Source organism: Shewanella sp. 1CM18E, from assembly GCF_023161665.1.
Classification (GTDB): Bacteria; Pseudomonadota; Gammaproteobacteria; order Enterobacterales; family Shewanellaceae; genus Shewanella.
Genome location: NZ_JALNTW010000021.1, coordinates 1 through 57,671, shown reverse-complemented (window position 1 = coordinate 57,671; position 57,671 = coordinate 1). Strand labels below are relative to the sequence as shown.

The following is a 57,671-nucleotide window of genomic DNA, read 5'->3' as shown; positions in this document are numbered from 1 at the left end:
ATGGCGTGCGTGAGCTTGATAAAAATGCGCCACGTATCGGTTTCGTTGCTAGCACTGCAGAAGAGTTAGCAAACCTAATTAAGCAGGCCGTTGCTAAACTTACGAGCAGTGATGATAACGCATGGCAGCTACCTGGTGGCACTAGCTACCGCGCTGCAGCCATAGAAGGTAAAGTTGCCGCATTGTTTGCAGGCCAAGGTTCACAATACCTCAATATGGGCCGCGAGCTGGCTTGTTATTACCCTGAGATGCGTCAGCAGTTTGTCACCGCAGATAAAGTGTTTGCCGCCAATGATAAGACACCGCTTTCTCAAACTCTGTATCCAAAGCCTGTATTTAATAAAGATGACTTAAAAGCGCAAGAAGCGACTTTGACCAATACCGCCAATGCCCAGAGTGCTATCGGCGCAATTTCAATGGGTCAATATGCCTTATTCAGCGCTGCAGGCTTTAATGCCGATATGGTAGCCGGTCATAGCTTTGGTGAGTTAAGCGCACTGTGCGCGGCAGGTGTTATCAGCTCTGATGATTACTATAAGCTGGCCTTTGCCCGTGGCGATGCCATGGCGACTAAAGCTGAAGCCAAAGATGGCGTTGAAGCTGATGCAGGTGCCATGTATGCAATCATCACCAAGAGTGCTGCTGATCTTGAAACCGTTGAAGCCACCATCGCTAAATTTGATGGGGTGAAAGTCGCTAACTATAACGCGCCAACGCAATCTGTGATTGCAGGGCCAACAGCAACTACCGCTGATGCGGCTAAAGCACTAAGTGAGCTTGGTTACAAAGCGATTAACCTGCCAGTATCAGGTGCATTCCACACTGAACTTGTTGGTCACGCCCAAGCGCCATTTGCTAAAGCAATTGATGCAGCCAAGTTTACTAAAGCTAGCCGAGCACTTTACTCAAATGCAACTGGCGGACTTTATGAAAGCACTGCAGCAAAGATTAAAGCCTCGTTTAAGAAACATATGCTTCAATCAGTGCGATTTACTAGCCAGCTTAAAGCCATGTACAACGACGGTGCCCGTGTATTTGTTGAGTTTGGCCCAAAGAACATCTTACAAAAGTTAGTGCAAGGCACCCTAGCCAATACCGAACAAGAAGTATGCACCATCTCTATCAACCCAAACCCTAAAGGTGATAGTGACGTGCAACTTAAGCAAGCTGCAATGCAGCTAGCCGTTACCGGTGTTGTGCTAAGTGAAATTGACCCATACCAAGCCGATATAGCTGCCCCTGCTAAGAAGTCACCTATGAGTATTTCGCTAAACGCTGCTAACCATATCAGCAAAGCGACTCGCGCTAAGATGGCTAAGTCTTTAGAAACAGGCAGCGTCACTTCACTCATCGAACATGTAGTTGAAGAGAAAATTGTTGAAGTTGAAAAATTAATTGAAGTCGAAAAAATCGTAGAGAAAGTGGTTGAAGTTGAAAAGATTGTTGAGGTTGCCGCCCCGGCAAGTTCAATACAAGCCAATGCAGTTCAAACCAGTTCAGTTGTAGCTCCCGTAATAGAGAACCAAGTCGTGCCTAAAAACAGTAAGCCAGCAGCTCATAGCGTTAGCGGTGATGCATTAAATAATTTCTTTGCTGCGCAGCAACAAACCGCGCAGTTGCATCAGCAATTCTTGGAGATCCCGCAGCAATACGGCGAGACTTTCACGACGTTAATGACAGAGCAAGCTAAGTTGGTCAGTTCTGGGATTGCTATTCCAGAGAGCCTACAGCGCTCAATGGAGCAGTTCCACCAGCTACAAGCGCAAACACTGCAAAGCCACACGCAGTTCCTTGAGATGCAAGCGGGCAGCAATATTGCTGCATTGAACCTGCTAAATGGCAGCCAAGCAACTTACGCTCCTGTCATTCACAATGAAGCAATTCAAAGCCAAGTGGTTCAAAACCAGGTTGTTGCTCAACCTGTGATTGCAGCGCCGGTTAACACTACGCCGGTGCAGCCTACTCAAGCTCCACAAGCACAGCCTGCACCGGTAACAGCTCCAGCTCCTATTCAGGCTGCAGCGGTACAATCAGCTCCAGTTCAAACTGCACCTATTCAAACTGAGTCGGCACAAGTTGCTCGTCAAGCTGCGCCTGCTCAAGCTGCTATAGTTCCAACTCATACAAGTGTTGCTGCGACAACGTCTTCAGCCCTGAGCGAACAAACAGCCTTGAGCTCAGATTCAGCCTTGAGCGCTGCAAAGGTTCAAGCCACCATGCTTGAAGTGGTTGCCGAAAAGACCGGTTACCCAACTGAAATGCTAGAGCTTGAAATGGATATGGAAGCCGATTTAGGCATCGACTCTATCAAACGCGTAGAAATTCTTGGCACAGTACAAGATGAGCTACCGGGTCTACCAGAACTTAGCCCTGAAGATTTAGCTGAGTGTCGTACCCTTGGCGAAATCGTTAGCTATATGAACTCTAAGCTTTCTACAAGTGCTGCTGATGGCTCTGCTAATACAATTGCCGCTGCTGCGCCCCCTGTAGCGAATGGTCTCTCTGCAGAGAAAGTGCAAAGCACTATGATGTCTGTGGTTGCCGAAAAGACTGGCTACCCAACTGAAATGCTAGAGCTTGAAATGGATATGGAAGCCGATTTAGGTATCGATTCTATCAAGCGCGTTGAAATTCTTGGCACAGTACAAGATGAGCTACCGGGTCTACCTGAACTTAGCCCAGAAGATTTAGCTGAGTGTCGTACGCTTGGTGAAATCGTCGACTATATGGGAAGCAAGCTTCCAGCTGAAGGCTCTATGAACTCTCAGCTGTCTACAAGTGCAGATACAGCGCCTCAAGCAACTGCTATTCCTGCAGCGAATGGTCTTTCTGCTGACAAGGTACAGGCCACTATGATGTCTGTAGTCGCAGAAAAAACAGGCTACCCAACTGAAATGCTAGAGCTTGAAATGGACATGGAAGCCGACTTAGGCATCGATTCTATCAAGCGCGTTGAAATTCTTGGCACAGTACAAGATGAGCTACCGGGTCTACCTGAACTTAGCCCTGAAGATCTAGCCGAGTGTCGTACTCTAGGCGAAATCGTGGCGTACATGAATTCTAAACTCGCTGACGGCTCTAAACTCTCATCAGCTCCAGTTACAGCAACTGCGACTGTTGCCCCAGCTGCAAACGGTCTAAGCGCGGAGAAAGTACAAGCGACTATGATGTCTGTGGTTGCTGAAAAGACTGGCTACCCAACTGAAATGCTAGAGCTAAGCATGGATATGGAAGCTGACCTTGGTATCGACTCAATCAAGCGTGTTGAAATTCTTGGTACAGTACAAGATGAGCTACCGGGTCTACCAGAGCTTAATCCAGAAGATCTAGCTGAGTGTCGTACCCTTGGTGAAATCGTCGACTATATGGGAAGCAAGCTTCCAGCTGAAGGCTCTACGAACTCTCAGCTTTCTACAAGTGCCGCTGCTGCGACTCCTGTAGCGAACGGTCTCTCCGCAGAGAAAGTACAAGCCACTATGATGTCAGTAGTTGCCGAGAAGACTGGCTACCCAACTGAAATGCTTGAACTAAGCATGGATATGGAAGCAGACTTAGGCATCGACTCTATCAAGCGTGTTGAAATTCTTGGCACAGTACAAGATGAGCTACCGGGTCTACCAGAGCTTAATCCAGAAGATCTAGCCGAGTGTCGTACCCTTGGTGAAATCGTGGACTATATGGGAAGCAAGCTTCCAGCTGAAGGCTCTATGAACTCTCAGCTTTCTACAAGTGCCGCTGATGGCTCTACGCTTTCATCTGCAACAGCTGCAAACGGTCTGAGCGCAGAAAAAGTACAAGCGACTATGATGTCAGTGGTTAGCGACAAGACCGGTTACCCAACTGAAATGCTTGAGCTAAGCATGGATATGGAAGCCGACCTTGGTATCGACTCTATCAAGCGCGTAGAAATTCTTGGCACAGTACAAGATGAGCTACCGGGCTTACCTGAGCTTAACCCAGAAGATCTAGCTGAGTGTCGCACTCTTGGCGAAATCGTTAGCTATATGAACTCTAAACTTTCTACAAGTGCTGCTGACGGCTCTGCTAATACAAGTGCAGCAAATACTTCAAAGCCAGCAGCAATCTCGGCAGAAGCAAGAGTGGAGCTTCCTCCTCATAGCGAGGTAGCGCTAAAAAAGCTTAATGCGGCGGACAAGCTAGAAAATTGTTTCGCCGCAGACACAAGTGTTGTGATCAACGATGATGGTCACAACGCAGGTGTTTTAGCTGAGAAACTAATTAAACAAGGTCTAAAAGTTGCTGTTGTGCGTCTTGCTGCAGGTCAGCCTCAATCGCCACTTTCAAGTGACGTTGCCAGCTTTGAACTTACCTCAAGTGATGAGTCTGAGCTAGAGACAAGTATTGCTGCAGTTATCGCGCAGATCGAAACTCAGGTTGGCACAATTGCTGGATTTATCCACCTGCAACCAGAAGCGAATACTGCCGAGCAAACAGCAGTCAACCTAGATCCGCAAAGCTTTACTCACGTAAGCAATGCCTTCTTATGGGCAAAGCTGTTACAACCAAAGCTAGTTGCAGCATCAGACGCTCGCCGCTGTTTTGTGACAGTAAGCCGCATCGACGGTGGCTTTGGTTACTTAAATACTGATGCACTAAAAGATGCCGAACTTAACCAAGCTGCATTAGCTGGCTTAACTAAAACCTTAAGCCATGAATGGCCACAGGTTTTCTGTCGTGCGCTAGATATTGCAACAAATGTTGATGCAACTCATCTTGCAGATGCCATTACCAGCGAACTATTTGATAGCCAAGTTCAGCTACCAGAAGTCGGCTTAAGCTTGATTGAAGGTCAAGTTAGCCGTGTAACACTGGTTGCTGGTGAAGCCGCGAATAAAACCGCGCAAGCCGAGCTAAATAGCTCAGATAAAATACTGGTGACCGGTGGTGCTAAAGGGGTGACATTTGAATGTGCGCTAGCATTAGCGGCTCGCAGCCAGTCACACTTTATCTTAGCAGGTCGAAGTGAGTTACAAGCATTACCAAGCTGGGCTGAAGGTAAGCAAACTAGCGAGCTAAAATCTGCGGCGATCGCACATATTATCGCAAGCGGTCAAAAGCCAACGCCAAAGCAAGTTGAAGCGGCTGTTTGGCCAGTACAAAGCAGCATTGAGATTAATGCTGCCCTAGCCGCCTTTAGCGAAGTTGGTGCTTCAGCTGAATACGTCAGCATGGATGTGACCGACATCGCAGCAATCACAGCAGCACTTAATGGTCGATCAAATGAGATCACAGGTCTTATTCACGGCGCTGGCGTGTTAGCCGATAAGCATATTCAAGACAAGACGCTTGCTGAACTAGCACGGGTTTATGGCACTAAAGTTAACGGCCTAAAAGCGCTACTCGCGGCACTTGAGCCAAGTAACATCAAACTGCTAGCCATGTTCTCATCGGCTGCAGGTTTTTACGGTAATACAGGTCAAAGCGATTATGCGATGTCAAACGACATTCTTAACAAGGCAGCGTTGCAGTTCACTGCACGCAACCCACAAGCTAAAGTGATGAGCTTTAACTGGGGTCCTTGGGATGGCGGCATGGTTAATCCAGCACTTAAAAAGATGTTTACTGACCGTGGCGTATACGTCATTCCACTTAAAGCGGGCGCAGAGCTATTTGCCACTCAGCTATTAGCTGAAACCGGCGTGCAATTGCTAATTGGTACTTCGATGCAAGGTGGCAGCGATACAAAAGCAACTGAGGCTGCTTCTGTAAAAAAGCTTAATGCGGGTGAGGTGCTAACAACATCGCATCCGCGTGCTGGTGCACAAAAAACACCACTACAAGCTGTCACTGCAACGCGCCTGTTAACCCCAAGTGCGATGGTCTTCATTGAAGATCACCGCATTGGTGGTAACAGTGTGCTGCCAACGGTATGTGCTATCGACTGGATGCGTGAAGCGGCAAGCCACATGCTTGGCGCTCAAGTTAAGGTACTTGATTACAAGCTATTAAAAGGCATTGTGTTTGAGACTGATGCGCCACAAGAGCTAACGCTTGAGCTAACGCCAGTAGCAGATGAAAATAGTGAGCCTTCAGCGGTTGAACAACAGCCAAAGCTGCAAGCATTAATCAGCTGTGATGGTCGTCCGCAATACAAGGCGTTACTTGTCAGTGATAATAAGCCAAGTGAGCATAGCAAGCAGTTTGACTTAGGCGCTAAGGTGATTACCACAGCGAAAGAGCTTTATAGCAACGGCACCTTGTTCCATGGTCCGCGCTTACAAGGCATCGAGTCGGTAACGCGTTTCGACGACCAAGGTCTAATCGCCAAGATCACCTTGCCTAAAGTTGAACTTAGCGATTGTGGTGAGTTTTTACCACAAACCCATATCGGCGGCAGTCAGCCATTTGCTGAAGATCTATTGCTGCAAGCCATGCTGGTTTGGGCTCGCCTTAAAACTGGCGCGGCAAGTTTGCCTTCAGCCATCGGCGAGTTTGTGTCGTACCAGCCTATGGCGTTTGGTGAAACCGGCGTTATTGAGCTTGATGTGATAAAACACAACAGCCGCTCACTTGAAGCAAACGTTGCGCTATACCGTGACAACGGCGAGTTAAGTGCCATGTTTAAGTCCGCTAAAATCACCATTAGCAAAAGCTTAAACTCGGCGTTTTTACCTGCTGCGCTAACAAAAAAAACGTTAGCAACTAACAGTGAGGCGAAATAGTGGAACAAACGCCTAAAGCAAGTGTGATGCCGCTGCGCATCGCACTGATTTTGCTGCCTGCGCCACAAGTGAGTGCTGATAGTTTATCAGCACTCTTGCCTGAGCTTGCCACGTCAGGCTTGCTCTCTTTTGAGCCATCTAGCAACCAACAGCTGATTAATATCATTGTTGATGACGCTAATGGTGCGAGTGAGCAGGCAAACAATCGTTTCGAGCAGCAATTACAAACCACGGTTAATGCCATTAATGACGGCAAGCTGGTATTGTTCTCCAATAACCAGCAGGCTCTATTAATGCTACCCGCTCTTAAAGCGGCGCAATTACGCTTGCACCCACATGCGGTTCTCTGCGCTATGCAAAACAGCGCAATGCAGACCAGTGCCGTACAAACTAGTGCAACAGCAAAAAACAGCAATAGTCATGAAAACGTATTAAGCGCCGCATTTGCCCAAGCAAAGCGCGAGCTTAATAGCGACTGTCATATTGAGTCTTACCAAGATCTCAGTAGCGCTGAGCAATTTTCTGCGGTGTATCAGCTAATTGAAAAGTTGGCTACTCGCACCCATCACCGTGACGCAATCAACCAAGGCGTGGCATTAGGCCCTAAACAAGCAAAGAGTCATTTTTGGTTTAGCAACTTTCATCAAGCGCGAGTTGCTGCTATTAGCTTTACTGACAACGCCGCAGCAAAGTCAGCAAACGATTCAGCGATGAATGCAGTCACCACCAGCTATGTGTTAACACAAGGTACTGGCTTTATTGCGCCAAAATCTTTGCTTAATGCCAATAGACTGATGTTTATCTTAGCTGGGCAAACACAGGCTGAGTTAAAAGCGGCATTAAATAAGCTAAGCCATGCGCTAACTCAAATCAGTAGCCTTGAGGCAAGCGAGCCAAATAGCCATGCTCGCCAACTTGCGCTACTAGATTTGATGCAAAATAATTTGCAGCAAGCCAGTGATAATTTTCAGCAGAACCAGCGAGTTCCTCAAGGGCAAAGCCAGCAAGCCTACCAAGCTGTGTTGCAGGCAAGTTCGATTGAGAACTTACAACAAGAGCTAGATGCGTTTAATGATGCCCTAGCTAATCTGTTTGCGGACGCGAGTAATGCAGGGCTTATACAATATAAAACCCCTGCTGGCAGCTACTTTAGCAGCACACCGCTTGCAGCAAGCGCTAGCAAACAGGCAGGCTTGGCTTTTGTCTACCCAGGTGTTGGCACGGTTTACGCCGATATGCTCAGCGAACTACACCAGTACTTCCCTGCCCTGTATGCACGTCTTGAGCGTGAAGGCGATTTAAAGTCGATGCTACAAGCAGAAGATATCTATCATCTTGACCCTAAACATGCTGCCAAGATGAGTTTAGGTGACTTAGCCATTGCCGGCGTGGGTAGCAGTTATCTATTAACTCAGTTGTTAGTTAACGAATTTAATATCCAGCCTGACTTTGCACTGGGCTATTCAATGGGCGAAGCGTCAATGTGGGCAAGTTTAGGTGTGTGGGAAAATCCTCATGCGCTCATTAATAAAACCCAAACTGACCCATTATTTACCTCAGCAATATCCGGCAAGTTAACCGCCGTTAGGCAAGCTTGGCAGCTAACAGAGCAAGATGCCGATATTGTATGGAACAGCTTTGTTGTGAGAAGCGAAGCCGCGCCGATTCAAGCGCTGTTAAATGATTACCCACGTGCTTACCTTGCGATTATTCAAGGTGATACTTGTGTGATTGCCGGTTGTGAGCAGCAATGTAAAGCCCTATTAGCAGCCTTAGGTAAACGTGGTATCGCCGCTAATCGTGTCACAGCTATGCATACCCAGCCTGCCATGCAAGAGCATTGCAATGTGCAAGACTTTTACCAGCAGCCACTAAAATCTGCACTGCCAAGTGATATCACCTTTATTAGCGCCGCAGATTTAACCACTAAGCAAACGGTGAGTGAACAAACACTTAGCAGCCAAGTCGTTGCTCAGTCTATTGCCGACACCTTTTGCCAAACCTTGGACTTTACCGCGCTGGTACATCACGCACAAAACCAAGGTGCCAAGCTATTTGTCGAGGTTGGCGCAGACAGACAAAACTGCACCTTAATCGATAAAATCGCCAAGCAAGATAGCAAGAGTGCGCATCAGCCTTGCTGCACCGTGCCCGTTAATGCCAAAGGCAGCTCAGATGTCACCAGCTTACTCAAAGCTCTAGGGCAACTTATTAGCCATAACGTGCCTATGTCACTGCAACCATTTATCGATGGACTCAAGCGCGAACAGGCTCGCTGCCAATTAGCGCTAGCCCATGACACTGTCGCATCGTCAAACGAACATCATTTACTGAGAGAGGAAGTCTAATGTCGTTACCAGACAACACTTCTACGCATACTTCAAGTAAGCAGGCTTCACATCCCAGCAAGCAAAGTAAAATTGCCATTGTTGGCTTAGCAACACTCTACCCCGATGCTAAAAGCCCACAAGAATTCTGGCAGAATTTACTGGATAAACGCGATTCTCGCAGCACCTTAACCGATGAAAAACTCGGTGCGAGTTGCAATGACTATCAAGGTGTACAAGGCCAATCTGACCGCTTTTATTGTAATAAAGGCGGCTATATTGAAAACTTTCAATTTAACCCTGCGGGCTACAAGCTGTCAGAGCAAAGCTTAAATGGCTTAGACGACAGCTTCCTTTGGGCGCTAGATACCAGTCGCAACGCGCTGATTGATGCCGGAATAGATATCAACGGCGCTGATTTAAGCCGCACAGGTGTAGTAATGGGCGCTTTATCGTTCCCAACTACCCGCTCTAACGATCTATTTTTGCCGATTTATCACCGCGCGGTTGAAAAAGCGCTGCAGGATAAACTGGGCGCAAAAGCATTTAAATTAAACCCAACTAATGCCCATACCGCGCGAGCGGTAAATGAAAACAGCCTAAACGCAGCCAATGGCGCCATTGCCCATAACAGCTCAAAAGTGGTTGCCGATGCACTTGGCCTTGGCGGCGCACAGCTAAGCCTAGATGCCGCCTGTGCAAGTTCAGTGTATTCACTAAAGCTTGCTTGTGATTACTTAAGCACTGGTAAAGCCGACATCATGTTGGCTGGCGCGGTGTCTGGCGCGGATCCTTTCTTTATCAATATGGGATTCTCGATTTTTCACGCCTACCCAGATCACGGCATTTCAGTGCCGTTTGATGCAAGCAGTAAAGGCTTATTTGCCGGCGAAGGCGCTGGCGTATTAGTGCTTAAACGCCTTGAAGATGCTGAGCGCGACAATGACAAAATCTATGCAGTGGTCAGTGGCGTAGGGCTATCAAACGACGGAAAAGGCCAGTTTGTACTAAGCCCGAACCCTAAAGGTCAGGTAAAAGCCTTTGAACGTGCTTATGCCGCCAGTGATATTGAGCCAAAAGACATTGAAGTGATTGAGTGCCACGCAACAGGCACGCCGCTGGGTGATAAGATTGAGCTCACTTCAATGGAAACCTTCTTTGAAGACAAGCTGCAAGGTACTGATGCACCGCTAATTGGTTCTGCCAAGTCGAACTTAGGCCACCTATTAACTGCAGCCGGCATGCCGGGGATCATGAAAATGATCTTCGCCATGAAAGAAGGTTACCTGCCGCCAAGTATCAACATTAGTGATGCCATCGCTTCACCGAAAAAACTGTTTGGTAAACCAACCCTGCCTAGCATGGTTCAAGGCTGGCCAGATAAACCATCGAATAATCATTTTGGTGTGCGAAGTCGTCACGCTGGCGTATCGGTTTTTGGCTTTGGTGGTTGTAATGCTCACCTATTGCTTGAATCATACAATGGCAAAGGCACTGTAAAGACAAAACCCACTCAAGCCACGCGTCAAGCTGAGCCGCTAAAAGTGGTTGGCCTTGCCTCACACTTTGGTCCGCTTAGCAGTATCAATGCACTTAACAATGCTGTGACTAAAAACGGTAACGGTTTTATCGAACTGCCGAAAAAGCGCTGGAAAGGCCTTGAAAGGCACAATGAACTGTTAGCTGAATTTGGCTTAGCATCTGCGCCAAAGGGTGCTTATGTCGATAACTTCGAGCTGGACTTTTTACGCTTTAAACTGCCACCTAACGAAGATGACCGCTTGATCTCACAGCAGCTAATGCTGATGCGTGTTACAGACGAAGCGATTCGTGATGCCAAGCTAGAACCTGGGCAAAAAGTTGCGGTATTAGTCGCTATGGAAACTGAGCTTGAACTGCATCAGTTCCGCGGTCGCGTTAACTTGCATACTCAGCTAGCACAAAGCCTTGCAGCTATGGGAGTGAGTTTATCAACTGATGAATACCAAGCGCTTGAAGCTATCGCCATGGACAGCGTACTTGATGCCGCTAAGCTGAATCAGTACACCAGCTTTATTGGCAATATTATGGCGTCACGCGTGGCGTCACTTTGGGACTTTAATGGTCCAGCCTTCACTATTTCTGCTGCAGAGCAATCTGTCAGTCGCTGTATCGATGTGGCGCAAAACCTCATCATGGAAGATAACCTAGATGCAGTAGTTATTGCAGCGGTTGATCTGTCTGGTAGCTTCGAGCAAGTCATTCTCAAAAACGCCATCGCACCGGTCGCAATTGAGCCAAACCGCGACGTTAATAAGTGGAATGTGGGTGAAGGTGCTGGCGCGGTAGTGCTGGTTAAAGATGAAGCAACATCGGGCTGCTCATACGGCCAAATTGATGCGCTTGGATTTGCTAAAACTGCCGAAGCCGCTTTAGCAACCGACAAATTACTGAGCCAAACTGCCACCGACTTTAATACGGTTAAAGTGATTGAAACCATGGCAGCGCCTGCTAGCCAGATTCAATTAGCGCCAATGGCTGGCACTCAAGTTAATCATACTGCTGCTGAGCAGCGCATTGGTCACTGCTTTGCCGCAGCAGGTATGGCAAGCCTGTTACACGGCTTACTTAACTTAAATGCTGTAGCCCAAACCAATAAAGCCAATTGCGCGCTAATCAACAATATCAGTGAAAACCAATTATCACAGCTATTGATTAGCCAAACAGCTAGCGAACAACAAGCATTAACAGCGCGTTTAAACAGTGAGCTTAAATCGGATGCTAAGCACCAGTTGGTTAAGCAAGTCACCTTAGGTGGCCGCGATATCTACCAACATATTGTTGATACGCCGCTTGCAAGCCTTGACGCGATTACGCAAAAGATGGCGCAAGCGACAGCATCGACCGTGGTCAACCAAGTTAAACCAATTAAGGCCGCTGGCTCATTCGAAACGGCTGGCTCATTCAAAACGGAAAGCTTAGTAAAACCACAAATAACAATTGCAGCACAACAGACTGCAAACATTGGCGTCACCGCTCAGGCACCCAAACGTGAATTAGGTACCCCACCAATGACAACAAGTACAATAAGCAATTCAAGCAATAAGACTCTTGATGCAGTTACTAGCGATACTGCTACTGGAAATATTAGCACTGGCGATCTCGCTAGTTTCCAACACAATCAACAGCTCACTCAGCAAGCTCATTTAGCCTTTTTAGAAAGCCGCAATGCCGGTATGAAGGTCGCTGACGCTCTGTTAAAGCAGCAGCTAGCCCAAGTAACAGGGCAAGCCCTCGATATTCAAGCCGTCGATAATCAGACCGTCGATATTCAAGCCATCGATGCTCAAGCTGCAACACTTGCTGCAACTCATACTCCAACGCAAGCTGCACCAGTGCAAAGCCGTGTTGTAGAGTTAAAGCCAGATCACGCTAACGTGCCACCATACACGCCGCCAGTTCCTGCACTAAAGCCATGTATCTGGAACTATGCCGATTTAGTGGAGTACGCAGAGGGCGATATCGCTAAAGTATTTGGCAGTGACTATGCCATTATCGACAGCTACTCACGCCGCGTACGCCTGCCGACCACAGACTATCTGTTGGTATCGCGTGTAACTAAGCTTGATGCGACCATGAATCAATTTAAGCCATGCTCAATGACCACTGAATACGACATCCCTGTCGATGCGCCGTATCTAGTTGATGGGCAAATTCCTTGGGCGGTCGCGGTAGAGTCAGGCCAATGTGACTTGATGCTGATCAGTTACTTGGGCATCGACTTTGAGAACAAAGGCGAGCGCGTTTATCGACTACTCGATTGTACCCTCACCTTCTTAGGCGACTTGCCACGTGGCGGCGATACACTCCGTTACGACATTAAGATCAACAACTATGCCCGCAACGGCGATACCTTATTGTTCTTCTTCTCTTACGAGTGTTTTGTTGGCGACAAGATGATCCTCAAGATGGACGGCGGCTGCGCAGGATTCTTTACTGATGAGGAACTTGCCGACGGTAAAGGTGTGATTCGCACCGAAGAAGAGATTAAAGCCCGCAGCCTAGTGCAAAAGCAGCGTTTTAACCCGCTACTTGATTGCCCGAAAACCCAGTTTAGCTATGGCGATATCCATAAGCTATTGAGCGCTGATATTGAGGGTTGTTTTGGCCCAAGTCACAGTGGTGCCCACCAGCCGTCACTATGTTTCGCATCTGAAAAATTCTTGATGATTGAACAAGTCAGCAAGGTTGATCGCACTGGCGGTACTTGGGGTCTAGGTTTAATCGAAGGCCATAAGCAACTTGAAGCCGACCACTGGTATTTCCCGTGTCACTTTAAGGGCGACCAAGTGATGGCTGGCTCATTAATGGCAGAAGGTTGTGGCCAGCTACTGCAGTTCTATATGCTGCACCTTGGTATGCACACCCAAACTCAAAATGGCCGTTTCCAACCACTTGAAAACGCATCACAGCAAGTACGCTGTCGCGGCCAAGTGCTACCACAATCAGGCGTGCTAACTTACCGTATGGAAGTGACTGAAATCGGTTTCAGCCCGCGCCCATACGCTAAAGCTAACATCGATATTTTACTCAACGGCAAAGCGGTTGTGGATTTCCAAAACCTAGGGGTGATGATTAAAGAGGAAGATGAGTGCACTCGTTATCCACTTTTGACCGAATCAACAACGGCTAGCTCTACACAAGTAAACGCTCAAGCAAGTGCGAAAAAGGTATATAAGCCAGCATCAGTAAACGCACCATTAATGGCGCAAATACCCGATCTGACCAAAGAGCCAAACAAGGGCGTTATTCCGATTTCCCACGTTGAAGCGCCAATTACGCCAGACTACCCGAACCGAGTACCTGACACAGTCCCGTTTACGCCGTATCACATGTTTGAGTTTGCCACGGGTAATATCGAAAACTGTTTCGGCTCAGAGTTCTCAATCTATCGCGGCATGATCCCGCCACGTACACCGTGTGGTGACTTACAGGTGACCACTCGTGTTATCGAAGTCAACGGTAAGCGCGGCGACTTTAAAAAGCCATCATCGTGTATCGCTGAATATGAAGTACCTACTGATGCATGGTATTTCGATAAAAACAGCCATGCCGCGGTGATGCCGTACTCGATTCTAATGGAGATCTCACTACAGCCTAACGGCTTTATCTCAGGTTACATGGGTACAACCCTTGGCTTCCCAGGCCTTGAGCTGTTCTTCCGTAACTTAGACGGTAGTGGTGAGCTGCTACGTGATGTTGATCTGCGCGGTAAAACTATCCGTAACGACTCACGTTTATTATCAACCGTTATGGCGGGTACTAACATCATCCAAAGCTTTAGCTTCGAGCTAAGCACTGACGGCGAGCCTTTCTATCGCGGTACTGCGGTATTTGGTTACTTTAAAGGTGACGCGCTTAAAGATCAGCTAGGTCTAGATAACGGTAAAGTCACTCAACCATGGCATGTAGCTAATGGCGTAGCGGCAACCACTAAAGTGAACTTGCTTGATAAGAGCGGTCGTCACTTTAACGCGTCAGCTAATCAGCCGTATTACCGCCTAGCCGGTGGTCAGCTGAACTTTATCGACAGCGTTGAAATTGTTGATAATGGCGGCACAGAAGGTCTAGGTTACTTATACGCTGAGCGCACCATTGACCCAAGTGATTGGTTCTTCCAATTCCACTTCCACCAAGATCCAGTTATGCCAGGTTCACTTGGTGTTGAAGCGATTATTGAAACCATGCAAGCTTACGCTATCAGTAAAGACTTGGGCGCAGGATTCAAAAATCCTAAATTTGGTCAGATTTTATCGAACATTAAGTGGAAGTACCGCGGTCAAATTAATCCGCTGAACAAGCAGATGTCGATGGATGTGAGCATTACTTCAGTTAAAGATGAAGCTGGTAAGAAAATCATCACAGGTAATGCCAGCCTAAGTAAAGATGGTCTGCGCATATATGAAGTATTTGATATAGCCATCTGCATCGAAGAATCTCTTTAAATCGGAGTAAGTGACTGGCTATTTTACTCAATTTCTGTGTCAAAAGTGCTCACCTATATTCATAGGCTGCGCGCTTTTTTCTGGAAATTGAGCAAAAGTATCTGCGTCCTAACTCGATTTATAACAATGATTTTATAGAAAAGAACAACAGCTAAGAGCCGCAAGCTCGATATAAATAATTAAGGGTCTTACAAATAATGAATCCTACAGCAACTAACGAAATGCTTTCTCCGTGGCCATGGGCTGTTACAGAGTCAAATATCAGTTTTGACGTGCAAGTGATGGAGCAACAACTTAAAGATTTTAGCCGTGCCTGCTACGTGGTAAACCACACAGAGCAAGGTTTTGGTATTGCACAAACTGCCGATATCGTCACCGAACAAGCGGCTAACAGCACAGATTTACCAGTGAGTGCGTTTACTCCTGCATTAGGTACAGAAAGCCTAGGCGACAGTAACTTCCGCCGCGTTCACGGCGTGAAATACGCTTACTATGCTGGCGCAATGGCGAACGGCATTTCATCAGAAGAGCTAGTGATCGCTTTAGGCCAAGCAGGCATTTTGTGTTCATTTGGCGCAGCAGGTCTTATTCCAAGTCGCGTTGAAGCGGCGATTAATCGTATTCAAGCCGCGCTACCAAATGGCCCATACATGTTCAACCTTATCCATAGCCCAAGCGAGCCAGCACTAGAACGTGGCAGCGTTGAGTTATTTTTAAAGCATAAGGTGCGCACCGTTGAAGCATCAGCTTTCTTAGGCCTAACACCGCAAATCGTTTATTACCGCGCAGCAGGCTTAAGCCGCGATGCACAGGGTAAAGTCGTTGTTGGTAACAAAGTTATCGCAAAAGTGAGCCGCACCGAAGTGGCTGAAAAGTTCATGATGCCAGCGCCTGCCAAAATGCTACAAAAGCTAGTAGATGATGGTTCTATTACAGCAGAGCAGATGGAGCTGGCGCAACTTGTACCGATGGCTGACGACATCACCGCAGAAGCCGACTCGGGTGGCCACACGGATAACCGCCCGCTAGTGACGCTACTACCAACGATTTTAGCGCTGAAAGAAGAAATTCAAGCCAAGTACCTGTACGACACTCCAATCCGCGTTGGTTGTGGCGGCGGCGTTGGTACACCTGATGCAGCGCTGGCAACGTTTAACATGGGCGCGGCATATATTGTTACCGGCTCTATCAACCAAGCTTGTGTTGAAGCCGGTGCAAGTGACCACACCCGTAAGCTACTTGCTACAACTGAGATGGCCGATGTAACCATGGCGCCAGCGGCAGATATGTTCGAGATGGGCGTAAAACTGCAAGTGGTTAAGCGTGGCACGCTATTCCCAATGCGCGCTAACAAATTGTATGAGATCTATACTCGTTACGATTCAATTGAAGCCATTCCATTAGACGAGCGTGAAAAGCTTGAGAAACAAGTATTTCGCTCAAGCCTAGATGAGATTTGGGCAGGAACAGTGGCGCACTTTAATGAGCGTGACCCTAAGCAAATTGAACGTGCAGAGGGCAACCCTAAGCGTAAAATGGCGCTGATTTTCCGTTGGTATCTAGGGCTTTCAAGCCGCTGGTCAAACTCAGGCGAAGTGGGTCGTGAAATGGATTATCAGATCTGGGCAGGTCCAGCACTTGGTGCCTTTAACCAATGGGCAAAAGGCAGTTACTTAGACAACTACCAAGACCGCAATGCCGTCGATTTAGCGAAGCACTTAATGTACGGCGCCGCGTACCTAAGCCGTATTAACTCGCTCACAGCTCAGGGCGTTAAACTGCCGGCAAGTCTACTTCGCTGGAAGCCAACTCAAAGAATGGCTTAAAGTCAGCCTTGAGCGGCTCGTAGGGAGCAGAGAGTAGAAAGTCAGCCTTGAACTGCTTTTATAAAAAGGCAAATCTATCTAAAAGCCACTAATGTTATTAGTGGCTTTTTGTTTTCACACCGAAAGTCACCTGAGACGCAGCTCTAGTAGCCGTTAACCAATGGGCAAAAGGCAGTTACTTAGATAACTCATTCAAAAACAAGCAAGGCCGTAATGCCGTCGATTTAGCGAAGCACTTAATGTACGGCGCCGCGTATTTGAATCGTATTAACTCAACCTTTCACAACACAAAGCTCAAGGCGTTAAAGTACCAGCACAGTTACTGCGCTGGAAGCCAACTCAAAGAATGGCTTAAAGTCAGCCTTGAGCGGCTCGTAGGGAGCAGAGAGTAGAAAGTCAGCCTTGAACTGCTTTGATAAAAAGGCAAATCTATCTAAAAGCCACTAATGTTATTAGTGGCTTGTTATTTTCCTGCACAAATAGAAAGTACCCGAACAGCAACTTCAATAAAGATCTAGGCTAAAAGCTGCTTAATCACATTAAAGCGGAGATCACTTGAACAGCCATCAGTCTTACAAGTGGCTTTCTAGATTAGCGAAAGATAGTAAAAACTGCCTACAAGCTTATTAAAAATACAACTCATTTATATTGATTAAAAATGAGCAAGTTCCTTAGTAAAACAACAAGGTATCAACTTTATCTTGGCCTAAAAGTTGGCTAGAGATTAGTTAATGAGCTTTACTCATAAGATGGGTCTGTTTTACCAAGGTTTCTCATTATCGTAAAAATACACTCTCAAACCTTTAATCAATTACAGCTTAGGCTTTCTGCGGGCATTTTTATCTTATTTGCTAGCGCTGTATTCGCCTTTCGGTTTTGGGTGCAACTACCACTAATAGAAAACTCATTAGTTAAGTTATCAGAACAAGAACTCACCTCATTAAATTACGCATTTCAGCAAATGAGAAAGCCGCTACAAACCATTAATTACGACTATGCGGTGTGGGACAGAACCTACAGCTACATGAAGTCAAACTCCGCCAGCGCCAAAAGGTACTATGAAAAACATGAGTACCCCGACGATACGTTCAAAAGTTTACAAGTCGATGGTGTGTTTATATTTGATACTCAAAATCAACCCGTGTTTAGCAAAGGCTTTAATCATCGAAATGATATACCACTAGTTTTTGAGTTAACAGACTTCAAACAACACCCACAAAACATAGCCTTGTCTCCACAAACCAAACAGGCGTTCCCACCTGTTAATAGTCAGTTAGACTCCCCTGATGATGTGCCCTCTACCCATGGGGTTATTGCTACACGATACGGCCCAGCAATTTACAGCTCTACCAGTATTTTAAAATCCGATAGAAGCGGCACCCAAATTGGTTATTTAGTTTTTATTAGGCTAATTGATGAGGGATTTATCGCCGAATTATCACAATACACTGCCGCAGGTGTTGAAATAGCAATGGCTGATGACTCAGACGAAAATTTACCGAGGTTAGGTACAAACACTAAACTGAATCAAGTGACCGCCACATCCGAACGACTAATAACCAATGTTGATGGTAAGCCATTGTTAAAATTAGTGCTTTATCACACCAACAACCAGCCACCGCCAATGCTGGATTACAGTGTATTTATTCTGTTGGCAGAGATGTCATTGCTACTTATTCTTGCTTATTTCTTATATTCCTATTTATTAGTCAACCCAGTGAGAAAGCTAGCGGCAGATATTAAAGAAATGGATAAAAGCCGAGAAATAAAAAAGCTCCAATACAGCTACCCAATCACTGAACTGGTAAAAATAGCCACTCATTTCAATGCACTTATGGGCACGATTCAGGAACAAACGAAACAACTGAATGAGCAGGTCTTTATTGATAAGTTGACCAATATTCCAAATCGACGAGGCTTTGAGCAACGACTCGAAACCTATTGCCAACTGCTTGCTCGTCAACAAATAGGTTTTACTTTGATTATTGCTGACGTTGACCATTTTAAAGAATATAACGATACCCTTGGCCACTTCGCAGGAGATGAAGCATTAATCAAAGTGGCACAAACCCTATCGCAGCAGTTTTACCGCGCAGAAGATATTTGTGCCCGTTTTGGTGGTGAAGAGTTCATTATGTTATTTCGTGATATCCCAGAAGAGCCCTTACAAAGAAAACTCGATGCTATGCTGCACTCTTTTGCAGAGCTCAACCTGCCACACCCAAACTCATCAACGGCTAATTACGTTACGGTGAGCCTTGGAGTTTGCACTGTTGTTACTGTTGATGATTTTGAATTTAAAAGCGAGTCGCATGTTATTGGCAGTCAGGCAGCCTTAATCGCAGATAAAGCGCTTTATCATGCTAAAGCCAGTGGTCGTAACCAGTTTTCAAAAACAACTATTACTATTGATAAGATTGAACAATTAGCAGCAAATAAAATCGGTAATCAAGCCTAGGATCTTTCAAATAATTTCCCTGCCCCCCCCCCAAGAACTACTTGCTACTCTAGGAGTTGACTACAAGATTAGCTCTAACAAAACTACCACCAACAATAGATCACACCAGCAAACAACAATCCAAGTAGACTTCACTATTAAACTGAATAAATTACCGCCAACAGTCACAACTTAGCAGCGTTCGTTTTCAATACAAAAACTTATCCAACAGCAATAAAAATAGAAAATCTAATGACACTTTTATTTTAATCATTATTTTACAATAACTTAATCAAGTCGCACTTTAAACCTAATATATTCGCATTAGTAAAAATAAACATTGAATTGGATTCAGATCAATTTACGACTCTCGTATAAAATGTACAATAATTCGCTTAATTTAATGCTGCATATTTTAGAAGTAGAGAGCGATGATGAAACAAAATACAAAAGGATTTACGTTAATTGAATTAGTCATCGTGATTATTATTCTCGGTATACTTGCTGTCGTCGCACTGCCGAAATTCATCAATGTTCAAGATGACACTAGGATCTCTGCAATGAGTGGCCAGTTTGCCGCCTTTGAAAGTGCCGTAAAGCTATACCACAGCGGTTGGTTAACGAAAGGCTACAACACTGCAGTAGAACAGCTACCGGGCTTTGGCCAAGGCAATGTTGCATCAAGTGACACAGGTTTTCCGTACTCAACATCTGGAACAAACACTAACGTGCATACAGCTTGCGGTGAACTATGGCACGGTATAACAACAACAGACTTCACTATTGGTCCTGTTAGCGATGGCGACTTAATGACATCCGACTTAGATATCGCTTATACCTATCGCGGTGATATGTGTATCTATCGCGACTTGTATTTTATTCAACGCTCATTACCTACTAAGGTCATGAACTATAATTTTAAAACTGGTGAAGTAGAAATCATTGATGCTTTCTACAATCCTGATGGCTCAACTGGCCAATTACCATAAATTTGGCGCTTATCTAAATTGTTACTTGCTCTGACCGACACAAATAAAGTCGTTTCTCAGCATATATCAAAATACACAGCAAAAATTTGGGGTTAGCTATATAGCTAACCCCAAATCATATCTAACACTGCACTGCATCTAATTCCAAACAGTATGCAGTCAAAAGCCTAAACTATTGTTGACTCAGCGCTAGAATATGCGATGCAACAAACAAGTCTTGAATTGCAATACCTGAGCTATCAAAAATAGTGATTTCATCATGGTTTTGTCGCCCTAAAGCAGAATCATTTATCACCTGACCAATCTCAATTATCGGCGTATTTCTGCTATGTTGAAACTCACCAATAACAATAGATTGAGAAGCAAAGTCGCAAAACAAGCGAGCATGACTATATAGGTCAGTTGGCAACTCTTGCTTACCCACTTTATCAGCGCCCATTGCAGAAATATGCGTTCCAGGTTGTACCCACTGCGCCTCAAATAAAGGTGCTTGAGCTGTGGTTGCTGTGATAATAATATCTGCTTGTTCACAAGCTGCTTGTGCATCACAAGCTTTAGCATTAATCCCTTTTTCTAGTAATCGCTTAACCAAGTTTTCAGTTTTGCTGGCACTACGGCCAACAACCAATACCTTAGTTAATGAGCGCACCTTGCTCACTGCTAGCACTTCATATTCAGCCTGATGACCCGTACCAAAAACAGTTAATACCGAGGCGTCTTCTCTCGCTAAGTAATTTACTGCAACTGCATCGGCAGCACCTGTGCGGTAAGCATTAACGGTTGTGGCAGCAATCACCGCCTGTAACATGCCGGTTAATGGATCGAGTAAAAACACGTTAGTACCGTGGCATGGCAAACCATTTTTGTGGTTATCAGGCCAATAGCTACCCGTTTTCCAGCCGACAAGATTTGGCGTTGAAGCCGACTTTAATGAGAACATTTCATTAAGATTCGCGCCCTGTGCATTCACTACTGGGAACAAGGTTGCTTTATCATCTACGGCAGCGACAAACGCTTCTTTAACCGCGTTATAAGCCAGCTCATGGGAGATAAGCTTTGATGTTTGCGCTTCAGATAAATAGATCATATTACCACCCCTGTACTCGGTTCCAGATCTCATAGCCATCATTATCGCTATGAGGATCAGTATCAAATACATGGTACTGAGCGTGCATCGAAGCTGTAGCACAGGCGTGGTTCGGCAAGATATGCAAACGGCTGCCCACCGGGAACTGTGCTAAATCAATCACACTACCATCAACAGCTTGAATAATGCCATGCTCTTGGTTAACGGTAATAACCTGTAAGCCTGATAACACGTGGCCGCTGTCGTCACACACTAAACCGTAACCACAATCTTTTGGCTGCTCAGCTGTACCTCTGTCACCCGATAGAGCCATCCAGCCTGCATCAATGAAAATCCAGTTTTTATCAGGATTATGACCAATAACACTGGTCACTACCATTGCCGCAATATCAGTTAACTGACACACGTTTAACCCTGCCATGACTAAATCGAAGAAGGTGTACACACCCGCTCTAACCTCAGTGATCCCATCAAGGTTTTGATAGCTTTGCGCTGTTGGTGTTGAACCAATACTAACGATGTCACATTGCATACTCGCTGCGCGAATGCGCTCAGCAGCTTTTACTGCCGCTGCAACTTCATTTTGCGCCGCATCAATTAATTGCTGTTTTTCAAAACACTGATATGACTCACCTGCGTGAGTGAGTACGCCGTGAAAACTGGCTGCACCAGACGTTAGCAACTGAGCAATTTCAAGCAACTTATCGGCTTCAGGCGAAATACCACCACGATGGCCATCACAGTCAATTTCAATTAATGCTGGAATTTGGCAGTGATGAGATCCACAAAAATGGTTTAGCTGATGTGCTTGCTCGACGCTATCAAGTAATACTCTTGCATTAATACCTTGGCTCAACATTTTAGCAATACGCGGCAACTTACCATCGGCAATACCTACTGCATAAATAATGTCTGTGTAACCTTTAGATGCTAAGGCCTCAGCCTCTTTTACCGTTGATACAGTGACTGGTGAGTTTTTAGTGGGTAATAAAAACTCGGCCGCTTCAAGTGATCTTAACGTTTTAAAATGCGGCCTTAGGTTTGCACCTAATCCTTCAATTTTTTGGCGGAGTTGATTGAGGTTATTAATAAATACTGGCTTATTTACATATAAAAACGGTGTATCAATTGCTTGATACTGCTCTTGCTGAGTCGTAGAAAGTATTTGAGTAGATGGCATCTTTAATGTCCTAGTTCACCAATCAATCTGACAAGTTTGATGCCTAGCCATAGTGGCTTGTATTCGTGAGGCTTTGGAAAATGCTTATGTTCAAAGTATTTGAAAGACATCAAACTTCTTGTTTAATGCTCAGTATCCACCAGCACGCATTTATTTTATATTAACTATTATCAAGATATAGATTAGGTTTAAACCAAATGATAAGTACTGAAGATCTACGTTTCATAAGCGTAATCGCCAGTCATCGCACCTTAGCTGATGCCGCTAGAACATTAAATATCACTCCGCCATCAGTGACTTTAAGGTTGCAGCATATTGAAAAGAAACTATCGATTAGCCTGATCCAGCGCCCTTCACGTGTGGTCAGCCTCACGGAAGAAGGCCAATTGCTACTCGATAAAGGCCTGAGCATCTTACAAAGCTTGGATGAGCTTCAAGAACTCATCGACCAACGAAAGTCAGTAGTATCAGGTAAGTTAAAGGTGTTAGCGCCGCTTGGGTTTGGCAACGATTACATAGCGCCATTACTGGCTGAGTACAAACTCAGCCATCCGCAGCTTGATATAGAACTTGAATTGTCAGATAACCCTAATTGGTCAAATCATCATAAATGGGACATCATCATTTACATTGGTGCACTTAATGACTCATCACTAAAAATGATCACACTTGCAAGTAATCAACGCTTTATTTGCGCTTCGCCAGCCTACCTCAAGCGCATGGGTTATCCGCAAACGCCAAAAGACCTCACTAAGCACGACTGTATTGCCCTTAGGGAAAACAACGAAGATGTGACCCTGTGGCAATTTAGCCACAATAAACAACTCACGCACCAGGAGATAAGAATAAATCCAAGCCTTGCGAGTAACGAAGGCCGGGTGATCAAAGATTGGGCGCTAGCGGGACTTGGCGTTATTATGCGCTCAGAGTGGGATGTTCAGCCGCAAATAAACAGCGGTGAATTGGTGCGATTACTCCCAGAATACAGCTTACCCAACGCCAACATTGTTGCCCTGCTTAGCAGCCCAATGAAAGAGCGTTCAGCGCGCATATCCGGATTTGTTGATTTGCTCAAACAGCAGCTCGGCCAAACTCCATGGCTGAAAGATAACGCACCAAATTAACCGAACTCAAGCTAAGGAGTAACGCTCCCTAGCTTGTTAGTTAATTAACTCACTTTACCGAACGTCAGCTTACCCAGCTCTAAATATCAAACCAGCTATTTATTAAGCTAGCAATCAATCAGGCCTACTATTTATTAAACCAATTATGCATCAAGCTAGCAGTTTAGAATCTAGCTGTTTAGAGCCACCTGTTTACAAGCTATCCGTTCAGAGCCTTAGTCAGTATCGCTTGGTAAAATTTGTAGTTGATAGATTGTCTTCCCCGGTAATAATGGCGTATTTTGCTGAGCCGCGTATTCATCAAACCCTGCTCGATAGAACTCAGACAAAGGATGTCCAGATTGACCGCCGGGCACAGTCATTATCGCATTCTGCTCATCACCAGCTTGCACAATAAAGCGCTGAGAAGCACCAAATGACGCTCCTTGTACCGCAGGCATAAAGCTATCACCAAAACCTTCAACAACTGGCATATCTAACAAACCACTCAGTGCAGGCATTTGCTTAGAAAACGGATGTTGAATATTAAGCTGATTCACCTTGCCCCAAGCGAGATCGGTTAATAGCCCTTGCTCACTATGCTTAGCAAGTAACTTATCACGGCCCTCAACGTAGCTAGCCAACATAAACTCTTGCCAATTTTTATATGTTTTTGGCAACCAAGTTGCCGGCTGAAGCTCAATAAGTTGCCACATTCCCGGCTCAAGGCTGCGTTTTATTGGAGCTAAACTCAACGATGATTTTGCAAGCTCAGTTTCAAGTGGCGCAAAAGTGCTATCAATAAGCTGAGTGCGAAAATGACGCACTAAGGTGTAGCCAACAGAATCTGCACAAGCACAAGCCTGCCAGTTTTTTACCTGCTCTATATCATCCGCATAACGATTCGGGTCACGCTCAAGCAAGCTTAATAATAAACTTTGCCAGTCTTGTAAAAAGCGCGCTTGATTATTTAGTTGCAGCTGATAAAAATCGTCTATCGAAAAAACATTAGACTCAAATAACCTATCTCTAATCTGGCTGCTTCTTGCTCCTAGCGCGTAGCCTCCATCACCAAGTTGCTCATGCATCTTAGCCGATACGACTCGAGAGTTGCCTGACCATAATCTATCTTGCTGTGGGTTAACCACTTGCGGTAACTGCTGATTAGGCTTTTGCCAATTAACAGGTTGGAACTCAATAGGTGCTATTGCCACATTGCTCGGATTCGTTCTCGCGGGAAAAGCGCCTGCAGGTTTCCATGCCGCATTACCTGAATCATCTACCAGCAACATGTTTTGCACCGGGATCCCCATAGTTGATGCTAACTCAAGCCCAGCTTCAACACTGGTAATACTGTCTAAGTCCACCAGCTGAATATCAACCGCATAAGGCTGATGTGCCACCCAAGAAAGCGCGTATTTTTGTTCGCCAAGCTGCTTTACCGGCCCATAAGGTGAGATTTCAATTTCATAGTTAACCTCTGAATCAGCTAGCGCTATGGTTTCATTTTCAATATAAACTGGCGTTTGTGCATCAATAGCTACCCAGTCAGCGGTGTCGATATACGCATTGGTAAAGCCCCATGCAACCTTGCCGTTACTGCCAACAACAATTGCTGGCGCGCCCGGAAGTGACACCCCAGTGATCTGCACATCTTGCACTTGAGCAACTTTCGAATTTTGCAGCTTGTAGTTAAGTTGAGCACGATACCAAATAATCGGCACCGCAAAAGACAGATGCATATCATCAGACAACATCGCATTGCCGTTACTTGTTAAGGCTGATGTCACCGCCCAATTATTACTGCCGACCTCTACCGGCTCAATAATGTCCCTAGCAACTGCTTGGCTAAGTAATAACGGATCGAGCGCAGGAATGTTGCTGCTATCTAACGCAATAAGGCTCGAGTCCAATGCCGCTTGATAATGGCTTGGCTGTGTTACAAATTTGCGCATTTCTGGCCCAAACAGATGTTCAACTTGGGTCAAGGCTAAATCACGCTTTATGGTGTTGCCTTGTAGATCGAGATACATGCTAAAAATAACCAACAAACTGTCTGCTGGCAGCCAAGGTTTAGGTTTTGCACCTATTAACAGATACTCAAACGAATCAATACTTTGTGCCGCTAGTGCATCATTCACCCCTTGAGCATAAGTGGTTAGCAAGGTTAGATGTTGCGGCTGTAGCGTTTCAATAATAATGTTGGCGCGCTTACGTAATTGATGGAAACGCCGACGCTTATCTAAATCAAGAGCTTTTTCACCGAAGATCTCGGCGAGTTCACCCGCAGCATTGCGTCTAAGAAGATCCATTTGAAAAAAGCGATCTTGTCCATGAGCATAACCAAGACCATAAGCCGCATCTTGACGGTGATCGGCGCTAATAATTGCTGTACCTAAGCGGTCACGTTCCAACAAGACTTTGTTACTAATACTATCCGAGTTCACCGAATGGCTGAGCTTAGGCAGACTTGATGAAAATGCCCAATAAGTTCCTAATGCAGCAATCACTGCCAAAGTAACAGTAGCTATAACCGCTATTTTTATTATTTTATGCATTGCTTTAGCTGCTCCCTGCGCAGACTTGCGCTTTATCTATGCTAAACATTTATTTAATTGCCATCTTAAACTGCGTTACAACAATGTTAAACACTCATTTGAATTTTATCTTAGCTGCAAAGCTCAGCACTAATAACGGACTTAATTTTATAGCTAAATAATACCTAACGATAAGATGCTACTAGTACAGGCTATCGTTACTGCATGTAGTTACTGAGTGTAAGCCTATTAATACCGCTTTAATTAGATGAGTTTTATGGCAAACTAGCCGACTGTAAATTCTGGCGCTGAAGAGAAATTAATGGCGAAACCTAATAAAAAAGGTCCAACTCAAACCGTTGAGATCTATTGCGCTAAATGTAAAACCCAACTTTTTAAATACCGAAAAGGCGGCAAAGGTGCATTAGTTAAATGCTTTAAAGAACGCATTGTTGATGACTACACCACAACCCCATGTCAATGCCCAAGCTGTGAGCAAATCTTTGCCCGTGACACACTTATTCGCGGCGCACCAGCTTTTAAAATGGTTGGTGGTAAAGTCACAATGAAATAGCCGCCTTGGAATGAAGGTGATTGCATTTATTTTAGAATCGGTGTTACTAAGCAGAATGCTTGAACTTGTAGCTTCGTAGCTATCAATCGCCTGCAGCGGTTGCTGGACAGGATGTCTGAATGTCGTGATCACATGGTCAATGATGCTCCCTACATCATAATGACATTTCCCTTATCCCTATGGGTCAGATGTGAAGAAACGACCTTATCTGCAGACACTTCTTTGAAACCCTATAACTTTTTACGAAAGGCAAAGCTCTTGTAGCTCGGCCATAGCAAGTAGCATCCTGTAAACAAGCCAATTTGTCCCCTGCCTATCGTTTTAAAGATTGATAACGTCATTATCTCTCAGTATTCCGTGTATGGTGCGGAGAAAGCAGTACTTGATGCTCACGAAACTTCAACTGCTAACTTCTTCATGATTAAAGTGACTAAAGTAGGTGGTTCTGCACTCGATAAGACAGCAACATTTTGATAACATGCTAAATTTATAATGCTCGAGAAAGATTTGTAGCAAATCCCCATCAAGGCGCTTGGCTTTACGGGAGAAATATAAAAGAAATAAATAGTAGATAACATGCTATATCAAGCTGGTAAATGTTTTGGCTAGCTTAGCCATTAGCTGAATTTTAACTGGACGATTTTGGCACTGCTTTGTAATAAGCCGTTACTACATAGGGATAAGTAATGAAATACAGCCTCACCGCTATTCTAGCGCTTTCTATTATAGTTGCCCTTAGTGGCTGTTCTTCAACTTCAACTTCAACTTCAACTTCAACTTCAAAGTTTGCAGAAATAGAAAATGAAACATCAAATTTCTGTTCAAAATTCAATGGTATCAACAAGATGGGTAAAGAAATTAAAGTAACGCAATATACCATTAAAGTAGAAGAAATCGATGACTATGATAATAAGTCCGAAGCGAATAAAACAGTCATTTGCGCCGTATAGCACCAAGACCAATTATAGGCAAAAATCAAATAGTCGTTGTTTTGCTCCTAAGTTCGGCATTAGCAATATTACAAAGATTAATAGCTCATAATTACAATGACTTAAAACCTACCACTTCAAGAAATCTGTTCAATAATAAGGAAGATAACGTGCAGACTATCAACGGTTACCACAAAAAGTTTAACGGACTATTGGCGTTAACTTTTTCTCTTACTTTCGTCACAGCTTGTGATAGTGACGACAATCATACTCAAATACAATCAAGGCTTTTAACCGAAAAAGATTTTGCTAATAATAGTCGCTTACGTGCCAATCCCGAACAAGGCACAGTTGCTCTGTTTCTTGAGCCACCTTCGGCTACCGTAGAAGGAGACTCCAACGGCGAGTCAGGTTCAGACCTTATCCCTTACCAATATTCACGCACACTCAAGCATACATTTTGCTATGAAGATACTAATAGCGATTCAAATCACGCCATGGTGCTAAGCAATGGTAATGGCGAGAAAGTGCTAAGTATTACAGCCAATGATGAGTGTGTATCGGCTGTCATACCTGCGGGGGAATATCAGCTAGTACTGACCCACGGTCAGCATGTCGAAAGCACTGATACAACCTTTTTAGTAACAGCGCCTGATAATGGTTCGCAGTCAGACGGCAATAGCGTCAACTATTCCATGGTTTCCAAACTACTGTCGACAATTAGCAATGCTCTGATAAGCCCTGCTTATGCTGATACTAGCGATGATAATGTAACCACACTTATTTCCACCAATTCATGTCAAAATTGTGATTTATCGGGCGCAGACTTAAATAATGCCACACTCACATTTGCAGATTTGTCAGGCGCAGATTTAAGTGATGCCATATTAACTAATGTCGATCTTTTCGAGTCAACGCTCACAGGCACTAACTTTAGTGGCGCCGACATGAGTAACGGTGATTTTCGTGGTTCAGAAATGACCTATGCCGATCTCAGTAATGCCAATTTAACTGGTGCTTATTTTTCCAGCGCGCAACTATCGCCAGCCGATCTTGATAATGCGACGGTTACAGACACTGATTTTGATAACGCTAATCTTGTTGGCGCGACATGGATAGATGGCGGCATTTGCGATATCACCTCTGTCGGCTTTTGTAATTCAACTCCTGTTGCTGAAACAGCCCCTTGCGACTCAGTTAAGCAAGACGTTACCGATGATGGCAACACTGTCTATAAATGTTTATTACCTGCGATAGATAAAGAAGTTTGTACCACAGAGTACGGCGGTGTTGATGGTGCTACTCCAATAGAAAGCTGTGAAGCAAAAGATACTTCCGAGCTGATTACCTCTGTGAATCTTGTTGATATTTTTAGTCAGGTTAGCTCATCGTTTGATACCACCTTGGACAACGACTCTCCTATGGCCATTTTGGCTTGGGGTGGAGAAGGTGGTATTGGCTCAAATGGTGGACTTTGGACCTCTGGTGGTGACGGCGGTAAAAGCGGTTTTGCTTCAACGGTCACAACCCTTTCTCATTTCCTCGATGATTATGGACAAACATCATTTAACTTCTTCCTTGGTGAAAATGGCACATTGAGTAATATCGATGGTGACGGCGGTTCGTCGACGTTAGTCATGATCACGGAAAGTAGCCCTAGTTCACTTGAAGACGATGTCATACTGATTGCCGGTGGTGGTGGCGGTGGTGAATCATCTGGCTGGCTTAACGATGGCACAGATGGCGGTGCCGGTGGTGTTGCTGCCTCATCGATCATAGGTCAAGGAACGATTGGCATAGGCCAAGCCATTATTGATGTTGCCGACGGTGGCAGCACTGATGAATGGGGTAATGGTGGCAATGGCGCAGATGATGGCAAAGACGGTATTGGTGGCCAAGGCGGACAAGGCTATTTAGGCCGCAATAGTGAATGGGTCAATGGTGATCCTGATATAGGCTCCGATGGTAGAGGTGGCAATGCAGATGATAGCTTTACCGCTTCTGGTGGCGGTGGCGGCGGTGGTGGTTATGGCGGCGGTGGTGCTGGTGACGGTGGAGCCGGAGCCGGTGGCGGAAGCTGGTCGGTGATCCCTGCCACTACCTGTAACAGTGCGCCGACTCAAGACACAGCACCTTCAACTGCGGGTTCATCTGGTGATGACTTTGGCAGTAAAAATGGCGCTGTCGAAGTATGGATATTTCCAAAAGGCTGTTAGTTACGGGTATAACAAACAAAGAGCTGGCTCCTTGCCAGCTCTTTGTTAACTAGCTTGGGCAAAACCATCGTTTAAAAATACCTGCTGAAATTGGCAAAGCAACATCATTAAAGCGTATTTGGCGACATGCTGTTATAATGGCAAACAGCAACACAGTTATCAGCGTCATTCTGCGCCAAACCGATAACTGCAATAGATAAATCAGATACCTAATCGAGACTCGCATGCCGTTTTCTAAGCTTGGATTAAGCACTCCTATTGTTAAAGCTGTAACAGAGCTAGGCTACACTAGCCCGACTCCTATTCAGGCCAAAACAATCCCTGTTATTTTAAGTCAGCGTAACCTAATTGCCGCAGCGCAAACCGGTACAGGTAAGACAGCAAGCTTTGTGCTGCCAATCTTAGAGATGCTGAGTCAAGCGGAAACCCAACGCAAAAAGCGTATTCGCGCCCTGATTTTAACGCCGACTCGCGAGCTTGCTGTGCAGGTTGAAGATAATATTAGCCAATATGGTAAGCATTTAAGCCTAAACTCAATGGCTATGTATGGTGGTGTCGACTCAAAGCCACAGCGCGAGCGCTTGATTGAAGGTGTCGATATTCTAGTTGCCACACCAGGTCGCTTACTCGATATGTATACTCAGCGTGCGATTCATTTCGATGAGCTAGAAATTCTAGTGCTTGATGAAGCCGACAGAATGCTGGATATGGGCTTTATTGAAGACATCAATAAGATCATTGAAAAACTGCCAGTCGACAGACAAAGTCTATTATTCTCAGCCACCCTTTCACGCCAAGTCAAAGAGTTAGCGCGAGCGACGATTACTCGCCCAATCGAAATTTCAGTAACCCATAACACTGACAACAAACCTAAGATTGAGCAGTGGTTAGTTACCGTTGATAAAGACAAAAAATCGGCACTACTGAGCCATTTAATTCAAGAGAATAACTGGCAACAGGCGCTTATTTTCATTGAAACCAAACAAGGTGCAGCCAAGCTGGTTAGTCAGCTTGAAAAGCGTGGTATTACTACTGAATGTATTCATGGCGGCCGCAGCCAAGAAGTGCGTGAACAAATTCTGGCTGACTTTAAGTCAGGCAAAATCGGCCTACTTATCGCCACGGGTATTGCGGCGCGCGGCTTAGATATTGATGAATTACCATTGGTGATTAACTACGATTTACCTTACCCGGCTGATGAATATATTCACCGTATCGGTCGTACAGGTCGTGCTGGCGCTAACGGTGAAGCTGTTGCACTTGTTTCAAAAGATGACTTTAAAAACCTATGTATGATTGAGAGCCGTTTAGGCCATTTAATTGAGCGTAGAGAAATTGAAGGCTTTGCACCACGTAAAGAAGTGCCTATTTCAATTTTAAACTATAAGCCTAAAAACAAACCAGCTCCAAGTGGTGATAAAAAGCCACGCACTGATCGAGCAAAACCTGCACGCGATAGTAAGCCTAAGCAGCGCAGTAATGACTATCGTGATGACTACCGAAATAACAAAGGCACTAGCTCAGACAATAAGTCAGCACCTAGAGCTGAGCCCCAAAATAAGCCTTTGCCGCAAGATCCATGGGCTTTTTCAAAGTCTAAACTAAACAAGTAAGCAATACTTTCACTTGTCGATTCGTTCTGGCATTACATGCCAGAACGAAAACCACTTTCTTCCTATCTTTACTCCTTTAGCTAATTCCCTAAGCTGACTCTCTCACCTAACTCCCCCTAAGTTCACAGTTAAAGTAACAGTTAAGCACTACCTTATTTATTTGAGTTGTTTATACTTAACTCAAATAAAAAGGAATTTTATGTCTACATCTATCAAAAACTTAATAAGCAAATCGCCTAAAACCTCTCTACTGGTCTTAACCACAAGCCTATTGCTTATCGCTGTTGTCATAGCACTTTCATTTAATAAAAAACCAACGCTTTCTGATGGCACAATCATTATCTTGCCTATTGTCCAAACTGAGCCAAGCAATGAATTAGATTGGCAGTCTTATACGCGCATGGAGCAGGTGATAAATCAGCTAGGGACATCAGCTAACTCTCCGGTATTACTTGCAGAAGATGTCATCGCTTTACTGACTCAAACGTCCAGCTTTATTGGCGATCAGCAACCGATAGATCTAACTCGTTTACTTGTTGTTTCCGGCGCAGCTTTAATGGTTGAAGCCTCCCTTACAACCGCCCCAAACTTACAGCTCAATTATCGACTCATTAGTCAAAACCAAATTGACCAAGGAGTGTTGCAAGCTGATTCGGTTGCACAGCTCCAAACCAAGCTAATTGAACAAATAAAGCAATCAACCACTAACCAATTTACCCAAACCACCGACCAAGACTGGCTTACAGAAACGCTAGTTCAAGCACTTAAAGCCATTCAATATAATCAAGTTGATGTTGCCGAGGCAAAGTTAACAACACTATTAAACATAGAGCCCAATAACATTGTCGCCAGTCGGTTATTGGCACAAATAGAGCTGAAGGATCAGCAGCTAGAACAAGCCTCAAAGCGTCTTGAGCAAGCAGCTGAACAGGTAAAACCAAGTCATTTTCGTCAGCTTGCCAGACTCAAATTTATTGAGGCGCAAGCCAAACTCGAGAGCGACCAATTAGAGCTCGCGTTAAGTTTATTGTCTCAAGCAAGGAGTGCTGCCGCTAAGAGTCAAGACTGGTTATATTTAGGCTATATCGCCAATTGGTCGGGGCATATTAATCAGCGCCTTAATCGTTATGCTCAGGCTCGTACTCAATATGAGTTTGCAATCGATTACCTCAAAAGGTCAGGATCAGCAGCGGATCAAGTTAGTGCATTAAACAAGCTTGCAGAGCTTGAGTTTATTGAACATAACTACCGACAAGCCTACGATGCTGTAAGCCAGTCAGTTGTTATTGTTAGCCAAAAAAAGCTCACTCAACTTCATCAACAGACCTTTGCGTTATTATCTAAAATTGAAGATAAACGCTAACCTTGATTTGAATAGTTCAGCGCCATGCCCTGTTATTTAGATTTTGGCTTCCCCCTCATTCACTAACAGAGCATCAAACGCATATGTGCCTGTTATTGGTTCAACAGTTATTGGTTAAAGAGGTCCATAGCAGATTGACTCATGGCTCTGACACCTGTTTGAATTGTTGTAGGGTAATCAGGCGCAAATTGACTGGAATGCAACGATGGCAGCGACTCACCAGTTTCAATACTATGTTGGTAATCGCTCGGTGGCACAGCGCCTAACCAAAACAAAGTGATAGGTCGTTTCTCTGCAGTCAAACCGTATAAGCCAAAGTCTTCTCCAGCCATAACCGCATCCGCTTCTACCACATTATCAACGCCAATCTCTGCGCGGATACTCGCTTGCACTTTATTGGTTAATGCTGGGTCGTTATAGGTTGAGGGAATGCGTTCATCTTCGTGTACATACACCTCTGGATACAAAGGTTCATCAAGCCCAGCACTTATCGCAATGCCTTTAGTCAGCCGTTTTAAAGCAGCAATTTGCTCAAGCCGCACTTGTGGGTTATACGAGCGCAGCGTTAACTGTAACTTCACTTCATTTGAAATAATGTTGTGTTTTGAGCCGCCATGAATTGAGCCAACGGTAATCACACTTGGCTCTAGCGGTGATAATTCGCGGCTGGTAATCGTTTGCAGCGCTAACACTATGCGCGACGCTAACACGACCGGATCTTTAGTTAAATGTGGGTAAGCACCATGGCCGCCCTCACCTTTAACCGTGATATCAACTGAGTCCACATTAGCTAACGCATAACCCGGCGTTATTCCAACTTTACCTGCAGGGATTGAAGCACTCACATGCAGGCCAAGTACATAATCTGGTGTGGCAAAGTCAGTAAACAAGCCTTGTTTTAACATGGCTTTCGCGCCGCCGCCCACTTCTTCTGCGGGTTGGGCCACCATCATTAATGTGCCTTGCCAGTTCTCTTTATTGGCAACTAACTGCTGCGCGGTGCCGATAAGGCTGGTCATATGAATATCATGACCACAACCATGCATTACGCCCACCTCTTGGTTATTGGCATTTAAGACTTTAACCTTTGAGGCATAAGGTTTATCGGTTTCTTCTGTTATAGGCAGCGCATCCATATCGGCACGGATCATCACTGTTGGCCCCTCGCCATTCTTAAGTAAACCTACTACGCCATAACCACCAACTTTTTCCGTCACCTTAAAGCCTAATTCCCTGAGTTCTTTAGCCATACGCGCACTGGTTGCTTGCTCTTGATAAGACAGTTCAGGGTGCTGATGTAAATGGGTATATAGGGCTTCAAGTTGTGGCATTTTTTCGGCTGTTGATTCTGCAAAATCAGCTGCAAAACACGATGCGCTTAACGAGCAGCTAATTAACAGCGCTAGGGAGGAGATTATCGGTGTTCTCATCTTAAATGCCTCTAAAAGTCTATAGCTAACAATATTTTGCTTTCTAAGCTAACACAACACATTAAGTTGTAAACAGATTGTTACTCATCAAGATCATAAATAAACCAATATAGCCAGTGCCACCAGAGATACATTGGGATACACAAGTAGAGTGAATGTGAACTCCTGTTTAAATAAAACACATCAGCAGTTGAAGCTAAATTTGAAAATGTGATCTGCTTTCAAGATTTGTTTTTTTAATCTAATAAACCTTAGAAATTGCGTCCTTCAGTACGAGATCCTACCTCAATAAGGGTATAAGATAGCGCGCGTTTAAAAAGAGAATAATTCTCATTTGGTTAATAAGTTAAGGTGCTTAATGAACAAGCTCAAAGTTAGTGTACTGGCGATTGCCGTAAGTACAGCGCTCAACGCTCAGGCTCAAGAGGCCAAGGTAGATGATCAGTCAAATCAGCAAGCCAATGCCAAAGTGCAAGAGGTGATTGTTATTTCAGGTTCGCGTATGGAACAAGAAATTGAACAAGTTGCTGGCTCAATCATGGTGATTGATGAAGACGCCATTGAAAAAAGCATGAGTAATGACTTTGGTAGTTTATTCAGAAATGAATCTGCAATTGCCGTGAAAGGTGGTGCAGGTAAACCGACTTCTGTAACCATTCGTGGTATTGGTGGTAACCGTGTAATGATGGTTAAAGACGGCGTGCGCGTTAACAACCAATACGCTTCGCCGCTTGGTCCTGGCGCTGAAGGCACCGGCCGTGGTTTAACTGAAGTACAAAGCTTAAAGCAAGTTGAAGTCGTAAAAGCTGCTGCATCAACCATGTATGGTTCAGATGCATTAGGTGGTGTTGTGGTGATGCGCACTAAAGATGCCAGCGATTACCTAATGGGCGATGACTATTACGTATCGCTAAACACAGGCTATAGCGGTATTAACAACGAATACAGCGCCGGCTTTACCAGTGCGGCAGCCTATAATGGTTTTGAAAACCTATTAACCTACCAACACCGCACAGGTGAAGAGCTTCCTAACTACTACGACACTCAGCCTGACAGTGATCTAGTACAAGACAGCGTATTGTTTAAAAGCAAATATCACTTCAATGACTACACCTCAGTGCAGCTAACGCTAGATTACCTAGAGCAAACGCTTAAGCGCTGGGAATACGAGTTTGATGATAAGACTGGCGCGCTAGACGAAAACATCGATACTGACCGTGATACCCAAGTTATCAATGGTGCGTTACAACTGGTTTCAAGCAAGCCAACGCAAATGCACGACTCACTCACAGTAACCGCTTACTTTGGTAAAACAGAGCAGTTAGAGCACAGAGATTACTTTGGCACCATCAAAGCTAAGCCAGAAGATCTATACGGTCTAAACGAAGTTCGCGATTACAACTTTGAAGATGAGCGCATTGGTATCAACAGTACCTTTAGTAAATATATTGGTGGTGACAGCTATGGTCATCAAATCACCTATGGTTTGGACTATGAATTCTCAACAATGTCTCGCCACCGTGAAGTCAATGATCCAATAACAGGCGACACCACAACACCATTTACCTTTGCCGCCACTGACAGTCAGCGTCTAGGTATTTTTGTGCAAGACGATGTGACCTTGCTTGATGGTGATTTAAACTTGATCGCCGGTCTACGTTATGACTATTTCGATAACACCCCTGATCAGCAGCAAGCGATTGATGCAGGTAAAGACCCCGCCGATTTCCAATCTATGAGTGACAGTTTCTGGTCACCAAAATTGGGCTTAGTTTATCAACTATCAGACTCAGTGAGTGTGTATGGTCAGTACGCTTACGGCTATAAAATGCCGACACCAGACCAAAAATGGGGTGAGCTAGAAGTTGACGCAGGCTCAATGACAGATGTACTTATTCAAGCAAACTATGACTTAGAATCAGAACAATCACATACTTGGGAAATTGGCGTTCGCGGTAACCACAGCGACACTAACTACGAGCTAACCGCTTTCTACACTCAGGCAAAAGATTTTATCGACTGGCAGTATGTGAGCTTTAAGCCACCAAGCATTTCTCCAGGCTGGCCTCCAGTAATGGTGCCAATGGAGTTCAAGTACCAGTACTACAACCGCGATGAAGTGATTTTGTACGGTGCTGAAGCGCAAATTAACCATTGGTTAACTGATAGCATTGAGCTTTGGGGTAATATCTCTTACACCTATGGTGAAGATGAAAACGGCGATTACCTCAACAGTGTGAGCCCATTAAAAGGTAACGCTGGTGCTAATTGGTATACCGATATTGCCGATATGGAAGCTGACTTTGGCGCTGTTGTGCGCTGGGCCGACCATATGAGCCGCACTAACGATATCGAACTTGCTCAAGAAGATATCTGTGCCATGGGCATTTGTATTCCAAAAGAACAGTTCAATGAAGTATACGGCACCAACGGTTACGCAGTTATGGACTTAACCTTTGGCCTACGCATTGACGATAACTGGAAGCTAAGAGCGGGTGTTTATAACCTGTTCGATAAAGAGTATATCGACTATGCCGACGTTGCAGGTCAGTCTGTGTTCTTACTTGGTGCCAGCATGAACCTAGACAAAGAAGACTTCACTCAACCGGGTCGCTACTTCAATGTAAGCGTGAACTACCAGTTCTAAGCTCAGTAAGTTTTAGTTAAAACATAAAAATGCAGCCAATGGCTGCATTTTTTATTTACTTATATCGCTGTCACCATCCTTGCTAACAACCAACAACCATCTATAAACGATAAGTTAAGGTCAGCTTAGCATTACGCTCTTCACCTGGCATACCACCTAAGAACATAGCTTTGCTGTAATACTCTTCGTTAAATAAGTTATTAACGTTTAACTGTAATTTCCAGTCATCAACATCATAGCTAATAGCCGTATCTAGCACTGTGTAGCTTGGTACATAACCATCAGGAATACCAAATGAGGTTGAGTTAGTGCTGCGCTCATCAACATAATTAGCACCAAGGCTAATATTGATAGGGCTTGCAAGCGAGAACCAATCTGCGCCATAAGTCACCCATGCACTTGCTGTTACATAAGGCACACCTTTTTGGCGGGTATCGTAACTTGAGCGAGTCGGATCTTTCTTATCACGAGCATCTTGGTAAACCGCATTAACGTTAACCATCCACTGCTCATTAAGGTGTGCGTTCATGTCAAACTCAACACCTGTAGTTTCTTCACTACCGTTGTAGTAGTACTTAGGCACGCTTGGCCCTGAAACGCCTTCATCGTAATCTGGGTTAGTGTATTGCAAGTTAGTACGTGAACTCTTAAACAACACTAATGATGCCAACATTTGGTCATCGAAAGCTTTAAAGCGCATACCTAAGTCATCACTGACAGACTCGCTGTCATCTCTATCAGTATCATTACCTGCAATGCTACCTAGAATGCTATAAGCTGTGCGGCCTTTAGAGTGGTTAACAAAGAACGATAGATCGTCAGTTGGCATGTAAGTCAAACCTAAGTTGTAAGTAATGCCATCATCTGTGGTATCCGCCTCTGGTGTTGGCGCTGCTCGGCTTGAGCTATAACGCGGATCAACACCTAAATGCTCGTAAGTTTGTTTGATTTGGTTAAACGCCACACCAATGCGCGATGTAAAACCATAACCTAAATAACCTACATGCTGCACGCCAACGCCCCATGCACTCACGGTTTTATCATAGTTACTGGTCAGTAGTGGGTCGTAATCCTCAAAGCTGCCCTCACCCCAGTTTGGATTACGAATGTCGTAAATATACGGCAGGCTGCCTTGGTAAATAGTATTACCATCGTCATCTTTTATTACTTTATCTGCGTCATAAATTGAGTATTGTTTAAATGCAATGGTTCTATCTTCATAGTTGGCATTAATCAATAATTCATTGTCGATATCACCGATTTGGAAGTCATAGCGAAGATCGGCAAAGTACTGCCAAGATGACTCATCAGCATCTACTTTTCGATACTCTTGACGACGCGCCGCAAATGGATAAAGCACATCGTCTTCTACTAGCGGCGCACGTGGATCGGCATTAATTACGCCACCTCGATCCCAATAAACATAGTTGTAGGCACCGGTTTGACGGGCAAAACCTGACGTGTAATCACGGTATTGCAGCTGCTGATTCAAAAATAGGTTATCGCTAAAATAGATATTATGGGTCAGCTTAAAGCGGAGTTCTTCGCCTTCGTTATCTTTCGCCATTGGCGAGATAATCCCTGCGTGACCAAATGCATAAGGGGTTAACCCATCGCTTGATGCCAACGAGTCTGCAAGCTGTTTGCGCTGTGCCTCTGTTAGCTGAATGCCCTTGTTATTCGGATCATTAATTAAATCTTCCCACGTCACTTCGCCGGCAGTTTTACCGCCAACAGATTCAGCATTGAAAATACGGATAGGATGACCAATTGAGTCAACAGCAATGGCATCTTTGATATAAGTAGCAGCAAAAGTAAGATCTTGGCTGTCATTGACCACATATTTAAGTGAGGTATAGATTTCATCGCGGTCAGTACCAATATCACGGTAACCATCGCTACGTGCCGATTTAGCCACAACGCGATAAGCCAAATCATCAGTAATGGCCGCCGTGCTATCAACTTCAAGAGAGTAAGTATCCCACTGGCCGACTTCGGCAGTAAAACTGTGGTTAGCTTCAAACTGGGGTTTCTTTTCAATTAAGTTAATCACACCACCAGCACTGCCCATACCATAAAGCCCTGTTGCTGGACCTTTTAGCACTTCAACCGACTCAACGTTGGTTAATGAGCGCGTCGGATTAAAGGTATTACCTAAGCCCGCACCACCATACATGCCATCGTAAGTGTAGTTAGCGCCTAAACCACGGATCACTAAGTTATCGCCGATACCATAGTTGTTACCCGCTTGAGTTACACCACTGATATTACGCACGAGATCTTGCAGGTTAGTGACTGCCTGCGCTTGAATAAGCTCTTGATCCACCACCACTACTGCAGCTGGTGTCTCCATTAGCGACATATCAGATTTGGTCGCCAAACCTGAATTCATCACCACCTGATTCTGGCGGCCATAAACCGTAATACGCTCTACATTATCAAGTCCCTGCACTGCTTCTTCTGCGTAAGCCATCGCTGGTAAAAATGTTGATGCGCATGCAATTGCTAACATTGAATAGCGAAAATGTTTCATCAATTAACCCCACTTTAGTATTATGCGGCAGGATGATAACGATTCTCATTAGCAAAGCAACATCTGTTTCAATACTGATACATTTACATTTTGCTTGTGATTGTTTTTGTTTAATTTTATTTAAATTGTTTACAATGTAAATTTACAACTAGTCTTTACAAAGCAATAAGATACGTGACCTAGATCACACTCAACAATGACAAGCCCTCATACTTAAGACTTCACATTGTGGTAGGGAATAATTTGCGGATAAGCGCGGCAGTAATCAACTAAGTAAGCCGACAAGCGGTCATAAAGATCATCTTTAATATAGGGTTGTTCTTCACTAAAAATACGGCTGTCTAGCTCTGTTGGCAGTACAAAATTGGCTAAGCGATTAATGTCAGCTTCTATAGAAAGTCTAGTTTCAATACTAAAGTGTTGTGCTAACGGAAACTCAGCCGAAAGAAACGCTTTCCTTAAGAAAATCAGCATCTCATCAAAACTGTCATCCCAGTTTAAATTACTATTAGCCTGCGCTTCCCAAGCTAGCAACTCTAGCACTCTAATGATTTCGCCTTGTAAGCTAGTGGGAGGGACAGAAAAAGGCACTAAATGCTCCCATATCCACAAGACCGTATCTGCATTCGTTGGCTTAATTGTAACCTGAGTGATTGGCGATATAGGGTTAGCTAATTCCATGTCTGCTACCTTTGTTATTATACCAATTAGTATTATGCTCAAATCAGATGCATAATTTTTGCCCGTCACTCAAATAAGGTCAACGACTAATTTTTCTAGCGCGGCTCAACTTTCCCCCGAGCAACAACAATAACATCACCATCAAAGGGAGCGATAAGCTGCCAGCGTGGTAGTCATCATCAATATAGATATCATCTCTATCACTGCTTTCTAATGGCAGCGCATACAGGCTATCGAAATCATTCGAGCTGACCGTCGCCACTATGTCACCATAACCCACTTCGTATAAATCAATCAGCACATCATAATGATCTGTGCGGTAACCCAAATCTAAGGTGGTTAATACCTCAAAGTCGTCATCGGTTGCATTGCCAAAAATCGTGAATACATCGGTAGTGTAATAATGCTCCCAAGGCCCACCATTACGACTCAAATAAAGCTCAGCAAATACCTCTGCTCGCTCATTAGCGTAGTAGCCTTCAACATCGGCATCGAACGTCACACTAAAGGTTTGATAAAAACCGTCGTAATCGTTATCGACAAATAAACGGCTATAAGCATCGTAAATATAAAAATCTCGGTAGACTCCATTTGCAAACTGCAGATTGGCATTACTTTTCTCAGCAATTTGTTGAGTCTTTAACGCCTTATCAATATGGTTTTGCATAACTTGCTCACGAGTGAGTTTTGCAGGCCGCGCCTCATCGCCGTCAAGCCCCTTAGCTTGCAAAAGCCTTTGCTGCTCAAGCTTACTGATTTGTAGCTCAGATAAAGTATTGCCATATTGAGCCGGTTGAGCACTTTGCTCACCGCTGGTAACTGTTTGCGCAATTGAGATGCTTTGCGGCTGAGAAAGCAGACTCACATCCGAATTAGCAATCGCTGGCAGAACGGCCCCCATTGATAATGTCAATAAGCCAACATTCAGCACTCGCATTAACCTGCTCTTTTGATTACCTATGTGGAGCTTATGATTGTGTTTTGTGTTCATCTTCACCTCGAAATACTTGCTTAATGAGGCTATTAGAGTCCACTGAGTGTGAACAGAAGCTGAACGTAAAAAAGCGGATGCGCTTCAAAAGCGCCGTCCATGGCTCTACTAGAGCGACCCAGTATTAGCTTACCTAACCGTACAAACTAAATTTCTTTGTTATTTCTCGAATAACTTCTGTTTCTCCGAATAAGCAAATTCCAAGGTAATTCAGCTCTAATTCTGGCGTTTCCTTGGTCCTGGATTGCTGCACAATTGACCCACCTTCGATCATTGTATCGACAAAAACGGTGAATTTTATTCCTCGGGTCAGGGCCTCTTCTCTCACCTTCCTAATTTTATTTGAGTTATCTGCTTTCAAGACGATAAATGGGTAATGAGATACACCACTGTAAAGATTGCTATCGCGATCTGTATAGTCAACATAGACTGCATCATCAGATGCCAGTAGATTCGACAACCCAACACTCATATGACCAAGAACATTAACAGTCCGTCCAATATCCATTTTTTTATTTAGGACCGCCACAAATCGTTTTTTCGTTTCATCTGGTAGATTATTCATTAATTGACCTTATCTGCTAAAACATAGCTCATGTAATTGTTGGATCTACTATAGATAGCTTTACACGAAATGTGCTTGCATTTATTGTGGTAAAAATAAACATTCCACAACAAAAATAGATAATGGACAAATTTAACGAAAGAATCTTGCAAGAATTAGCTATTAACGGAAGGATCACAAATGCAGAGCTAGCACAAAAAATTGGCCTATCTGCATCAGCATGCTTACGTCGAGTTCAAGAATTAGAAAGTAAAAGCATCATTAAAGGCTACCGTGTCGTGCTCGATAACAACGCTCTGGGTCGCGGATTTGTTGCATACGTTACAGTCGGTCTTTCTACACATACAAGCCAAGCACAGAAAAGCTTCGAAGATGCCATTTCCCTATCACGTGAAGTGGTTGAGTGTCATAACGTGACAGGAGGGTTTGAGTACTTATTACGAGTAGAAACTGCTGATTTAAAAAGCTATAAAGCATTTCACTCTAGCACTCTTGGAATGCTCCCCCACGTAGCTATGATTACAACTCATGTGGTAATGGAGTCAACCAAGGATGAACGTGCATAATCACAAATTAAACAGGAGCTGGATATAGGACATACTTGCAACGATTTCTATATCTACTGCCAGTTCACAACCACACTTATCATTCATCTACTCACCACGTCACTGAAGTGCTCGCACGTTCAGTAACAGACTATAAATAGGCAAAAGCCTTATCATTCAGAAAGCTCTCCTCAAAGCAGCTTACAGCTACAAGCAGTCCAATCTGCCACATTCAGCCCGTGTTCATCTAATCTTATGTATATCTATGGCCTAACTTGGCATAGACAGGATAGCTCTCGCCTTATACTTATCTAGACCTTGGCATACCTGAGTCATATCTAAGCCTTGGCTTTAGCATAAGCCAAGCTAATGACTAATCGAATAGGATCTTTTAAACTGGCTGTATCTCAACTCTTTGGTAGCGTTAATGAAAACTGCTTTATTTACTATATTGGTCGCACTTTCACTTTGCACAGCCTCCCCAGTCATGGCGGCTAGTGTGCATGGTTATACAGCGCTGTCAGCAGTTGCAATGAATGCAAACAAACATCAGCAGCAAAAATTAAAGGTCAGCAGTAAAGAGCAAGCAGTACAGTTGGCCAAGCGTCAGTATCGCGGCAAAGTGCTAAAAGTGCAGTCGAGTCGAGTAAATGGCAACCCTGGTTATAGCGTAAAGCTGCTGTCGAATGACGGTGTGGTGTTTTATGTCAAAGTCGATGCCAAAACAGGTCGTGTTTCTCGCAACTAACTATAGGTTGTTGCTTGCAACGCTTTATTATCGCGCCGTACAACAAGGGACCAGAGCATGAGATTGTTATTAGTTGAAGATGATTTAGAGCTGCAAGCAAATTTAAAACAGCACCTTATTGATGCTAATTACACCGTCGATAGCGCCGATGATGGCGAGATAGGTCTGTTTCAAGGCCGCGAGTATAACTACGATGCCGCCATTATTGATGTTGGTCTGCCTAAGCTTGATGGTATCGCGCTTATTACCCAGTTAAGAGCGCTTGAGATTGATTATCCTATTCTTATTTTAACCGCCCGTGATAGCTGGCAAGACAAGGTTGAAGGCTTAGATGCGGGTGCTGATGACTACCTGACCAAGCCATTTCACCCAGAAGAATTAGTTGCACGCTTAAAAGCACTCATTCGCCGATCTGCGGGTAAAGCCAGCCCGATTATCACCAATGGCCCCTTTAGCCTCAACACCAGCAGCTTGGAGATCACTAAATCTGGCGAGACCATAAATTTGAGTGGTTCTGAGTACAAACTGTTTGAATATTTAATGCTGCATATTGGCGAGGTGAAATCAAAAACCGTACTAACAGAGCATATTTACGATCAAGATTTTGATTTAGATTCAAACGTGATTGAGGTGTTTATTCGTCGTTTACGTAAAAAACTCGACCCAGATAATCAACTCGGCCTGATTGAAACCCTTCGTGGCCAAGGCTATCGCCTTGTCTCTCTTAGCAATCTGAATAGTTAACCAATGCATCGACTTAAGCGTTTGCCTCAACTTATGCAATCATTAAAGGCGCGCCTTATAATCAGTGCGATGCTGCTCATCTTAGTGTTATTGCCCATTGTTGGGTTAACCCTAAATGATGCCTTTAAACTGCAAGTCAAAAGCGCTTCAGTGAAAGAGTTAAAAGCCTATGTTTATTCCATTTTGGCGGTGACCGAGGTCGATAACCAACAACTGCTCATGCCCGAAGTATTAGTAGAAAATCAATTTAATGTGATTCAATCAGGGCTCTATGCGCTAATTACGGTACCTGTAAAATCAACTGAAGACTTAGCAAATAACTCAGCACAAGTTGACGCCCCAAGAATAAACGCTACGGAAATAAACAGCGCACAAAAAGTCGCTTGGCGCTCTAACTCATTACTTGGTATCGATCTCACATCTGCCATTACCACTGCTATTCATAGCGGCCCCGTGTTTCCTCAACCATCAAAAGGCCAAGGCGAGTTTAGTGAGATAGAGCTAAACAACGAGCCTCACTTAGTTTATGGCTTTAGTGTAAGTTTTGAGACTCAGCAAATTGATAGTCAAGGCAATGAGCAGATGCAGCGCTTTCCTATTACTGTTTATATCATTAAAGATCAGAGCGACTATTTGCAGCAGGTTAACGAGTTTAATCAACAGTTATGGCGCTGGTTATTACTGTTAATGCTAGCTTTGCTCACCATTCAAATATTGTGGCTATGGTGGACACTCAAACCGCTAACACGATTACAAAATGAGTTGGCCGCCATTGAAAGCGGTAAAGCAGATCAAGTAAAAGGCAGTTACCCAACTGAGCTAAATGCTGTAGCAAAACAACTTAATACCCTACTCAACACAGAGCAAAATCAGCGCAAGCGTTACCGTAATGCCCTAGCAGATTTAGCCCACAGCCTAAAAACGCCGCTGGCGGTAATACAAAGCCAAAAAGACTTAAACCAACAATCAATTGAACAGGTTAGCCATATTAATCGTATTATTGGCCACCAGCTAAAACGCGCACAATCAGCCGCTGGCTCTGCCTGGCATTTAGGCATTGAGGTAGTTGAAGTCTCAGATAAATTAGTACGCAATTTACCTAAAATATATTGTTCACCGGCAATTAATATCACTGAAGATATCGACAGAAGCGCCGTGTTTAAAGGCGATGGCAGTGATTTAACTGAAATGCTCGGCAATCTACTCGATAACGCCTGCAAAGCAGCATCTAGCCAAGTGGTATTAAGAGTTAAGTCAACGAGTACTCATTTGCTAATAGATATTGAAGATGATGGCGCAGGAATAAATACAGAGTTGCACTCGCAAATCTTAGAGCGAGGATTCCGAGCTGATACATATAATCAAGGGCACGGTATTGGTTTAGCAATTGTTCGCGATCTAGTTGATAGTTACCAAGGCGAATTACAGATTGGCCGTTCTCAACAACTCGGCGGAGCTAAGTTTCAGCTTAGCTTTAAACACTAGCTAATTCATTTTAGATTACCTAAAACCGCATTTTCACTTTCAGCTTCTGTTCATCTTGGCTTTTTTATACTGCTGCTAACGTATAAAAAGGTCAGGAGTTCACATGAACAGACTCAAAAAATGGTGTTGCCTGTCACTTGTTATCGCTATGCCTTTGATAATGCCAGTGACCGCAGTCAACGCCGAACAAAACCAGTTTGAGCAAACTCAATATAGTGAGGGGCAACTTGCACAAATGCTGGCACCTATCGCCCTTTATCCCGATAGTTTACTGACCCATATTTTGATTGCCGCAACCTACCCACTTGAAGTGGTTCAGGCACATCGTTGGCAACAATCAAAACAACACTTATCGACCCAAAAACAAATCGATAACGCCCAGGATAAAGATTGGGACCCAAGTGTGGTGGCGCTGATTGCTTTTCCCAATGTATTGCAAAAGCTCAGTGAGGATCTTGATTGGACCCAGTCATTGGGTGACGCTTTTTTACAAGATGAAGCTCAGGTGCTCTCCAGTATTCAAATACTGAGGCTGGAGGCTGATAATGCCAATAGTCTTGAGCAAATGGAGAACATGCAAGTCACTCGGGTGAGTAATCAGATCATTATTGAGCCGGTACGCAAAGAAATTGTATATGTACCCTACTATGACCCAAGAACCGTTTATGGCTACTGGCGCTGGTACCGATATCCTCCGGTGTATTGGGCGGTTTATCCAGGTTACGTTAGACCCAGTTATGGCCATTTTTATTGGCGCGCAGGCGTGCACATTAGCTTTAACTATTACTTTAGCGCATTCCATTGGCATAAGCGCCATGTGGTTGTAGTGCATCACCATAACTCGCATAAATACCGTCACCGCGGCCGTATTGTCACTAGTCAAGGTTCAAAACGCTGGGCACATAAGCCACATCACAGACGCGGTGTGGCTTACAGCAATGGCGCTTTAAGACATAAATATAAAAGCCATCATCCTATTCGCGTATCAAACAAGGCAATAAATCCCAATACGCCCGATAAAGTGCAGCATAAACGTCAGCAGCAGTTACGTAGCAAGCTGCACGCAAATACTAGGCTAAACCAAAAGTCATATAAACAATCACACAACACGCAATTTAACCAGCAAAGCAATATGTCGCGAGTAAACAAGCCACATAAAGTTCAGCGGCATAAAACGCCTAGGCAGGAGCATAGAGCAACAAATAGACAAAAACATAAAAGCACTCAAAAACAGACTCACAGAGCAAGGCCTACAACGCGCAGCCACAATCAGCCAAAAATGAGAAAAGATTGATATATTTTACCCATAAAAAAATGCCGCTACATTTTCGTTAGCGGCATTTTTATCAAGCTTGGAAACCAACTAAATGGTGCATTTTGTTTCAGTCGTTAACTGGCAAATATATTGCTGTATTAACTGCTCTATTTCTTCAAAGCGCGGACGCAATGCCACATTAGGCTGCATACAATCGGCTGTTAACGCATTTAATTTAACGAATACTGCTGCTTGTTCATCAGCCAAGTACTGCGCTTTTTCACTCGGCACTAAGCAGTTTTGAATAAGATCATCAATAAAGCAACCTAACGCACTCACTTCAATGCTTTCCATTGCTTCTCTTTGTAATGGTGGCAATAAACTCAAATTAGTTGCTGCGCCAAAGTCTCCAAACAAAATCTCTGCATTAGCGTTATACATAGTGTTATGCGCGTAAATATCACCATGGCTGACTTGGTTTTGGTGTAAATGCTTAAGGCCTGATGCCAGCTGCGCAACCATTTTTAAAATAGTCAGCAGTTCAAATTGAGTTTCGGCTGAAAAGGTATCTCTGGTACAAGTTTCTAGTGATGGCGGTAAACCTAAATTTTGATATTGATTCGGTATGAGCTCCATCACCAATGCCGCTTTATCAGCTTCATTAATTTGCGCTATAACCTTAATCAGATTTGGGTGTTGCCCAGCCTGTAAGCAATTTGCTAACTCGTTTTCAGGGAAACCATCGCTGGTCACCTCCCCTTTAAAAACTTTAACGGCGATATCAATACTTGTCCCAGCTAATTCAGTTGGTTGAGTCCGCCATTGAGCACGATAAATCACACCTGATGCCCCTTGACCAATCACTTGTTGTAGCTCAATGGCTTCAGAGCTAACACTTGCAACGGTGGCCTCTTCGGTAATCGCTTTAATCCCAGGCGAGTCGGCATTAGCAATAGGATTGCCATCAATGGCAAGCCAGCTAAGCTTTGGCAATTGAAACAACCAATTAGGCAGACTAGTCATCGCATTAGCAGACAGGCGAGCTAAGCCTAATGCGGTACAATTTGCCATGCTATCAGGCAAAGAAGTTAACTTGTTGCCTGCAAGAGCTAACTTTTCTAGTCGATACAAGCGCCCCATGTCTTCAGGTAAAGACTCAATTTGATTGTCAGTCAAAATAAGCCAACGCGTTTGCTCCGGTAGTGACAGCTCAGGCACAGATGTTAGCTTATTAGATTTAAAGCTAATCATTTCAAGCTTTGGACAACGAGCAAGCACCAATGGCACAGAATCAAAGTTATTATTGGTTAAAAATAGAATTTTTAGATGAGTGAGTTGCTCTAAATTGTCAGGCAGTTCACTTAGGTTATTGTCAGATAAATCGAGAACTTCTAGGCTATCAGCCAAGTTAAAAATAGCTTGAGGAAACTCGGTTAAACCTGCCGCAATTTGTAGGCGCTTACAGCCCTGTAATTGTCCCGACATTAACTGCTCAATAGTGTGCAAAACTCAGACCTTATCCGTATCTAAAAACAGCCGGCAATACTATAGGATAAACAGCACCACACCAAGAACCAATTAATCTATAACCCAAAACAAACCTTATTTAACTAACGATTTTGTAAGCGCTCTTATAATAGCTTTGCTTGATCTTTATTGATTTTGTGGCGTATTGATAACTGACATTAAATAAAACATAGTCAGTAACTTGGTTTCATATGAGGTTATAAAATGAAAAGCTCCCAAACTGCAAAAGTACCAGCAAGCCGCCTATCGCGATTATCCTCTTTAGGCGGTTTGGCCTCTCGCGTTGCCGGAAATGTATTGTTTGAGGGCGCGAAAAAACTCAGCCAAGGCCAAGCTCCCAAGCTGCAAGACTTAGTATTAACCCCTCAGAATATAACTCATGTTGCTGACAAACTTTCTCAAATGCGCGGCGCAGCGATGAAAGTCGGCCAAATGTTGTCGATGGACTCTGGCGAGTTAATGCCAAAGGAGTTAAGTGAGCTATTAGCTAAGCTACGCTCAGAGGCAAAAATGATGCCTCATAAGCAGCTTATCGATATTTTGAAGCAAAACTGGGGAGCCGATTGGTTAAGTCCGTTCGCCCATTTTGAGCTGCGCCCTTTTGCTGCGGCATCCATTGGGCAAGTGCATCAAGCAACACTGGCAAATGGCAGCAAACTCGCGGTAAAGATTCAATACCCGGGGATCCGCAACAGCATAGATAGCGATATTGATAATGTCGCCTCTTTATTGCGCCTGTCTAAGTTAATTCCGCAAAATGTGCAGTTTGATAACTTACTAAATGAAGCAAAAAAACAACTGCATAGCGAAGCCGATTATCAAATTGAACTTGAGATGCTCAATAGCTACCGCACACTACTTGCAGATGATCCCAGTTTTGTTATCCCAACCCCAATCGCCACATTATGCACAACCGATATTTTGGTGATGGATTATATAGATGCCACCAGTATCGAGTCTGTCGCCCATGAAACTCAAGCGATACGCGATACAGTAGCCAGTCAACTGCTCACGCTATTTTTCAGAGAACTATTCGAGTTTGGCTTAATGCAAACCGACCCTAATTTTGCCAACTTTCAATATCAAGCTGATCAACAAAAAATCGTGTTACTTGATTTTGGTGCGACCCGAAAAATTCCGCAGCATTTGTCTGAGCAATATAAAGCATTAATGTGCGCCGCTAAAAATAATGACCGCACGGCAATGGCTGATGCAGCGCAAAAAATTGGCTTTTTTAGAGACTCCATTGACGATGCTCAAAAATCGCTAATATTGGATATTTTTTATGAAGCTTGCGAACCTCTGCGCGCAGAAAAAGCCTATGACTTTGGCACTAGTAACTTAGCTCAGAGAATTAAAGCCGCTGGAATGTCGATAAGTTCAAACGCAGACAAATGGCATACACCACCTGCAGATGCGATTTTTATCCATCGTAAACTAGCAGGTATGTACTTATTGGCATCAAAGTTAGAGGCTAAAATTAACGTCAACGCCATTTTTGAAGATATGCTACAAAAGCAAAATATTGAACAAGCTGCTGTATAAGCAGCTTATTTTAGTCCTTATCTAGCGCTTGCAAGATAACCAAGAGCCACTAGCTATATTTTTGGTTACGTTCTTCTTTGAGGAGCTCTTGCCCTTTAGTAATCGCGATTACCGCTTTAGATTTAAATTCACGGCGATACAGAGTTACTACAACAAAAATGCTGGCAGCGATAAAAGCAATAGGGTGAAAGAACCAACATAAAGCAGCCATAGAAAAGTAATATGAGCGCAATCCATAGTTATAAGAGTGGGTTGCTTGATCTTGCACTGTCGCCATCTGTTTAGCATAACGACGTAAATTCTCATTTTTCCCCTCTTTATCAACTGGCGCAGCACCAACCATCACGTTCAAAAAACCATATTGACGCATTGACCAAGTAAATTGAAAAAACGCCATAATAAAGATAAAGGTCAACATGCCGAGTTTCACCTGCACCAAGGCATGATTTGGCTCTGCCGCAAAAGGGATCGTGGCGATCACCGCTTCTAAGCGTTCAACTTGGGCAAACAAGGTTAAAACACCGGCTAATACTAGTAAGGTGGTCGATGCAAAGAAAGCAATATTTCGTTCAAGGTTAGCAAGCAGTGCCGCCTCACCAACCCTCACTTCTCGCCCAATAAGCTCATGCATCCAATGAATGCGATGTTGATGCAAGCAGCGGGCAATGCAGTTCGTTGTTTTAGCCTTGCGTTTAGCAAAGTAGGTGTAGCCAACCCAACTCGCAATAAAACAAAAAGGAGCAACGAGATCGAGTAACGAAATAGCCATCGAGGATTCCATTTTAGAAAAACCATGTTAAGTAACGCTGTAATACGGACAAATTACAGCAGTCAATTTATTGAAGTGGTGGTAAATATTGCTATTAACGCTTAGCTTGTAGATCTTGTTTGACGATTTCTAATGCAGCTAAGGCAACATCGGTATCGATATTGTTACTTTCTAAAAGAAAGATAAGATCAACCGCAAGCTTCACCTCTTCAGCAGCACTTGCTAATCCACCAACGGATAACTCTTCACTCATTTTTAAACTCTCTTACGCAGTAACAAGACCAACAGAAAATAACAACGCGCTAGTATACTCAGTCCGTTAATTCGCCTCAATTAGCAAACAGCATATCCGACCTTTGTTTTTACTTAATCAAAATATGCCTATTTAGCGCTTACTAAGGCTTTATTACCGTTTAAAGCCTAGATATACTCGCATTATTAAGGCACAACCTTCGTTGTGCATAGCAAACACAAAGGCACAAAACCTCTATGGCAAAGATGGATTTCTCGGTGATCAATGACACCACAGCAAAATCTTTTATCGAACAAAAAAACCTAATTAAAAGAGTCTTTAAAGGTAATACTGTTCTCTGCCCTGTGTGCAACCAAGCACTATCAATGAAGCTTCCAGTAAAAGGCCAAGAAGATAGTGTTTCTGGTATTTGCTGTAAAAAAGGCTGCACCGATATCGAGCTTGATATGGAGCTAGTAATTTAGCTTCAGCCTGCATTGCATGAACTCACCGATACTTTAAGGCGATAGTTCACAAGCAATCTCTCACCTGCAAAGGTCGATATTTGTAAAAACAAAAAAGCTGCAGGCATTCTCATGCTGCAGCTTTTTAGTTATTAACCTATGCAATCAAAATTGATACGTCACACCAACACCAAACCCACTCGATGCCATATCAAATAAAAAATCGTTATCTTGGTAATCCAGATCGATATATCTGAAGCTGTATTTTAAATCCCAATTGTCGCTCAGGTTTTGATTCAATGTAAAGTTCAACGCCCAAGACAGATCTGAGCCTACGCCAAATCCGCCCAATTCAGCGCGGCTATTTAAGTAAAAGCTTTCGTTAATAACCCACTTATTTTTAAGGCCAAACAAAGGGTCAACCCAATTGTCACCAAAGTTGGGGGTTAAACGCTGATCAACAATACGCACATCTAATTGATTATTCACATCAACAAAGCGAACACCCATAAAACTATACCAATGCATATCACCTTGGCGCGCAAAACGGTACGCAGCCACCACATCCAATAACTTTTGCTTAGCAGTTAGCTCTGCGCTTACATTATCTACTTTGGCATCATATTTTAGTTTCATATAAACCAAATCGATCCACATGTTCCAATTACCTTTGTCTGCCTGCAAATTCACTAATACTGCGCCGTCTAGATTTTCAAAAATCTCACTAAAAGACATATCAATATCAACATTTACTGGCTGGCCATTTCTGTCTATGTAACCTGTTTGCCCTTGCTGGCTAACTGCCCATAAATAAGGTGACACTTCAAACTTCCACTGCTCTGCGGATAGCTGGCTCGAACTACACATTATCAAACAGGTAAAAAGTATTATTGATTTACACATAGGCTTCCATTTCCAATGTTGAGTTGTTGATCTGGCGCTGATTTATTTTGCGAGTGAACGAGTCAAAAGTGCCGTAACTAACTTTACGACAATAAAGTAGGCCCGCACTATCAAGGTTAGCCGAAAATAACTAACTTGTTGTGGCAATAGTGAATAAAGAGAAATGAGCGGAGCAGTCTTTGCTCCAACAAAGGTTGCACCGCTGTTATAGTAAAACCTGATTATGAAACAGTATTCATAACGTTCAGCAAATGACTAAAGCACCTAACCAAGTTAACCGGTTATAACGCTATTTTAATTCGCCCAGTTGGCGCAATAGCTTTGCGAACGCACAAGAGTAAGGTGACCGAAACTGATACCGATAAAGTGACAAAAATCGCCACCAAAATAACTATCTGATATTTTATGGCGATTAACGGATCCACACCTCCAAGTATTTGACCAGTCATCATACCTGGTAAAGTCACCAGTCCAGTGGTCGCCATAGTAGCAAGAATGGGCGCAAACGATTGTTGCATAGCTGTTTGCACAAAAGGCAGGCTTGCTTGGCGCGGAGAGGCTCCTAATGCCAGCGCACCTTGGTATTCCGCTTTTCTATCACTAAAAGCACCAAATAGCCTTTGCAGCGCAACGATATTACCACTTAAACAATTACCCAATAGCATGCCTGCGGTAGGAATTAAATATTGCGCGGTATAGATAGGCTCAGGTGATAACAAAAAAACTATCATCAACCACAGAACGGGAAATAAGCCTAACACTAGCCCCAAAAATACCGGTTGGTATAAAACTCTTTTGGGCAGTTTAGCCTTACTAATAATTGAGCTACTGCCGACTAATAACATCACGAATAACCAAGCAAAGTTAACCCAAATGCTATCTAGTACAAATAGATATTGCAGGTAAAGGCCAACTAAGATCAGCTGTACTGTCATACGGAAAACAGCAGATAGCATGTCTCGATTTAGCCCTAACTGAAAGTATCGTCCAATAGCTAATGGTACCAGTAGCACTAACATAAATAAGCCTAACTGCAGCCAACCTATATCCATCTATTTTTATCTCTTGAGCCAATACTTTGCTTAATATAACTAAACAAAAGCAGAGTTAATAGCGGATTACAGATACCAATAACTCAGAAAATTAAATGCACCACGATTTAGAAAAACTTGATCGACATCTAATGAATTCACTTTATGGCTTGTTAGACTCCAAGCACTTTTTGCTATTTTAGAAAATACGATTATGAAGCAACAGCTACTTGAACGGTTCTTACGCTACGTCAGTTTTAATACTCAATCTGATGGCAACAGCCAAAGCGTGCCGAGTACAGACAACCAATTTGCGTTCGCCCAACACCTGCGGCAAGAACTAATAAGCCTTGGATTTGCAGAAGTTAAATTGTCTGATAAAGGCTATTTAACAGCAACTGTGCCAGGCAATGTCGCTGATGCCCCTTGTATTGGTTTTGTAGCGCATTTAGATACCGCGCCAGACTTTAGCGGTGACAATGTAAGCCCGCAAATCATTGAAAACTACAATGGCAAAGATATTCAACTTGGTTTAGAAGAAGTGCTTTCACCGAGCCAATTCAACAGCCTTAATCAATACCTAGGGCAAACACTGATCACCACTGACGGTACTAGCTTGTTAGGCGGTGATGATAAGGCAGGTATTGCAGAGATTATTTGCGCCCTGCACCACTTACTGACTCACCCAGAGATCCCTCACGGCAAAATTCGCTTATGCTTTACTCCTGATGAGGAAATAGGCCGCGGCGCAGATCATTTTGATGTTGAGGGCTTTGGCGCTGAGTGGGCTTACACTGTTGATGGCGGCCAACTCGGTGAACTTGAATATGAAAACTTCAATGCTGCAACAGCTGTGATAACCGCAACTGGTAACAACTGCCACCCCGGCACAGCTTACGGCGTGATGGTTAATGCGCAAACCATTGCAGCAAGGTTTCATGCAAAAATGCCATTAAAAGATACACCAGAATGCAGTCGTGATTACGATGGTTTTTTCCACTTAATGAGCATGGAAGGCGTAACTGAAAAAGCTACCCTTACCTACATTATTCGTGACTTTGACCTTGACCTATTTCAACAAAGAAAAAACTGGCTTGCAGAACTGGTAGAGAAATATAACACTGAACTGACCATTGGCCAACTCAGCATTGATATTCAAGATTCTTATTTGAATATGAAGCAACAAGTGCTGCCACATCCGCATATTATTGATATCGCTAAGCAAGCAATGCAAAACTTACAAATTGAGCCAATTGTTAAGCCAATTCGCGGCGGTACCGACGGCTCGCGCTTATCTTACATGGGGCTACCTTGCCCAAATATCTTCACTGGCGGCCACAACTTCCACGGTAAACATGAATATGTTTGTTTAGAATCCATGGAACAAGCTAGCCAAACCATAATTGAGATAGCCAAGCTTAGCGCAGCGCATCGATAACTGATGATTGACTAGTACTTCTTCACACTTAACAGGCCTGTTGTAGCATTCAGCATAACAGGCCTGTTGTTTTAGAATTAAGCCACCAAGCAAAAGCCTTTACCGCTGCCAATTTATCGCTTTCACACGCTGCAAGCGCTAAAGTATTTGATTCCCCCGCCCAGCTCTCTACACTTACGCTATCTACATAATTGATTTAGAGTAATAATATGAATGCGGCACTTATCGGCGCAACCGGCCTTATTGGTCAGTTACTTCTGCAAAAGTTAATCGACTCAGACTGCTATGAAAACATTTTACTCATAGGTCGAAAGCAGCCTCAATATAATGAAAATAGCAGTACAAAAATTACTTTTATAGCCTGCCAGCTAACCGAGCTCTCAAGCCTTGAACTCCCTTTCTGCATAGAGCATGCTTTTTGCTGCTTAGGTACAACCATCAAGCAAGCTGGCAGCCAACAAGCCTTTATTGCTGTAGATAAAACCGCCTGTATTGATTTTGTCGATAAATGCCAAGCCAGTTCAAACTTTGTTGTCAGCGCTTTAGGTGCCAGTAGCCAATCAAAAACTTTTTATAACCGCATTAAAGGTCAAACCCAAGAAGCTTTAGTCCATCTTCTGGCTCAAACTCAGCATGCTGATTCACCTAAACGCCTATGGTTATTCCAACCTAGCTTACTTTTGGGCAAACGCAGTGAGAGCCGAATGCTAGAAGATTTAGCCAAAGGTGCTTTTCGTTTTGCCTCAGGGCTATTTATTGGTCCATTACAGCAATACCGCCCAATAGAAGCAGAGCAAGTGGCCGCAGCTATGCTAGCTTGTGCTATCTCAGCGCAAGATCCTGAATATGATTCAATTCAGCGAGTTATTGTTATTTCCAATGATGAAATGCAGCAATCCTAATCAACTGCCATACAAGAGACTTAACAACAGCTTTCACTGCAGCTGTAAACAAGTCACTGCCGCTATTGACTGCATACCTATGGCATCACTTAAAATAGCCGACTATTTTATTGTGATTGAGTACAACCTTGAAGATTAGTCAGCGCCTGCAATACATTAACCAGATGATCATTAATGACTATGAGCATATTTGGGACTGCTGTTGTGATCACGGCCTACTAGGCGCGGCACTGCTAAAGCGCAACGCGGCTAAACAGATCCATTTTGTGGATGTAGTGCCAAATTTAATGCAGCAACTCGAACACAAGTTAATGCGGTTCTATCCAAAACACACAATTAAATCTGATGAAAGTGACTGGCAAGTTCATTGCACTGATGTCGGACAACTTAATTTAGCTGAAAAACAACAGCGACAATTAGTGATTATTGCTGGTGTGGGCGGCGATCTAACCATAGAGCTAGTCAAACAGATTGTTGAACGTCACCCAGAGCATAATCTAGAGTTTATTTTATGTCCGGTACATCATATTTATAAAGTGCGTATGGCAATGCAGCAACTTGGTCTCGGGTTAATCAATGAGCATTTAATGCAAGAGAACCAACGCTTTTATGAAGTGCTGCACTTATCAAGTAAAAGTCTCACACCAATAGGCCCTGTTGGCACTATGATGTGGGGCGCTGATCAGCAACTAGATAGTCACTACCTTGAAAGTACCTTAATGCACTATCAGCGTATCGCTAAAGGGCTAGCAAAAGCACAATTGTCTGCTTCACAACAAGCAGAACAAACTTTTGTCGAGCAAGTTATCGCTGACTATCAACGCCTAACCCCACAGCTTAAAACTGCATAGCGGTTTATAAAATCCATCCAACAATGAGTCTTTTATGCGTTTATTAAAATCAACGGTTCATGCTGACCTCTCACACCTCACTGCTGCAGAACTAACGGCTAAAAGTTTTCATCGCCAAGCGGCTCGCGGCATTATTTTAAAGGGTGAGGAGATCTTAATGCTCTATACCGAACGCTATCACGACTACAGCATTCCAGGTGGTGGCGTCGATGAAGGTGAAGATATTCAAAGCGGTCTCATCCGTGAATTAGAAGAAGAGACTGGCGCACAGCATATCGAAATCATCAGTGAATTTGGCCGCTATGAAGAGTTTCGCCCTTGGAATCGAGAGGGTTTTGAAGTAGTACACATGGATTCATTCTGCTTTGTGTGTGATATTCATGCCGAGCTTGGCGAAACCAAATTAGAAGCCCATGAAATACAAAATGGTATGACGCCTGTTTGGATCAACATCCATCAAGCCATTGCTCACAATGAGCACACCATCGCCAATAGCCCTAAGAAAGGGATGTCGATTGAGCGAGAAACCTTCTTATTAAAACAGATTGTTGCCGAGCTTTTATAAGCAGCTTAACTCTGCATAGCTAAGCTATATTCGTAAAATCATAGTCAGTAAACTTTAGCCTTTAGCGCCACAGAGCGTGAATTAAGCCATTCACGCTCTAATACCAATCAGTATAAACATTTAGTCACTCAGCGAGAGTTTAGCGGTTTTGAGGCAAGGCAACGAGTAAAGGGCATAGTTGTTCTACGTTCAAGCTCGTTAACACAGCATCAGAATCGCTAAAACTCGCCATTCTGGAGCGTTTTTGGCTGCCTACTTCTACGTTGATTAGCTTTATAAGGGAGCCACCATTATTGCAGCTATTCGCCTTGAATTAGTTTGCCAAAAATCGCTCTGAGTTGATCAAATTCTTATACTGATTGGTATAATTACAACGATCCCTTTTGATTAGGATCCAACCTTAGGCTGAAGCTTAGTAATCGCTAACTCTAAGCGCTTTATCTCGCGCACTGTGGCATTGCGGTTCATCTCGTTATAGATCCACATTTTTATGGCAATTTGCATCATACTAGCTAGCAGCAGTGTCACCCCCCACTTAATCAATGCAACCGGGCTTACCGCCACGAAAAAGAATTGATAACCAGACCAGAGCATCAACAAGCTCAGCATAAAGGCAATGATACTCACTAGGATCATCCAGCCCCCAAGTCGCCCCTTATAAGCATCGCCAAGCATGATAAATAAGCTTGGATCGCGCTTAATCTGATGATTGATTGCTTCTGCCTCTTTACTCAACTGCTGACGAATTTTGTCATCGATATCCATAACCTCTCCTACTCTTGTGTTTGTAACGCTTGCTTTAAGCGCTCCCTTGCACGAAATAATCTTGACTTAACTGTGCCTGTCGGCACTTCAAGCACTGCAGCCACCTCGATAAGATCCAACTGCGCTAAGTAAAGTAAAAGATCCACCTTCTGAAGAAGGTGGCTTTGATATAACTCCCTAAAAGGGAGCTTTCCTGCCGTGCGTTAA

The 57,671-nt window shown here is 43.9% G+C and carries 38 protein-coding genes and 1 pseudogene (1 of these 39 running past the window's edge); 25 read left to right on the top strand and 14 right to left on the bottom strand.

From position 1 onward, the window contains the following. From MSG37_RS19465 to MSG37_RS21365, 7 genes and pseudogenes are all read left to right on the top strand, one after another. On the top strand, positions 1-6,683 hold the 3' portion of the coding sequence (locus MSG37_RS19465) for a type I polyketide synthase (RefSeq protein WP_248472326.1). 1,636 nt of this gene lie to the left of the window's left edge; only the last 6,683 of its 8,319 coding nucleotides appear in the window; its start codon lies beyond the left edge, outside the window; it ends in the stop codon at positions 6,681-6,683. After that, positions 6,683-9,031, top strand: a complete 2,349-nt coding sequence (locus MSG37_RS19460) for a PfaB family protein (RefSeq protein WP_348984466.1) — start codon at positions 6,683-6,685, stop codon at positions 9,029-9,031. The genes MSG37_RS19465 and MSG37_RS19460 overlap by 1 nt, the downstream gene beginning before the upstream one ends. Beyond that, positions 9,031-14,994, top strand: a complete 5,964-nt coding sequence (gene pfaC, locus MSG37_RS19455) for a beta-ketoacyl synthase N-terminal-like domain-containing protein (protein ID WP_248472325.1) — start codon at positions 9,031-9,033, stop codon at positions 14,992-14,994. Before MSG37_RS19460 ends, pfaC begins: the two co-directional genes overlap by 1 nt. A 197-nt stretch (positions 14,995-15,191) precedes the next feature. After that, positions 15,192-16,820 (top strand): PfaD family polyunsaturated fatty acid/polyketide biosynthesis protein, encoded by a 1,629-nt coding sequence (gene pfaD / locus MSG37_RS19450; RefSeq protein WP_248472324.1) that lies wholly within the window; start codon positions 15,192-15,194, stop codon positions 16,818-16,820. 140 nt (positions 16,821-16,960) lie between these two features. Continuing rightward, a pseudogene (locus MSG37_RS19445) lies at positions 16,961-17,175 on the top strand (2-nitropropane dioxygenase); the annotation flags it as partial. A gap of 525 nt (positions 17,176-17,700) precedes the next feature. Further along, complete coding sequence (locus MSG37_RS19440; protein WP_248472323.1) at positions 17,701-19,278, top strand: diguanylate cyclase; 1,578 nt, start codon at positions 17,701-17,703, stop codon at positions 19,276-19,278. A gap of 413 nt (positions 19,279-19,691) precedes the next feature. Then, positions 19,692-20,246 (top strand): prepilin-type N-terminal cleavage/methylation domain-containing protein, encoded by a 555-nt coding sequence (locus tag MSG37_RS21365; protein WP_282446732.1) that lies wholly within the window; start codon positions 19,692-19,694, stop codon positions 20,244-20,246. A 172-nt stretch (positions 20,247-20,418) separates the two neighbouring features. Here the strand turns inward: MSG37_RS21365 and MSG37_RS19430 are convergent, their stop codons facing one another. Then, positions 20,419-21,333 (bottom strand): ornithine cyclodeaminase family protein, encoded by a 915-nt coding sequence (locus tag MSG37_RS19430; protein ID WP_248472322.1) that lies wholly within the window; start codon positions 21,331-21,333, stop codon positions 20,419-20,421. A gap of 1 nt (position 21,334) precedes the next feature. Next, positions 21,335-22,513: a DSD1 family PLP-dependent enzyme gene (locus MSG37_RS19425; protein WP_248472321.1), complete on the bottom strand. Its 1,179-nt coding sequence runs from the start codon at positions 22,511-22,513 to the stop codon at positions 21,335-21,337. A gap of 197 nt (positions 22,514-22,710) precedes the next feature. Here MSG37_RS19425 and MSG37_RS19420 point away from each other — a divergent pair, with 197 nt between their 5' ends. Further along, positions 22,711-23,637, top strand: coding sequence for a LysR substrate-binding domain-containing protein (locus tag MSG37_RS19420; protein WP_248472320.1), 927 nt, complete (start codon positions 22,711-22,713; stop codon positions 23,635-23,637). A gap of 215 nt (positions 23,638-23,852) precedes the next feature. Here the strand turns inward: MSG37_RS19420 and MSG37_RS19415 are convergent, their stop codons facing one another. Further along, positions 23,853-26,174 carry a penicillin acylase family protein gene (locus MSG37_RS19415; RefSeq protein ID WP_248472319.1) on the bottom strand — a complete coding sequence of 774 codons (2,322 nt, stop codon included), beginning with the start codon at positions 26,172-26,174 and terminating at the stop codon, positions 23,853-23,855. Positions 26,175-26,475: 301 nt separating this feature from the next. Here MSG37_RS19415 and MSG37_RS19410 point away from each other — a divergent pair, with 301 nt between their 5' ends. The 5 genes from MSG37_RS19410 (at position 26,476) to MSG37_RS19390 (ending at position 32,848) form a co-directional block, all read left to right on the top strand. Further along, positions 26,476-26,727, top strand: a complete 252-nt coding sequence (locus tag MSG37_RS19410; protein WP_028768033.1) for a hypothetical protein — start codon at positions 26,476-26,478, stop codon at positions 26,725-26,727. Positions 26,728-27,413: 686 nt separating this feature from the next. Continuing rightward, complete coding sequence (locus tag MSG37_RS19405; protein ID WP_248472318.1) at positions 27,414-27,677, top strand: hypothetical protein; 264 nt, start codon at positions 27,414-27,416, stop codon at positions 27,675-27,677. Between the two features lie 149 nt (positions 27,678-27,826). Further along, entirely contained in the window at positions 27,827-29,872 is a 2,046-nt protein-coding gene (locus tag MSG37_RS19400; RefSeq protein WP_248472317.1) for a pentapeptide repeat-containing protein, read from the top strand. A 224-nt stretch (positions 29,873-30,096) separates the two neighbouring features. After that, positions 30,097-31,485, top strand: coding sequence for a DEAD/DEAH box helicase (locus MSG37_RS19395; protein WP_248472316.1), 1,389 nt, complete (start codon positions 30,097-30,099; stop codon positions 31,483-31,485). Between the two features lie 199 nt (positions 31,486-31,684). Then, positions 31,685-32,848: a hypothetical protein gene (locus MSG37_RS19390; protein WP_248472315.1), complete on the top strand. Its 1,164-nt coding sequence runs from the start codon at positions 31,685-31,687 to the stop codon at positions 32,846-32,848. Between the two features lie 107 nt (positions 32,849-32,955). Here MSG37_RS19390 and MSG37_RS19385 read toward each other — a convergent pair whose 3' ends face one another. Continuing rightward, positions 32,956-34,278 (bottom strand): amidohydrolase, encoded by a 1,323-nt coding sequence (locus tag MSG37_RS19385; protein ID WP_248472314.1) that lies wholly within the window; start codon positions 34,276-34,278, stop codon positions 32,956-32,958. Positions 34,279-34,636: 358 nt separating this feature from the next. Here MSG37_RS19385 and MSG37_RS19380 point away from each other — a divergent pair, with 358 nt between their 5' ends. Beyond that, positions 34,637-36,925 (top strand): TonB-dependent hemoglobin/transferrin/lactoferrin family receptor, encoded by a 2,289-nt coding sequence (locus MSG37_RS19380; protein WP_248472313.1) that lies wholly within the window; start codon positions 34,637-34,639, stop codon positions 36,923-36,925. A 100-nt stretch (positions 36,926-37,025) separates the two neighbouring features. On the opposite strand, the gene MSG37_RS19375 is transcribed toward MSG37_RS19380, so the two are convergent. The 4 genes from MSG37_RS19375 to MSG37_RS19360 form a co-directional block, all read right to left on the bottom strand. Then, positions 37,026-39,458, bottom strand: a complete 2,433-nt coding sequence (locus MSG37_RS19375) for a TonB-dependent receptor (protein ID WP_248472312.1) — start codon at positions 39,456-39,458, stop codon at positions 37,026-37,028. A gap of 213 nt (positions 39,459-39,671) precedes the next feature. Next, positions 39,672-40,139 carry a hypothetical protein gene (locus MSG37_RS19370; protein ID WP_248472311.1) on the bottom strand — a complete coding sequence of 156 codons (468 nt, stop codon included), beginning with the start codon at positions 40,137-40,139 and terminating at the stop codon, positions 39,672-39,674. Between the two features lie 79 nt (positions 40,140-40,218). Next, positions 40,219-41,076 carry a choice-of-anchor H family protein gene (locus MSG37_RS19365; protein WP_248472310.1) on the bottom strand — a complete coding sequence of 286 codons (858 nt, stop codon included), beginning with the start codon at positions 41,074-41,076 and terminating at the stop codon, positions 40,219-40,221. Positions 41,077-41,263: 187 nt separating this feature from the next. Next, a complete protein-coding gene (locus tag MSG37_RS19360; RefSeq protein ID WP_248472309.1) occupies positions 41,264-41,695 on the bottom strand; it encodes a DUF2000 domain-containing protein in 432 nt (143 codons plus the stop codon). Between the two features lie 122 nt (positions 41,696-41,817). On the opposite strand from MSG37_RS19360, the gene MSG37_RS19355 reads away from it, so the two are divergent. The 5 genes from MSG37_RS19355 (at position 41,818) to MSG37_RS19335 (ending at position 46,511) form a co-directional block, all read left to right on the top strand. Next, a complete protein-coding gene (locus MSG37_RS19355; RefSeq protein WP_248472308.1) occupies positions 41,818-42,261 on the top strand; it encodes an Lrp/AsnC family transcriptional regulator in 444 nt (147 codons plus the stop codon). 406 nt (positions 42,262-42,667) lie between these two features. Then, positions 42,668-42,988, top strand: a complete 321-nt coding sequence (locus tag MSG37_RS19350) for a PepSY domain-containing protein (RefSeq protein ID WP_248472307.1) — start codon at positions 42,668-42,670, stop codon at positions 42,986-42,988. 57 nt (positions 42,989-43,045) lie between these two features. Next, a complete protein-coding gene (locus tag MSG37_RS19345; RefSeq protein WP_248472306.1) occupies positions 43,046-43,732 on the top strand; it encodes a response regulator transcription factor in 687 nt (228 codons plus the stop codon). A 3-nt stretch (positions 43,733-43,735) separates the two neighbouring features. Further along, on the top strand, positions 43,736-45,217 hold the full coding sequence (locus MSG37_RS19340) for an ATP-binding protein (protein ID WP_248472305.1): 1,482 nt from the start codon (positions 43,736-43,738) through the stop codon (positions 45,215-45,217). A gap of 103 nt (positions 45,218-45,320) precedes the next feature. Next, entirely contained in the window at positions 45,321-46,511 is a 1,191-nt protein-coding gene (locus MSG37_RS19335) for a DUF3300 domain-containing protein (RefSeq protein ID WP_248472304.1), read from the top strand. A 69-nt stretch (positions 46,512-46,580) separates the two neighbouring features. On the opposite strand, the gene MSG37_RS19330 is transcribed toward MSG37_RS19335, so the two are convergent. Then, entirely contained in the window at positions 46,581-47,978 is a 1,398-nt protein-coding gene (locus tag MSG37_RS19330) for a leucine-rich repeat-containing protein kinase family protein (protein WP_248472303.1), read from the bottom strand. 225 nt (positions 47,979-48,203) lie between these two features. Between MSG37_RS19330 and MSG37_RS19325 the strand changes: the two genes are divergently transcribed. Then, entirely contained in the window at positions 48,204-49,544 is a 1,341-nt protein-coding gene (locus tag MSG37_RS19325) for an AarF/ABC1/UbiB kinase family protein (protein WP_248472302.1), read from the top strand. A 49-nt stretch (positions 49,545-49,593) separates the two neighbouring features. Here MSG37_RS19325 and MSG37_RS19320 read toward each other — a convergent pair whose 3' ends face one another. Together MSG37_RS19320 and MSG37_RS19315 are read right to left on the bottom strand one after the other, a co-directional pair. After that, the gene (locus MSG37_RS19320; RefSeq protein ID WP_248472301.1) at positions 49,594-50,313 is read right to left on the bottom strand and encodes a DUF599 domain-containing protein; all 720 of its coding nucleotides are present in this window, start codon (positions 50,311-50,313) and stop codon (positions 49,594-49,596) included. Positions 50,314-50,407: 94 nt separating this feature from the next. Further along, the gene (locus MSG37_RS19315; RefSeq protein ID WP_248472300.1) at positions 50,408-50,566 is read right to left on the bottom strand and encodes a DUF2496 domain-containing protein; all 159 of its coding nucleotides are present in this window, start codon (positions 50,564-50,566) and stop codon (positions 50,408-50,410) included. A 236-nt stretch (positions 50,567-50,802) separates the two neighbouring features. Here MSG37_RS19315 and MSG37_RS19310 point away from each other — a divergent pair, with 236 nt between their 5' ends. Further along, positions 50,803-51,030, top strand: coding sequence for a hypothetical protein (locus MSG37_RS19310; RefSeq protein WP_248472299.1), 228 nt, complete (start codon positions 50,803-50,805; stop codon positions 51,028-51,030). Between the two features lie 144 nt (positions 51,031-51,174). Here MSG37_RS19310 and MSG37_RS19305 read toward each other — a convergent pair whose 3' ends face one another. Together MSG37_RS19305 and MSG37_RS19300 are read right to left on the bottom strand one after the other, a co-directional pair. After that, positions 51,175-51,912, bottom strand: coding sequence for a hypothetical protein (locus MSG37_RS19305; RefSeq protein ID WP_248472298.1), 738 nt, complete (start codon positions 51,910-51,912; stop codon positions 51,175-51,177). Between the two features lie 281 nt (positions 51,913-52,193). After that, positions 52,194-52,964 carry an ABC transporter permease gene (locus MSG37_RS19300; protein WP_248472297.1) on the bottom strand — a complete coding sequence of 257 codons (771 nt, stop codon included), beginning with the start codon at positions 52,962-52,964 and terminating at the stop codon, positions 52,194-52,196. Positions 52,965-53,157: 193 nt separating this feature from the next. Between MSG37_RS19300 and pepT the strand changes: the two genes are divergently transcribed. The 4 genes from pepT (at position 53,158) to MSG37_RS19280 (ending at position 56,699) form a co-directional block, all read left to right on the top strand. Beyond that, on the top strand, positions 53,158-54,381 hold the full coding sequence (gene pepT / locus MSG37_RS19295; protein WP_248472296.1) for a peptidase T: 1,224 nt from the start codon (positions 53,158-53,160) through the stop codon (positions 54,379-54,381). 209 nt (positions 54,382-54,590) lie between these two features. After that, positions 54,591-55,283: an NAD-dependent epimerase/dehydratase family protein gene (locus MSG37_RS19290; protein ID WP_248472295.1), complete on the top strand. Its 693-nt coding sequence runs from the start codon at positions 54,591-54,593 to the stop codon at positions 55,281-55,283. Between the two features lie 128 nt (positions 55,284-55,411). Further along, positions 55,412-56,134 (top strand): tRNA (adenine(22)-N(1))-methyltransferase TrmK, encoded by a 723-nt coding sequence (locus tag MSG37_RS19285; protein ID WP_248472294.1) that lies wholly within the window; start codon positions 55,412-55,414, stop codon positions 56,132-56,134. A 34-nt stretch (positions 56,135-56,168) separates the two neighbouring features. Beyond that, complete coding sequence (locus MSG37_RS19280; protein ID WP_248472293.1) at positions 56,169-56,699, top strand: NUDIX hydrolase; 531 nt, start codon at positions 56,169-56,171, stop codon at positions 56,697-56,699. A 387-nt stretch (positions 56,700-57,086) separates the two neighbouring features. Here MSG37_RS19280 and MSG37_RS19275 read toward each other — a convergent pair whose 3' ends face one another. Continuing rightward, on the bottom strand, positions 57,087-57,464 hold the full coding sequence (locus MSG37_RS19275) for a DUF6768 family protein (protein ID WP_248472292.1): 378 nt from the start codon (positions 57,462-57,464) through the stop codon (positions 57,087-57,089). Positions 57,465-57,671 lie beyond the last annotated feature (207 nt).

Coding starts and splice junctions, on each gene's coding strand:
- pfaC (WP_248472325.1), top strand. CDS start 9,031: ATGTCGTTACCAGACAACACTTCTACGCATACTTCAAGTAAGCAGGCT.
- pfaD (WP_248472324.1), top strand. CDS start 15,192: ATGAATCCTACAGCAACTAACGAAATGCTTTCTCCGTGGCCATGGGCT.
- MSG37_RS21365 (WP_282446732.1), top strand. CDS start 19,692: ATGAAACAAAATACAAAAGGATTTACGTTAATTGAATTAGTCATCGTG.
- MSG37_RS19430 (WP_248472322.1), bottom strand. CDS start 21,333: ATGATCTATTTATCTGAAGCGCAAACATCAAAGCTTATCTCCCATGAG.
- MSG37_RS19425 (WP_248472321.1), bottom strand. CDS start 22,513: ATGCCATCTACTCAAATACTTTCTACGACTCAGCAAGAGCAGTATCAA.
- MSG37_RS19420 (WP_248472320.1), top strand. CDS start 22,711: ATGATAAGTACTGAAGATCTACGTTTCATAAGCGTAATCGCCAGTCAT.
- MSG37_RS19415 (WP_248472319.1), bottom strand. CDS start 26,174: ATGCATAAAATAATAAAAATAGCGGTTATAGCTACTGTTACTTTGGCA.
- MSG37_RS19410 (WP_028768033.1), top strand. CDS start 26,476: ATGGCGAAACCTAATAAAAAAGGTCCAACTCAAACCGTTGAGATCTAT.
- MSG37_RS19405 (WP_248472318.1), top strand. CDS start 27,414: ATGAAATACAGCCTCACCGCTATTCTAGCGCTTTCTATTATAGTTGCC.
- MSG37_RS19395 (WP_248472316.1), top strand. CDS start 30,097: ATGCCGTTTTCTAAGCTTGGATTAAGCACTCCTATTGTTAAAGCTGTA.
- MSG37_RS19390 (WP_248472315.1), top strand. CDS start 31,685: ATGTCTACATCTATCAAAAACTTAATAAGCAAATCGCCTAAAACCTCT.
- MSG37_RS19385 (WP_248472314.1), bottom strand. CDS start 34,278: ATGAGAACACCGATAATCTCCTCCCTAGCGCTGTTAATTAGCTGCTCG.
- MSG37_RS19380 (WP_248472313.1), top strand. CDS start 34,637: ATGAACAAGCTCAAAGTTAGTGTACTGGCGATTGCCGTAAGTACAGCG.
- MSG37_RS19375 (WP_248472312.1), bottom strand. CDS start 39,458: ATGAAACATTTTCGCTATTCAATGTTAGCAATTGCATGCGCATCAACA.
- MSG37_RS19370 (WP_248472311.1), bottom strand. CDS start 40,139: ATGGAATTAGCTAACCCTATATCGCCAATCACTCAGGTTACAATTAAG.
- MSG37_RS19365 (WP_248472310.1), bottom strand. CDS start 41,076: ATGCGAGTGCTGAATGTTGGCTTATTGACATTATCAATGGGGGCCGTT.
- MSG37_RS19360 (WP_248472309.1), bottom strand. CDS start 41,695: ATGAATAATCTACCAGATGAAACGAAAAAACGATTTGTGGCGGTCCTA.
- MSG37_RS19355 (WP_248472308.1), top strand. CDS start 41,818: ATGGACAAATTTAACGAAAGAATCTTGCAAGAATTAGCTATTAACGGA.
- MSG37_RS19350 (WP_248472307.1), top strand. CDS start 42,668: ATGAAAACTGCTTTATTTACTATATTGGTCGCACTTTCACTTTGCACA.
- MSG37_RS19345 (WP_248472306.1), top strand. CDS start 43,046: ATGAGATTGTTATTAGTTGAAGATGATTTAGAGCTGCAAGCAAATTTA.
- MSG37_RS19340 (WP_248472305.1), top strand. CDS start 43,736: ATGCATCGACTTAAGCGTTTGCCTCAACTTATGCAATCATTAAAGGCG.
- MSG37_RS19335 (WP_248472304.1), top strand. CDS start 45,321: ATGAACAGACTCAAAAAATGGTGTTGCCTGTCACTTGTTATCGCTATG.
- MSG37_RS19325 (WP_248472302.1), top strand. CDS start 48,204: ATGAAAAGCTCCCAAACTGCAAAAGTACCAGCAAGCCGCCTATCGCGA.
- MSG37_RS19320 (WP_248472301.1), bottom strand. CDS start 50,313: ATGGCTATTTCGTTACTCGATCTCGTTGCTCCTTTTTGTTTTATTGCG.
- MSG37_RS19315 (WP_248472300.1), bottom strand. CDS start 50,566: ATGAGTGAAGAGTTATCCGTTGGTGGATTAGCAAGTGCTGCTGAAGAG.
- MSG37_RS19310 (WP_248472299.1), top strand. CDS start 50,803: ATGGCAAAGATGGATTTCTCGGTGATCAATGACACCACAGCAAAATCT.
- MSG37_RS19305 (WP_248472298.1), bottom strand. CDS start 51,912: ATGTGTAAATCAATAATACTTTTTACCTGTTTGATAATGTGTAGTTCG.
- MSG37_RS19300 (WP_248472297.1), bottom strand. CDS start 52,964: ATGGATATAGGTTGGCTGCAGTTAGGCTTATTTATGTTAGTGCTACTG.
- pepT (WP_248472296.1), top strand. CDS start 53,158: ATGAAGCAACAGCTACTTGAACGGTTCTTACGCTACGTCAGTTTTAAT.
- MSG37_RS19290 (WP_248472295.1), top strand. CDS start 54,591: ATGAATGCGGCACTTATCGGCGCAACCGGCCTTATTGGTCAGTTACTT.
- MSG37_RS19280 (WP_248472293.1), top strand. CDS start 56,169: ATGCGTTTATTAAAATCAACGGTTCATGCTGACCTCTCACACCTCACT.
- MSG37_RS19275 (WP_248472292.1), bottom strand. CDS start 57,464: ATGGATATCGATGACAAAATTCGTCAGCAGTTGAGTAAAGAGGCAGAA.